The following is a 45,162-nucleotide window of genomic DNA, read 5'->3' on the forward strand; positions in this document are numbered from 1 at the left end:
AGGCAGAATAGGCTTTCCGTTTTTGTTCCAGAAGATCGGTGTATTCCTCCCGGAGAGATTTGACAGAGGGGAGCTTTTTGATTCCCAGCTCGTCAAAATGATTCTTTGCCGCCTGGTGCAGCAGAATTTCAGCTTCATGTTCTGTTCGGAATTTTTTGCTGTACCCGGCTTTGCGATATTCTACATAGACAGCCCGCGAATTTCTGTTATTCTGTTTCCTGCTGCGGGCAATCGGGAACTGTCAGCAGCGAAGTATCGATAACAATATCCTCTGCTGGTTTCAAGAGCTCTGTCAAATCGTGCTGCCGTCCCACGTTGGTCACATCAATTTTATTCACGCATATTCCAATCCACGGAAACTGTCTGCTTAATTCATCCATCAAATCGTATATATCAGCAGTTGCCATGAAGCGTTTTGTCAAGTGCTTTTTAGAGTTATTGACGCAACATAGGCTCTTTTTTCCACGATAAAGCCCCACGCGGTCATACATGGGGCTGTGGGATTATGATTGAAGTGGCGAAGTGGCAAAGTGGCAAGGTATCTGGGTTTTGCCACTTGGATTTTGCCAGTTCACTTTTTTAGGGCGTGATACCATGCTGCGCCGATACACTTTGAGGTAATGCGCCCGTCAAGGTTTTTCTTTGCCGCCCGGACAGTACGGGCAGAAATCCCCGCGTCGGCTGCGACTTTCTCTATGCCCTCGCTGGCAAGCTCTTTTCCGTCTGCCAGTAGGTCAAGTATCAGCTTTTCAGCCTGTTCGGTTTTGGTGGCGTTGTTGCCGCCCGCACCGGACAGCAGCTCGTCGGCGGTTATATCATATTCGCCTATCCACTCAAAGCCTGTTTCCGGGTCAAGGCAAAAGGCAACGGGCTTTCCCTCCGGCGCAAGGGAAGATTTGTCGTGAATGATAACACGCACATTCGGCTCACGCTTCACGCGCCCGATTAAAAGGACGCTCCTTGCTGCGGCTCTAAAGTCGATAGAACCTAAGCCCCTGTATGCGCTCTGTCCTCCGGCAGCTTTGTTAAGGTGTCCGATAAGGATAACGGCGCACCCGGTACGCTCCGCAACTTCGGCAAGGCGGCGAAAAATGGGGCGCACCTCGTTTGCCTTGTTCATGTCGGCTTTATCGCCCATATACGCCTGTATGGGGTCAAAGATACTGGTATCAGCAAAGGAGCGTTCAGTTCCTATCTTTCAGGACAGTACAATCCGAAAGCCGATAAAACGGAACTGATTGCCGACTCTTTAGATGTAGACTTACGTTGGCTTTACGGGGAAAATGTGCCTATGGAAAATACTCAAAAAGATGATACTGCCTTGCAATACGTCTTTTACAACAACTCCTGCTCCGAGTATCTTCTTGATGATTTAGATGATATGTATATCGCAATGAAAACACAGTATTCTGCCCTCATTCCACGTTTTTATGTTCTTGTCAACCGAAGCGGAAATGAAATACACATACTGCCATTATTTTTAAGGGAGGATAGTTCTGAATTTTATGATTGTCCGTCTGATTTTTTCCACGCAGACAGGCACAGCATTTTCACAAGAGATTTTGACAGTATCAACGTGAAACTTTCAACTGCTATTATACAAAAACTTATGAGCCGAAAGTTACCATGCTTTCCTACTCACAGGCTGATGATTGCTTTTATATCGACAACGGAATACAGGACGGTCACATAAAGGCATTTGAAAAGGAACTGATAAAAGAATCACTCTACTTAAAACACATTGCCCAGTAACAGCCAAGAGGACTTGCAAGGTTTCTGACCTTACAAGTCCTCTGCTGTATCATAGTGATGTTGGCTGTGTCCATTCCGTCAAGGACTGCCCTACGGCGTATCGGCTTCGCCTTGTTCCTTGACCTCACTACGTTTTCTTTTTTTCTTGACACAACAAAAGCACGCACGAATTTTCTTCAATCTTACAGGCTCTCATTCTTTCACATACTCTATCAATTCTTCTATTCCACAATCCAAGTAACTGCACAGTTTACAGATTAGTTGTGCGTCTAATCTCTGAAATTCATTTCTGCAATAACGATTAAAGTTAGACCTCGGTATATCCAATTCCTTACAAATGGTATTCTTACTAATTCCTTTTTCTTTCAGCAGTTCCTCTATGTGAAGTTCCAAATGTCCATACTTCATTGCCTCACCTCTACATAAAAGTATATTCAATAAATCTTTATGTAGTAATTCACTATATAGTGAGGTACTATATAGTTATCCCTATAACTATATAGAAACAGAGGTATGTCAAAATGAAAAAGAAATTATTATTTGCCACTATTATTCTAGTCTTGCTTGCAGGTGTTCTCTATTACATTAGCTTACCCGATTATCTTGTATTTAACAGTATGTCATTCAGCAATGGGGCTAATCGTGATACCGAATTGCAAGTTATCGTATATCAATACTGGAATACCGATGAAGTGGTAGCGGAAATCGAAGCAGAACATAATCAAATCAACGGAACTCCCACTATCCTTACAATCAATCTATACCACTCTAAATGGTCTTTTCACAATGGATATGAACCATTTTATACCACTACTATCAATTATAATTGAAAAGCAAAAGCAGACAGTCAATCAAAAAACTGTCTGCTACAGTCGAGTAGACTAAGACCTCTCAATCTTAGCCCCTCACAGATCCGTACGTGCGGCTTTCCCGCATACGGCTCCTCATAATAACATTCACTTTAATATAAGCAATAGTACGTCTTTGGTTTCGCAAGCGGATAACACTTTAGCATTTCCCAAAAACCACCCCATGTATAGGCTCTTCTGCAACCTCGACGATTTACCGCTTTAAACAGGAATTGTTGTACTCTGTGTAAGAATGCACATAATCTTCTATAATTCCATGTTACTCCATAATAGCGATAGTGACCTACAAGCTTTACATTCAGCTCTTTTATGATTTCTCTGACCGGACGGTTCCGATTATCATATATCCATAGTTTATATTCTTTCAGCTTACGTTCAAACTTCTTTCGAGATGTCTGCAACTTTAATGCAAATGTTCCCTTTCTTGTTTTCCCGCAATAGAAAGTAAAACCTAGAAAATCGAATGCTTCTGGCTTACCTATTCCTCTGGATAGTCTGTTGGTTTCTGCAAATCTCCCAAATTCAATCAACCTGCTTTTACTGCTTTCCAGCTCAAGATTGAATTGTTCCATCCTCTCTTTCAGGGCTGAATAATACCACTCTGCTTCTGATTTATACTGGAATCCAGCTACAAAATCATCTGCAAAATTCACCAGAAAACAGTCTCCTTTTAACGTCTTTTTCACCACAAATTTAAACCACAGCGTTAACACGTTATGCATGTATATATTTGCTAGCATCGGACTCATGACTGAACCCTGTGCTGAACCTTCCTCTGTTGATTCAAATTTTCCATCTTCCATTATTCCAGCTTTTAAATATTTCTTTATCAGCCAGAGCAGATTTGGGTCTTGAATATGCCATTCCAGAAATCTCATCATCCAGTCATGGTTAATGTGATCGAAAAATCCTTTAATATCAGCGTCCACTATGTAGCTGATTTTCCCATAACTGATTCTCTGATATACTTCTTTTACCGCTTCGTGACAACCTCTGTTTGGTCTAAATCCATACATACAGTTCAGAAATCTTGGCTCGTAAATTGCTTCTAGTACTTTCTTTACTGCCATTTGGACAATCTTATCCTCGTAAGAGGCTATTCCCAGCGGTCGCATTTTTCCATTTCCCTTTGGAATATATACCCTCAATGATGGGAGTGGTTTAAAAGATTTGTTCTTTAACCTCTGTACTAAGTCTTCGATATTTCTATCGAGGTTCTTTCCGTATTCTTCCTTTGTCACCTTATCAACACCAACTGCCTTTTTGCCATCTAATTCTTTATGGCATTGTTTCAGCAATTCTGCATTTATCAAGTGATATATGGATGTGAATACAGGTTTCTTTGTTTCTGCCGATATTTCAGCTATTCTTTCTAATTTCGTTCCCATTATTTCCTCCGTCCCTGAGTACGGATAATGTGTCCTCAGAAAGACCGTTACTATGCAGTCCCCTTCCCTCCATCGGCATTACCCGATTTCATCAGTACTATGAGACTGTCCGACTACCTGTTATCCATTTGAAGCTCTCCATTTTCAGTTGATACTTCATACTCTTATACGAGAGACAACAGGTTCTCCCCAGTTGATGTGTACCCACAATGTCAAGCATGATTGGCCCTTTGACCCCGCAGCGCCACACAATTCTCGCCATAATGACTTGTGTGCTGTTGCCTTCCGCACCAGTTAAGACGTCGGCCTACTGAAGTTAACTTTTCGAGGCTCAATAGCATTGCAACCCTGCTTTCTTGCTGTCTACGCTTGTCAGTTGCTGTTACCAACAACATCCCAAGACTCGCTATTATCTGGCTGGCTAAACCTTGGATAAACCGGATTCCCACCGGCTTGACTACACACCCTTAGCTGGGCGCACAACTGGGATTTACGAAAATCTTTTTTGAATCTTATACAGCCATATACTACAAATAACAGCTATAAATAATATAAATATAACTGCAATAGAAATAGCATAATCTTTCGGTAATATAACTGCAATCACTCCAGAGAACAAAAGACAAATTCCTATCAATAAAACAGGCTTTCCTAATGCTTTTGCATATCCTTTTCTGTCGTTTGTGGTTTCAAATACTTTGCCATGAACAGAAGAATAATTTCCTTTTAATAGAGAAAAACTAACAAATATGAGAAGAGCAGAACAGAACCACATCATTATACTAAAGCCTATCATAATATATCCCTCCATCAATTCTAATTTGTTTGTTTTTCATAATATCATACTTTGTAATTATTTGCACCATTATAATTGCAAAATAACGCAGACAATATCTCTACTATCTGCGTCATTCCTTTCGTGTCTTCTTGAAATATTTACTCCATTTTCTTTCAATCTTTATTCCAAATTTACTCCATTTTAAAAATCCGTTACGATATTTTGTGGTATTCTACGATACCTTTTCTTTGAAGAAAAATGTCTGCAAACCTTGATTTTAAGCGAACTTTTCAATATTTCCAAGCACTTTATTCTGTTGTGAGAATTTCTTCTCAATTATTTCAAATATATTAAGATACTTCTCTCGTATTTTCTTTGTGTTAAATATTTCCTTTCCCTTTTCAACAGCATCCTGGGACACTTTCTTAACAAGATCTGATAGTGTTATGTATTCAATCATAATTTTTCCTTTCCGAACATGCTAATAAGACCATTTATCGCCTCAAACTGCTCTTTACTAATAGTTATGTTCTCTTCCTTCATTTCTCCAAACAATATATAATCCGCCGATACTCCAAGGATTTTACAAATTACAATCAACTTGTAAATATCAATCCCGGCACAACCTCTTTCAATCCTTGAGACTTGATTAGCTGTTATATTTAAATAGGTACTTAAATCTACTGCTGTAATTCCCTTCTCAATCCTTTTTTCTTGTATTCTCCATCCAATTTGTTTTCTTATATCATCTGTAATGTCTTCAACACTATTATAACTTATTTGCTGCAATTTCTCATCTATCCTTTCGCTTCCGTTGTGGCTAGAAACGTTTGAAGGTCTGGAAAAACTTCTCCAACATGAAATTTTTAGCAAATAAAAAAGGACACATGAAAAACAGTTCCAGTCCTCAAACTGGTTTCTAATTTTTCATGCGTCCTTAGGATGGCACCTTTGCGTATCATCAGCTTACGCTTATTGCAGGTGTCTCCCATATCATGATGACCACTAATTTAATTGTCTTGTCCTGTTGCGGTCAAATATCTGCCGCAGCATCTGATGTCTGACTGTATGTATCAGATATAATACTTATCCTGTTCTACTCTATCCAGCAGCTCACCCTCCTTGAAATTCTTCAAGGTCATTACTCTACCACAATGGTGACATTTCATCATAACTCTCGGCAGTACCGGATAATTTCTGTTACCTGTAACCATGTATGAAACTTTCATACTCTTTTTGCACTTCTTACAATAAAAATCTATAACTTTTAACTCTTTGTTCAATTCAGTTCGCTCCTTATTCATACAAAATCATCACTATCTACAACTTTGTACTCGTAAAGGAAAGGGAAATCACCTTTGCAAGCCTTTTGCCGGGAGTTCCGATGAATGTCTGCACATTCCCCGGCTTTGCTGATCTAAAGCCAACTGATATGAATTGTGCTGTCAGCACACAATCACATCAGGCTCCGGCTCTTTCCATAAACCACATATTGTTATCTTCATAGAAAAGGAATATTTCCTTTCCATCTACCACACAGGTATAACGCTCTCCAACTCCACCAGCCCTTGTACTGGCTGCTCTGCGCTTGTCTTTTACTCGTGTAATCTCATACTTTCTGCCATCTTCCCATGTTATCTCTTTTGGAATGAGCAGTCCGTCCCTTGAAAACTCTGCAAGTACATCAACATATACCTTATTGCTCAATGTAATCACCTTCCTTACAAGATTGCTATTGCTCTGGAAGCATCCATCTTCCTTGCTATATAGCCTTTTTCTTCTAATATTTTCAGATGTGCATAAACACTTGAAGTCGATGCCACCCCTACCATCTTGCATATCTCCCTGATAGTAGGAGCATAGCCATTCACACGCTGATATTGCATAATGCTTTCATACACATTCTGCTGCTTCTCCGTCAATGGTGCTCTGTCTACCAGATTAATTCTTGCTGCTTCGCTCATGTTCCGCCTCCCTCTTCTTTACTCTATTGGCACTTCTCGTTGCTAACCTGAAAAGTACCCATGTGGATGTACTGTGTGTTCTTCTTTTGCATTGACTGCCGATAGAATCCTGTCCCGGTACATGAGTCCCCTCTGGATACTGTAAAATCCAAATCTTCTGCGTATCTCATCCACCGCTGAATCCATCTTCATCTGCTTTTCACGCTTCTCCACACTTGAGAATAAATCAATCTGTTCCCAATAATTATCTGTTACTAAGTCTGCACCTCGGACACCAACACTGCGGATTGGCTTGCTCCAGTTATAGTTTTCCTTAAATATCTGATAAGCATATGCAGCTATCTCTCCGGTGATATTCGTTGCATGGTCAATCTTTTTCTGACGGGTAAAAGAGAATAACTCATTATCCCTGACACTTATCTCAACCACTCTGCACCGGAATCCATTCTCACGAAGTCTTGCTGCAACACTCTCAGCCAGAATATAAAGAACAATCTTTACATCCTCATCGCATACTAAATCCTTTGGCGTCGTTATGCTGTTTCCCACCGATTTGATTGGAGCGTGGGTATTCTCCAGCTTGACAGGTGAATCATCATAGCCATTAGCAAACGACCATAAGATACTGCCCATCTTTCCAAGGTGACTGTTAAGCACATATTCATCTGCCCTTGCAAGATCACCTATGGTTTTAATACCAAATAATGCAAGCTTTTTGTTCGTACTTTTGCCAACGTATAGAAGATCTGCCACCGGAAGTGACCAAGCCTTCTGCTTAAATTCACTCTTATACATAGTTGTGATTGCATCAGGCTTCTTATAATCTGAACCAAGCTTTGCAAATATCTTATTGAAAGAAACACCAACACTCACTGTGATGCCAAGCTCTGACTTCATTCTCCTGCTGATTTCCTGTGCAATGAGCAATCCATCCCCTTTTAGGGAGCTGCTCCCTGTCACATCAAGCCAGCACTCATCAATCCCATATGGCTCCTGCCTGTCCGTATATTCTGCATATATCTCACGAGCCATCCTTGAAAACCGAAGATATAAGTCCATTCTTGGTGAAACAAATGTTATGTCCGGGCAGACCTGCTTTGCCTGCCAGAGTGCCATTCCTGTTTTCACACCATACTTCTTCGCAATATAGTCAGCTGTTAAGACAATCCCATGTCTTGCCTCCGGGTCACCGCCTACTGCCAATGGCTTTCCTGCAAGCTCCGGATGATGCAGATGCTCAATCGAAGCATAGCAACAGTTGATATCTGAATGAAGTATTACCCTGTCTCCCATCTGCATCACCTCCTGCATTTAATCTGTCACTACCATAACCTTTAGTCCAAGTATATGAGTAATGTTCCTTACAGGGCATAGTATAACCCCAAGAATAATCGACTGTCAACGGACACATATGTCCTTTTTCTCATTATATTGGATTTTTAACTTGAATAATTGGCACTATTGCTATATACTATGGAGTGAAAAGAGACATTTGAAATCAACAAAATGAAAGAAAAGAGGCGTATGTATGTACTCAATCGGAGAAATCATTTCAACATATAGAAAAAAGAAAGGCTTACTCCAACAGGATCTCGCTGATGAACTGGCAAAGGAAGGCATTACCATTTCCTATAAAGCCATATCCAACTGGGAGAGAAATCTTGCTGAACCAAGCGTTACCATATTTTACAAAGTGTGTAGAATCCTTGCTATTACTAACATGTATGAGGCATATTTTGGAGTAAATCCTGCCGATCCTTTCTCATCACTAACTGATGAAGGCAGGGAAAAAGCTATGGATTATATCAATCTGCTCCACGCATCCGGAATGTATGAAAAGCAGACTGCTAAGATAATTCCATTCCGTAGCATTGATATTTTTGAAAATGCTGTATCAGCCGGAACCGGTAACTTCCTTGTAGATGGACCGAAAGAGACTGTACGCATAGATGAATCTATCCTGCCGGAAGATACTACTTTCGGTGTCCGTATTAGTGGTGACAGTATGGAACCAGAATTCCACGATGGTCAGATTGCATGGGTATTACAACAGGAATCTGTTGCTAATGGAGAAATCGGCATCTTCGCTCTAAACGGAGAAGCCTATATTAAGAAATTACAAAACGATAAAGACGGAATTTTCCTTATCTCACTCAATGAAAAGTATGCACCTATCAGGGTTAGTGAAAATGACCGCTTAGACATATTTGGAAAAGTTCTTGGAAAATCTGATGCTTGTGCTATTACAGGACATTGCCGATAAAATTGCAAGTCCTTTTTATCGGACACATTATTTTGCATAATTGACAATAAGAAAATATCTATAGAACTGAAAGAAGGGATTTTTATGGCGGTTACCAATAATATCAGAGAAATCCGTGAACAGCGAGGCATTTACCAGGATGACCTTGCCGCTGCTATTGGATACAGCACCAAAACTGTCGGCAGGATAGAGCGTGGGGACAGCACCCCATCTGCCGAATTTATGCTGCGGATATCAAAGTACTTTAATATGCTGGTGGAAGATGTATTCCATGTGGAAGATTGAGTCGGAGCAGCAATCCGGTTCACCTTCTATTTTGGACAGCTTTTCATGTCCTTATCAACAACTATAGTTTTTTGATAAATGCTTGACTGTAAACCTTGTTTATAGCTTATTATTAAGTAAAATAGAGTTGCTCGAAAGGAGGGCATAATATGACTATAAAAGACGTAGAAGAGCGAACAGGTTTATCCCGTTCTAATATCCGTTTTTATGAAAAGGAAACACTTATTGAGCCTTCGAGAAATGAAAGTAATGGTTATAGAGATTATTCTGAAAATGATGTGGAAAATATAAAGAAGATTGCATATCTACGTACATTGGGAATTTCTGTTGAAGATATACGAAATATTATATCCGAAAAAGTAACATTGCAGGAAATGCTTGAGAAGCAAAAGGAAGTATTAAAAAATCAGATTACTGATTTGAATAAGGCAAAACTCATGTGCGAAAAAATGCTGGATGAAGAAAGTATTAGTTATGAAAAATTACAGGTAGAACAGTATGTAACAGATTTTCATGACTATTGGAAAGATAATCGAACTGTTTTCAAACTGGATTCAGTCAGCTTTTTGTATATATGGGGAAGTATGCTTACCTGGACTATGATTACCGCACTATGCTTGATTATTGGGGCTTTGTCTTATTCTAAGTTGCCGACAGAAATTCCAGTACAATGGAGTAAAGGAGTGGCAACATTCCTAGTTAATAAAAACTGGATTTTTATTTGTCCTGTTATATGTATCATAATCCGTTATTTATTAAAACCTTTTATCTATGCGAAATTGCAGATGAACAATTATTATGGAGAAATTATAACAGAGTATTTGACAAATTATATGTGTTTTATTGTGTTGTCAGTGGAAATCTTCTCCATACTTTTTACTTTCGGAGTGGTAAAAAGTGTTGTTGTACTGTTATTTGTGGACACGGCAATTTTTATTGGATTGTTAGTAGTTGGTTTGGTAAAAATGGATTTGAGAGGGAAAGAAGTTTTATGATTCAAATTTTATATTTCAGAAATAATAATAAGATACTATTTTTCCCACGCCTACTATGAAAACGGCGGCTATGAGATAGAAATTGCATATACTGGCGAATAAAAGAACCGCTGTTGCATGGTTTATTGGCTTCCATGTAGCGATTGAGCTGGGCACATGATACCCAGCTCTTTTACTATCTACTTTCAACATAAATTTAAAAATCACATATAATTATCCATTAAGTTATATGTAATAACTGTGTAAATCCTAATACAATTTTGCACCTGCTGGGATTGCGTCATCTAACATTACCAGATTCAGTTTTTCTTCTCCATTTACATTGTGAATTGCAGAAAGAAGCATACCACATGAATCTATTCCCATCATAGAACGTGGTGGAAGATTTACGATTGCAAGTAAAGTTTTACCTACAAGTTCCTCCGGCTCGTAAAATGCATGTACTCCTGAAAGAATAGTCCTTTCATTCTCTGTACCATCATCAAGTGTAAATCTAAGAAGTTTCTTACTCTTAGGTACTGCCTCACAATTTTTTACCTTTACAACACGGAAGTCTGACTTTGAGAATGTATCAAAATCAACCTGCTCCTCAAATAAAGGCTCTATTTCAATACCTGTATTATTTTCAACAACTGCAGCCACTTCTTCTGTTACTACTTCATTGTTATCCATTTGATTGTAACTCCTTTGCATTAATTTCTCATAATAATATGTAATGTCGGTTGAAACTGCATTACTACAAGCTAGTATACCATAAATATATTGTTTTTAGGAAGAAATATCCTATTTCATCCATAAACAGTCTTCATTTTTTTTAATCGAACAAAAAGTCTCTTGTCCTTCGGGCACATCTTTTCAAGTTCCTCAATACTGTATCTTCTCAAATCATCTTTGCTTTTTATTCCCATTCTAAACGCATCCATACATAGGAAATCATCAAATCTGACTCCATGCTCCCGATCATTCAGTTCTTCTACACTGCGCAGCTTTATGCCTTACTCTTCACAAATCTGATATAATTCCTGCAGTGTTGCCTGCCCCATATTACGAAACTTTATAAAATATTCCTTTGGATATTCTCTCACTCCTTCCAATGACTCAAATCCGTTCCTTCTTAGAACATTTCGTAACCTGCTCGACATTTCAATATCATCATAATCTGTTTTTTCAGCGTACATAAAAACTCCCTTTTGTCATTTTATTTGTTGTATATCTTATCAACCTCAGATTCATACACCGATTCAGTATGAGTATCAAATAGCACCCACTCCACCAGATCAAACCAATCCGGATTATCCTGCAAGAACCTATTTACTGTGTGTACTGCAATCTTTGCTGCCAACTCAACCGGAAAACTATATACTCCCGTTGATATAGAAGGAAATGCAATAGACCTGATTCCATACTGGCTTTTGTTTTTCCGTTTTCAATTTCATTTAAGTTCTGCCTGCTAATTTGCAATTCCTGTGCCAGTCGTGATTGAGAATAATCACAGGCATTTCTCTTTTGCTTTAATGTTTCAATAAATTCTATATCATTCATGCTTCATTCCTCCAATCAAAAAGGCATATACTCATAGGAGCATACACCTTGTATCTTATATTTATTTTCTATTGATATGCTGTTTTAGACCTGTCGGATAAAAAGAATATGGTGTGAAGTGAAATAAGTTCTTATAACCTTATAAATCGTTGCATATCAGCAGTTTTGTATTTATTTTTTCTCTTGTCTTTTGTAATAGTACCCCCCTGTTAGATAACGGGGGCTTTATGGCTCGCTGACGCTCGCCCCACCGTCAGAGTGAACCAGCCGTTTGCCAGCAAAACTGGCATGGCTTGATGTCTTACGACCGCCACCACATCTGGATCACTCCGGCGGTGTTGCTGTCTTGCCTACCATTTCCTCATTTTCCGTGTACTTATATCCAACACCTCTGACAGTGACGATATAGCGTGGTCTGTCCGGCTCCGGCTCAATCTTCTTTCTTAATTTCCGTATGAATGAAGTCAGATTATTAGGGTCTGCCGGATAGTCATATCCCCATACATTTTCATAAATCTGTTCTTTGGTAAAAACCTGCTCCTTTTTAAAATTCTTTTTTGTTCATAATTGACAAACTGATTTTCATTGAAACCAATAACATCAACAAAGCGATAATAATTGCAATAGCGATAAGAACTCCCATGCTTACAGTTGGCAAATTATCTAACAGACTAACTAAATCAATATTGAAAATGGCTTCTGCTCCTTTCACGATAACGAGAGTGATTACTGCCAGACCGCCAAATGCACCAATCATAGCAATTCTTCCTTTATCTCCACCGAATTTTAGCAGAAAAGGAAGCGTGATTGCTTGAACGACAATCATAATAGGTAAAATCATCAATGAACTCTGTACTAAGTCTGTAATAGGTAATGTATCTTTCAATACAGTTGTAATTATTCCTAAAACAGTTGCCAAAACCCAAGCCATACACCCCAATAATAGACCAAGAAAGTATTTTTCACTCACATAATGATTACGTGTAATGGGTAATGTAAACAGAAACGCATTTCCATTATCAAAATCATCATAACTGATTGTGCTTACTGTAAAAAGTGATACAATGAAACTCAGAAAACCTAATGGGAATATCACATCATCAGTAAATATCATCATTCCGATTACAATCGCCAAAATGAGCAACAGAAAATTTTTCTGTAACATCATCAATTTCAAATCTTTTACGAATAAACCTTTCATTGTTCTGTCCCCCTTATCATCATGGTAATGACTTCATCTATTGTACCTTTTTCAATGGCAATTTTAGGATAATTCTCCATATAATACTGTTTCTGATTTGTCAGACAGCTATATCCATATGTTTCTTTTTTGGAACGCAATATAAACTGTTTATCCAGCTTGCTGTATTGTTCTGCGTCTACTTTTAATAAAGCATAGTCACTAAGAAGAACGTCTGTATCTTCATGCAGAATAATTTTTCCGTCATGTATCATATAAAGGTCATCACATAGCGACTCCAAATCACTGGATATATGAGAGCTGATTAAAATGGAGCGTTCTTCATCTTTTTCCAGAAATTCTCTTAACATTTCAAGCAATTCCTCTCTTGCGATTACATCTAAACCTGCTGTCGGTTCGTCCAGTATCAGCAGTTTTGCATTGTGTGAAATTGCAACCAGCACTTTTAATTTTGCTTTCATTCCTGTTGAAAATTCTTTTATCTGTTTATTCATAGGTAGTTGAAATTTCTGTACCTGTTCTATAAATAGTGATTTGTCGAATTTTGAGTACATATTCTGCAATATAGGGATAATATCTTTTATCTTCAGATACCCACTAAAACCAGAATCCGACAATACTACACCCAATTCCTCTTTATCTTTTGCTGTGAAGTCTTTTCTGTCCTTTCCAAGTATGGTAATATTTCCGCCGTCAGTTGAAATCAAACCTAATATCGCCTTAAATGTTGTGCTTTTTCCAGCACCATTTTGTCCAATCAAGCCTGTTACACATCCAGACATAAGCTCTAATGAACAATCAAGAGAAAAATTATCATAATGCTTTTTCAAGTGTTCAATTTTTAACATACATCAACCCTCCAATATCAACTCAAATAAACTTTTTATATCTTCATCACTAATACCACATCGTCTGCCTTTTTGGATAGCCTGCTCCAAATCCGCTTCCAATTCTTTTTTCTGTTCTTCCAAAAGCAGTTCTGTATTTGTAGCCGCTACATAAGTGCCTTTTCCATGTACTGTAACCGTAAAACCCTCACTTTCCAAATTGTCGTAAGCTTTTTTTACAGTTAAAGCACTTATTTTTAGTTCCTTAGAAAGTGTACGGACAGATGGAAGATTGTCGTTTTCCTTTAGTTCCCCGTTGCGTATGAGCATTTTAATCTGGTCAACAATCTGTTCATATATGGGAACCATTAGGGAAGTATTGATTATAATTTTCATTCTTTATATCCTTCCTTCTTTTCTTGATAACAGTATATAACAGTTGCAAACTGTTGTCAAGTGTTATATAGTGTTTGTTTTAAATTTTCTTTTGAAATTAAAAACATGCAAATCAATATAGAAATGCATGTTAAAAAATATAGTATTCTATTGTAATTCCTTTAACGCAAGCAGGTGTTTCATGGATTGTTTCTAATATCCTTTTGTTGGGGAAACTCCACACTCCCATTTCGATATTGTTTTATCACTGATTCCCAACAATTCAGATAATTGTTTCTGTGTATACCCTTTTGCCTTTCTTTCATCAGAAATAAACTTTCCAATTTTTACCTGATCCATTGTTTTTCTCCTTTCTGACCACAGAATAATATATAAAATAGATGTTTTACACCCACGGAACGTAGAGAATGGTGAATATATGCGGATTCTACGCTTCGTAGATTATAAAATATCTACTGATTTCCTGTTTAATCTATATCATAATATTACCATAAATCATATTGTTTCATAGTTTCTACATTTCGATATTCATGCTTCTCATAATATCCTATCAGCTTACCTTCATCTCTGAGTGCCACCATGTAAACATCTTTATTCAGTTTCTCATTGTGAAAAGTATAGACGAAATTATGGCTTTTATCTGCTGCAAACCAGTCCACAACTCGCTGTATTTTATCCCTGGATTCCGGATTATGACAATCTAACAGACTTCTTCCAATAAGTTTATCTCCACCTCGCTTCGCACAGCTGGTAACAGCTGCCGGATTCATGTAAATAATCTCATGTTTGAGATTGCATATAACAACGGATGCCCTGTCCTGATCAACAATACTTTTATAAAAGCTGACATAGGATTTAAACTTAATTACCTTTTCATTATCCAGCCGTCTTTGAAGTTGTGGTTTCTTTCTTCGATAATAATCGTATATCTCTCCTTCAGGTATCCAGATTTGTGCCTCATTTATCTTATCAATTACAACTTCAACAATCTGCTCATCTGCTAGTAAATCAGGTACTTTATCATACTCTGTTACATACTTTCTGTATTCTTCATACACCCAGCCTGTAATCTTATCCTTCTGTTTCATCTTGAGATCACTAAACTTTTTATTCAGCTGTAAAAGCTGACCATCTATCTTTTTATGTATTTTTGTTTTTTTACTTTTTGCCAAATTTCTCCCACCTTTATATAATTAACAACTTTTGCTAATATAACGCATGTTTCGCATTTATCTTTTCACATTATAACATCTATCATATTTATCCGCATTAAAAAAGGACGCAGAATCTCTCCCACGTCCTCAAATCTATCTGGCTTTATCTTCCCTTACCTTCGAAACTTCCTTATATGCCGCTTCCTGCTTCACCTCATCCGCATCTCTAGCCTCAAATGCATCTGCATTATACTGATACTCCTGCGGCTCAGCGACCATCGGTGAATATACAACCTCTGCTTCTACTCGCTCAGCTTCTGCCCTCTCCGGCTCTGTCTGTTCCTGTGCTTTCGCATTCTCCATATGCTTTTCCTTATCAAGCTGCACATTCATAGCCAGATTATCCAGCTTATCAATAGATGCATCCAAATGAAGTTCCATTGATACAAGCATCTTTTTCACTGCTTTCATCGGAGCAAGTACTGCCTTTGTAATGGGATGTTTCTGCTCTTTCTGAGAATAATCCACCTCCGGCTTGTCAGCAAAAGTGCGGAATGCATTGGCTACTGTCTGCCCTGCTTCACGAAATCCTTTTGCAAGAAGTGCTGTCTTTGCTATATCCTTATCTGTGGTCTTGATTGCACCTCTTACATTCTCTCGAATATCCAGAAATCTTTTCTTAATTCCTAAGAACTCAGATACCCTGTATAATGCAGCTCTTCCCTTTTCCTTTGCTTCTTCGACTATGCCCTTAGCAGTAGATTTGACCTGTTCTTTCACTTCTAATACCTGTGACTTTATCTGCTCACATCTGGTATTAAGTCGCTCCTGTGCTTCTGACAATGCCTTTTTTGCATTATTGACAAGTGTATCTTCCTGCATTTCTTTGATCTGGTTCTGCATGTTGGTGAGTTCTTCCGTCATGGAATCAATCTTTTTCTCCAGTCCGTCCACATAGCTGCATATCTCAAATACATCGTTTGCCTTCTCTTTCATGGCATTTTTCTTTAGTAATTCGAGAAGTTCCCTTATAACCTCCTCATTGGTAAGTGTTTTTCCTGCTTCCATATCCATTCTGTTTCCTCCATTCTGTAAAAGGGGCAGCCTTGGCCGCCCCTGTACTCTGATTACTGATTATCGAAAGGGCGTCGCCTCTTTGTCCTTCTCTTTATCGGGATTGCCATGATGTTTCTCTGCACTTTCTCTTGCCTTTTCGTTGCTCTTATCCTTTGCTTTCTCATATTCAGAGATAATCTCATTATAGAGTTTTTCCCTGAAATCCTTTGTAACCGGATAGCAGACATCCTGATAGATTGGCTTGCCCTGCTCGTCCACCTGCTTTGTCTTATAAGAAGGCATTGATACAAATATTTTCTCTTTGCCCTGCACGATATTGATGTTATTTACAATGAAACTGTTTTCAAAGTAAATACGGGCAAGTCCCTTGATGTTACTGCCTTCCCTCTCATAAGGTGTCACAGTTACTGAAAACTCCGGCATTTCCTGTGTACGCTCCTGCTTCTGTGTCTCCTCTTTCTCCGGTTCCTTGATTCTTGCATAGGCATCAAGAATATTGGTATAGAGTTCCTCACGAAACTCTGCTGTAATAGGATTGCACACATCCTTATAGATCACACCGTTGCTTTCATCACGCTCATTGGAGCGGTATCTTGGCATTGATACGAAAAGCTCTCCCTTGTCCTTATTCTCAAGGATTGCAATATTGGTGATCTTAAATGAATCACCGAATACCACTGTTGCAAATCCTTTGATATTGCTGCCCTCTTTTGCCCTTACTTCGTTTACCTTAATTGAATACTTCATATGCTATTCCTCGCTTTCTTTTTGTTCTTTGTTTTGCTCCGGTATGATAAACTCACACCAAAGCTGTTCTATCTGTTCACAAGACAATCTGCCATTTAACCAGTTGCCAAGTGTAACGACCATTCCGTCCTGCTCATAGTAGAGCCACTCCTGTGTTTCAATGTTCCCCTCATACACGATGGTCACATCAAAATCAGGCATAAATAATCCTTCCTCTGCATCCCATACACAGGCTATTCCCTGTCTGAGTGTCAGATTCAGGCTTTCGACATACACAGACCAGCCGCTTACGACTATCTGAAAGTCATCATCAATCTCAGCAATATCATCCTCGATGTCAATTCGCTCTTCCATTTCTGCTACTGCCTCTTCTATCTCACCTAACCGGTATCTTTTATTCATCCACACCTGCCTCCTTATATCTGCATCTGACCACAAAACGCATAGTACCCTTCTGTGAACAGGTAAAAAGAGTTAATTCCTTTTCCTCTCCCTGTGTCTTAATGCTGTTGTCATAAGGATTTACCACCTCTGTGTCTGTTACTTCATAGATATGAGTCTGTCCGTTTTTGTCGATAATTGTCACACCATCTCCTATGGAAATCTGATTTAGTGGTGTAAAAAATGTGCCATATCTGCTGCCATTGTGACCGCATAACACACAGTTGCCACTTTCTCCGATTCCTGCAGTCTCTTCTATATGACCAATCCCGGCATTAAGCACTTTACTTGTGGTTCCTTCCATTACCGGATACCTGATATCTAAGCCCGGTATCTCAATGATGCCGATAACACCGCCTTCTTTAAGAATGGCTTCATCCTCTTTACTAATGGAGGTTTGCTCTTCCTCCACATCTGTTTCTTCATCGTAATCATCCCCCAATGTCTGCTCAAATTCACTTATGAGCTGTTCTGTCTGTTTTTCTCCGGTTGCCCGCCAGAAAAAAGGGACTGCCATAATGGCAATCCCTGCTGTAATCAGTAGTCCTGCGACCACTTTTCTTATGCTCATATTATTCACTCTCCTATCGTGTTCTGCCCTCTCTGTCCGCTTGATAAGCACCTTTATCCTCTGCTACAATTGCTGCAGATTCCATTCTGTCATCAGCTTCTCTTTCTTCCTCCGGTCCGCTCAGGTCTGCATCCACAGCCTTTGCGTTCTCAAGGTCAAGCTGGGCATTCAGTTCACACTGCCTTGACAGCTTTTCTTCCAGTTCCTTGCTGTATGCAAATGGCTTGTCATACTCTGCCTTTGATGCTTCAAGGTCATTCTGGTACTGCTCAATCTTCTTTTCTAAGAAATCAATGTTCTCATGGAGTCCATTGAACAGGTTTTCCAGCTTTACCATGCTGCCGACCGGACTTGTGGAAAGTTCTGCCTTGTACTCAGTCTTTCCACGAAGCACCATATAATTGATACCAAGGAAGTTCTTTTCCACAAGCAGCTCAAATCCATGGAACTTGCCGATTGCAGTTGTCTCTCCGGTCTTACATTTGCTGATTGCTTCAAGCATCATCGTTCCTCCATCCACACGCTCTGTGTAGGTTGCTTTGCCTATGGTAATGGCAAATTCCGGATTATCAATCAGTTCTTTATCCCTTGCCTTTACATCTTCTCTTACATTGGCAAGCTTTTCTGTTGCTGTCTTAATAAGCTTCGGGTACTTAATCATAAAGTTATCCTGCAATCCATATCTCTGATTGTCATAGGATGCCTTTAAGAGCTTTAATCTCTGGACATCATTGTCAATCTCCATCTTTTCCTTGATTAAAGGATTGCCTGTGGCAACCGCTTTAATCTCTGCATAGGAAAGTGTTGCCTCATCGATATCCTCACAGCTTCGGCTTACAGCCTTGCTTGTCATGACCTGACTGATGAATCGCTGCTTATTTTCAACAAGCGACCAGTTGTATGCATCAAAAGTTCCTTTGGTGACATATCTATAGATTGCCACCTCTTCATTTTCGTTGCCCTGCCTGATGCCTCGTCCTTCCCTCTGTTCAATGGAGCTTGGCTTCCAAGGACAGTCCACATGATGCATTGCAACCAGATGTGTCTGAACATTAACGCCAGTACCACATTTATCTGTAGAACCTATAAGCACTTTTTTCTTACCTGTTCTCATTTCCTTAAATAGTGCATCCCTCTGTGCGTCGGTCTTTGCATCATGGATAAATGCTATCTCCTCTGCCGGAATACCATACTGTATCAGTGTTTCCTTCAGATAATCGTAGATGGTAAAATCCTTATCCGGTCCCGGTGTGCCGATATCCGAAAAAATAAGCTGGCAGCCTATATGACCGTTGGCATTTCCTTTCTCATATTCTTTCCATACATTCTCCGCTACCTTATTGAGCTTTCCATCTGGATTATTTGGTGCGTCCTTATCAATCAGCCTTGCATCTGTTCCGAGTAATCTTGCCTCATGAGTAATCTTTAGGAAGTTGTCCACACTTGGATCAACTCCACCACCTCTGATACGCTCTGCCCTCACAACAAAGTCTTCCATAACCTGCTTTACATACCAGTCAGGCTCTGACTCCACTATGATAGGCTTGCCGCCACGAAGAGCCGGCACATCAAGGTCAAGCATGTCTGCGGTCTGCACATCTGCTACTTCACGAAAGATATTCATAAGCTCCGGCAGATTCGTAAACTTATTGAATCTGCTTTTAAAACGGAAACCGCTTCCCTCTACAGTAAGCTCCAGTGCTGTTGTCACTTCACCAAAGTTCGCTGCCCAGGAATCAAAGTGATAAATCCCCATCTCTTCAAGTGCCGCTTTCTGTAAGTAAAGCTGCATGACATACATCTCACACATGGTATTGGATATTGGCGTACCTGTCGCAAACACAATGCCTCTGCCATCATTTATCTCAGACAAATACTGGCATTTAAGCTGCATATCCGTTGACTTCTTCGCTCCACTGCTGCTGATACCTGACACATTATTCATCTTGGAAAAAATCGCAAGGTTCTTAAAATTGTGCGCTTCGTCAACCATGATAGAGTCCACACCAAGTTCCTCAAAGGTTATAAGGTCATCCTTCCTGCTCTCATCTGATAAGGATTTCAGCTGCTCCTCCAGCTTTTTCTTCTGGCTTTCCATCTGTTTTACAGTCCAACGCTCCCCGTTACGCTCCTTCATCTCATCAATCGCATAGCTGATTTCATCAATCTGCTCATTGAGCATTCTTTCCTTTCTCTCTGCTGAGATCGGGATTTTTTCAAACTGCGAGTGCGACATGATGATACAGTCATAGTCACCTGTTGCAATCCTTGATACGAACTGCTTCCTGCGGCTCTTTTCAAAATCACGCTCTGTGGCAACCAGGATATTTGCTGACGGATAAAGCCTTAAAAACTCTGATGCCGTCTGACCGATAAGTGGCTTTGGAACAACCATGATCGTCTTATTGGCAAGTCCGAGTCTCTTCTGCTCCATACAGGCAGCCATCATCTCAAAGGACTTTCCGGCACCAACGCAGTGTGCCAACAGGGTGTTTCCTCCAAGAAGGATTCTTGCCACCGCATTCTTCTGATGTGGCTTTAACTCAATCGCCGGATTCATTCCCGGAAACTGTAAGTGACTTCCGTCATACTCACGCAGACGGATGTTATTGAATGTCTCGTTGTAATACTCCACATATTTCTGTCTTCGCTCCGGCTCTGCAAACAGCCATTCCTTGAACTTCTCCTTGATCATGTTCTGCTTTTCCCTTGCAAGCATTGTCTCGTTCTTATTGACTTCGTAATGATATTTGCCATCACCGTCATCAATCCTGTCCCTTACTGTTACAGTTTTAAGATTCAGCGTATCCTCAAAAATAGAATAAGCATCCATGCGGCTTGTACCATAAGTCTTAGTAGCTGCCACTGAATGCTTATCCATGCTCTTATTCTCGATGAACCATTCCATGCTCATCTTATTTAAGTGTACCTGAATGCCTGTATTGTAAAACTGGCTTCTGACTGCCCTTGCTCTTCTTGGTGTATTGAGAAGCTCATAGATAAACTGCTCATAATCAAGTGACTCAATCCATGTCGTACCAATCTTTACATCAATATCCGAGGCTTCAATCCATTCCGGCTGCACCTTTTCAAGTGCTGCCACATTTCCTGCAAATCTTTCTGCCTGCGGATTGTCTGTATCAGCCGCCATAGCCTTTGCTACACGAAGTTTGTCTCTCACATTTCCCGAAAGATACTCGTCTGCTGTCTCCCAGCCGATGTCGGGATTGTTCTCGTTGTAGCGGTCTGGATTTAGGAAAACCAGTCCGTCCAGCTCTTCCACAAGGACTGCCCTTCTAATCTCTGCTAATGCATCATCACTTAGCGTTATCTCATCCACTGTCTGTCCGGACTTTTCTGCAAGTTCTTCCTTTGCATTTGTAATATCCGGCTCATAGATAGAAAGCATATAGGCAAGATTTACATATCCAAATTCATTGACGGATACATTTAATGCTTCCACAGCGGTCTCCACTCTGTCTATGACTGTCTTTGCCTTAATCGTCTGCTTATAAAACATATCCGCTTTTTTCACCTCCCCATCTTCGTTTACTTCCTCAAGACTGCAAAGAAGTGGATAATCGCTGTCATCCCTGAATGCTATTCTGTTTGCTTTTGAAGTAATGGCTCCATACTGCTTTACGAAGGCATCATATTTTACATTAAGAAGTCTCTGCTTATCAGAAAGCTCCTCCTCGCTGCAGCCATCCATCTGGATATCAATCAGCTCTCTTGTTATCTGTCTGATTTCATCAAGGCTTCGGATTCGCTCCTCGGCAGTCTGTGATACTTCTTTTTTTACCATCTCGGAATTTTCCCTGTAATAGAGTTTTCCTTCAAAAAATGTGTAAGTGTAGTTTCTCACATCCGGATCAGCCGGGATAACTTCCTCCGTCTGCTCCGCCTCATCTGCCACTCTCTCAAAATCTGTCATCTGGGCTTTGATATTACCGATAGCCTTATTGAGAGTCTCATACATATTGAAGTTCTCATCATTATTCACACAGACTGTATATCTGCTGTCCTGTCCGTAAATCCTTGTGTCATATTCCATAGATCCAAGCATCATCTCCGGATGCTCTGCAAAATAAGAGTTGACTGCAATGCCATTCTCAGTTACACCAAGGTGTACCCAGTCAGGTTCAATATCAATCTTTCTCTCCCTCTTCTGCAAAAACAGGATATCTGCTGTCACTTCGGTTCCTGCATTATCTTTAAATGCAGTATTCGGAAGTCTTACTGCTCCCACAAGCTCTGCTCTTTCAGCCAGATACTTTCGGATAGTAGGATTTGCCTTATCAAGTGTTCCCTTTGTGGTGATTACTGCAACCATGCCTCCCGGTCTTACCTGATCAAGTGCTTTTGCCAGAAAATAATCGTGGATACGGAAGTTATACTTGTTGTACTTTGGATCAAATACCTTATAATCACCAAATGGCACATTTCCGACAACCACATCAAAGAAGTTATCCGGATATGTGGTATTCTCAAATCCTGTGATACTGATATTGGCATTCTGATAAAGCTGCTTTGCAATTCTTCCTGAAATGCTGTCAATCTCCACCCCATACAGCTTGCTTCTCTGCATTGGTGCCGGCATACTTCCAAAGAAGTTACCGATACCCATAGATGGCTCTAATACATTGCCGCCTCTGAAACCAAACTGGACAAGTGCCGAATTTATGCACATGGCAATCTCCGGTGAAGTATAAAAGGCGTTATTTACTGTTGCCCTTGCAGCACTGTATTCCTCATCAGATAAAAGGTCTTTCAGCTCTGCATATTCTTTGCTCCAGCCTGCGTTATTCTCATCAAATGCCTGTGACAGTCCGCCCCATCCGACAAACTTCGACAGAGTTTTCTGTTCCTCAGGTGTGGCAAGCCTGTTCTCTGATTCAATCTGCTTTAAAGTGCGGATTGCATCCATATTCCACTGGTATCTGGTCTTAGCACCGCCTTTTTCCATTTCCCAGAGGTTATAGTGGAAATTGTGTTTCGTCTGCCCGGCAACATTCTTCTCATTTTCAAGACTTTCTACTTGCTGTACTGGTTCCTGCTTTGGTGTAAAATCTACAGTTTCCTGTGATTCTGTATCAGCCTGAATATCATCCACAGATACTGATACTGCATCATCTGAAACCACATGTCCATTCTCATCAATCTTGGTTTCCCAGCCATTCGCTATTGCTCTTTCCCTGGTTTCAAGACGATTGGCTTTTACACTATCCTCGATATCAAAGAATCTCTTATAGACCGGATTCATCTTATCCCTGTCAGCCTTCTGCTTTGTCTCCTGATAATACTTCTTCTGGTCTTCTCCGCAGTAAAATGGCTGTTTTACCATATAAGATAAGATTTCATATAACTCACGCCAATCGAGAACACCTTCTTTACGCACACCATTCCTGTTCTTATAGCTGATCTTCACATATCCGCTTCTGATTGAGTACTCCACAAGACCATACTTATTGTTGGAATATGCTTTTCTTTCTGCATTATCTGTCCCTAATGCAATATCCCTGATAAGGTCAAGTTTATTGGGTATAAATGCAAAATCAGACTGCACCACATCCATAAGGAATGCCCTAAACGGAGTGTAGCAGCTGCAATCTGTTACAAGAATCTCCGCCGCATCACGCAGGTCTTCATCAAGCTCTGCAATACGCTTGGCATAATCAATCGGTGTAATATACTTAAGCTCTGATGGATCTTTTTCAGATGTTTCAGCTTCTATCTCGGCACCATATTCTGCCTGGGTTATCATGCGATCTTCATCGGCAGTTTCCTGTGGTGTCATGCCATATGCAGATACATATGCTTCATTACTTTCCTCATGTGCATCTTCATGCGAATTTGCTACTTTTACAGATCGGTTAGAAGCATAGCTCTCTGGCTCATCCGGTATTGCATAATCATCAATCTCTGATTCTGCCTCTTCCGGTTCCACTTCCCGATATTCGGCATCAATGACCTCATCATCCTCACGGAGTCCGTCCATCGCAAGCTCATCAATACGAGGTGTCTCAGGCTGGTATTCCCCTGTAAGAATAAGGACACCAAGCTCTTTTTCGATATCTTTCCATGAAACATATCCTTCAACCTCTCCATCCTCATCTCGCCACTGAAAACGCAGTCCGTTCCCATGAAATGTGTCATATCCGTGCAGTCCCAGTCCGTCAACCGGCCAGCCTGCACCTCCCTGACCATATTCTGCTTTGATACGCTTTGCCCTGGTTCCTGCATCAATCTCTGTTTCAAAAATCTTGCATACCCTGCCCTTGCCACCGATAAAACCTGTACCTCTCATAAGCACCTGTTTGATATACTCACCTGGTACTGTTGCAGACTTTTTGGGATTCAGGTAATTGTATTTACCTGCTAATGCAGCTTTTCTGTCCTGCTCGAACTGACGCATAAACTGATTATTGTTTTCGTCCTCAGTATGAATGGTGCCAATGCTTGCCTGCCCATTCTGGTCGAAAAAAAAGGAAGCCTGTGTATATTCGGCTTCCTTACTAACACCCAATGAATTGATTTCATCAAGTTCCCTATTCAGTTCTGTATCATCTGATTCTAGTGGAATCGCATCACTATCTGATTCAGTACCACTTCCTCTGCCTGCATCTTCGCCTGCTCTCTTATCTTCCACATCTCCATTGTCGATGACGGATTCTGTGGCTTGTGCTTCGCCAGATACTGCATCTCCAGCTGGTCGTACAGCTGGTTCGCTTCCTCCTCTACCGCTGACATCTTCTCGTACATCTTCCCGAATCTCATCAGCGTCTTGTATCTTGCCGGCTCGTTCTCCTTTAGATAGTTCATCGCCATCCTTCCGTATTTGCCCAGCTTCGTGAGATCCTCCGTCTCGTCCGGCATCTCTATCTGCGGATAAAGCAGTCCGTCCACTTCCTTGTAAGTCATTTCTTCTAACATATCCAATTCTCCTTTCGCTCTCGATTGCCTTTAAGTTACGACTAAATTCTCTAAGAACACTACAGGAGACATCGCATACAATGGAACCAAGACGGTAAATGATCTCTTCGTCTTTGATATTTACGATCTGACTGAAATCCTGTTCTTGCACAGATAAGTCAAATCCGCATCTCGTCCCTACAGCATACATGACACTTGCATATACAAGCTGCTCCATGTCCATTTCCTGCTGTAAGCCATTGCGTTTCTTACTTTCTTCCTTTATCACACTACCTGATAGCTGCATGAGCTCGGTCATTCGGTCTCCGAACTCTTCTTTTATTATAAGCCAAACATCTGTTCCTGTAAACTGTTTTAATATATTTTTTAGAGACTCCCTGTTGCTGTTATCGTACTGCTCAATCTGACCTTCTGATACGAGAAAATCCACATAATCTTTAAGATTTTCTCCCTCAAGGTCCCATGTCAGCTTAACATTCTTCCCTCCGGTATCACTGATATCAAATATATACCTCATGCGTGGATTCAGTGCCCTTGACGGGAAGATAGCGCAGCCTTTCGCACCACGCTTTACATATCTTCCCACCTTTTTCCAGGTATCATAATCTGCCATGAGTGTGCTTTTTTCCGGAGGTCTCTGAGCTGTTATCATAACGATATTGTCAAATTCATAGCGGTATAACTGACCTGCGACCTTTAACACATCCTTCCAGTTCTTTTCTGATCTGGTGATGTTACCAATTTCAGAATCGTATATCGCTTTGACCTTCATATCAACGCCCATACCTTTGTCCTCCTCTACTTAAACATCTCTGCAAACAATCCCTTAAAGAGCTTTAACTCATCCTTATCCAGCTCGATTGCAAATTCATTGTCGATTGCCTGTTTTTCGCATTTATCCTTTTTCTTTGCAATCTTACGCACCACACGAAGAAGCACATAGCACTCCTTGGACTTTGCAATGCTCTGTTTAAAGGTCAGCTCATCCTCATCGACTGACTTCTGTGTCTGATAGATAATCTCTTTTAACTTATCATTGATACCATCTACTTCCTCAAGGGAAATAATAACGGATGCCTTAGAAGCACCCGATCTGTCCCACTCCTTATGAAGTTCCTTTACTAAAAACTCCATGTTCTTAATTACTGTTGTTGAATCACTTTTCATCTTGCTTTTCCTCCGTTTTCTTTTAATGAAGAAGGGAGCTGACCTTCGCTGATAGGCGCAAAATCAACTCCCTTCATGTCCTCTGCTCCAAGGACTATCTGCTCTGCATAATACATATCCATTGCCTTATTGATGGCATCGTCAAGCGACTCTGCCTTTACTTTCTGTACTCGTGAAAGCACTTCTTTTATCTCAACATCAAATTCCTGTTCCATATGATATCGCCTCCTGTAAAAATCTCATCACCGGCACTTTTCTTCCTTTACCTGTCTTTCCTTAAAGCCCTCATCGTACTTTCCATCTTCCAGCCTGTCGTAAAAACAGTCCTCTTCAATCGTTCCGAAATCCTCATACATCTGGTGAAGGAAATCATTCTGCAGTTTCTTTGGCACATCATCATCCTTTGACATATCCTGATAAAAATAGAACTTCTGCTTTAGCTTTGCCCTGTAATCATAGATATCCTCTATCTTTTCCGGTGTGCCATACTCCCTCTTGTATGCCTTGAAATTCGTGGTTGAGAGTGTGGAACCGAGATAAATGCCATGCTCCCACGATACTCCGATTGTGGTATTGTCCTTTGTAGGCTTCTCATCCTTCGGATAACGCTTATACTCTGTCGCACCAAGGGCGATTGTAAGAGAACCTGACTTCATATCCATCACCACGAGATTCCTTGGTGATAATGCTTCAAGCACCATGTAATCATGGTCATTGAAGTTATGGAATGTCTGTCCCCTTTCAAATGATCTGTCCACACTTTCATAATGCAGGTTAAAATCATCCACCCAGCCCTTATCGGTCATTCCAATCTCCTTAAGCTTTGCAACACATTCAGAAGAACTGGCTTCTTTATCAAACCGAAATTCTTTGGAATCGTTATAAAGTCCCTGAAGAAAGTGCCCCAGCTGAATATCATCCAGACAGAATCTCGCAGATACAGTTACATTTGCTGCCCTGTAATACTCTGCGAAGTTATCTGCTTCACCAAGTGTCCTTCCAAGCTGCAACAAATTTTCTGCAAGCTCTGACATATCATCAACTGCTATAAAACTCTTATAATCATCCAGAGTCATCAGCATATTTGTCTCTGTTCCCCTGTCGTTTTCTGTTACCAGTATCATATCTTTTAAATCCATTCTTACCTCCAATCTCAGAGAGGGACTATGCCCTCTCTGCAAATTTCCTGTTATGGTCTTCCTATCACAACAATCTTTCCTGTGCTTGCCACATCCCTGTAGACCACACCAAGACTTTCATTAAGCGCCTCTACCACTTTGCCATTTCCGACATATACTGCCACATGGCTGATGTTCTTATATCTTCCGTTGCTTGTAAAACTATAAAAGATTAGGTCTCCCGGCTGTAACTCATCAAAGGAGACAGTCTTTCCGGCTTCATCCAGTCCCTGTGCCTCCGCTGCCGCTGTGGTTGCACCGCCGTAACTAATATCCACGCCTGCATCTTTCCACGAATAATAGGCTAAGGAGCTGCAGTCATAATAGTTACCGCTGTCTCTTAAATCCTGACTATATGGGAAGCCAACTCTGTGAAGTGCATAGGAGCAGACTGTTTTCTGCCTGCTGTCTGTAATTCCACTAAGGATGGCATTGATTTCATCCTCAGTCATGGAGCTTACTCCCGGACTGCCGCCTCCACCTCCACTTCCGCTTCCGGCATATCCAAGCTGTCCCATAAACTCAGGACTCATGATCTGCTCAAGCATTTCCACCTGATCAGAATTAAATCCATAGACCGAAATCATATCCCTGTACGATTTTAGTGTGACATTCACATACAGAACCGACTTCGTGACAGTAGTTACATTACCGTCTGCATCTGTTTCTTCCACATCTTTTGTTCCTGTGCTTGTGGTGTATGAACACATATCATTTACAACTGCCTGCAGCCAGCCTTTTGAAGTATCATTCATGACTGTTGCAGTATCTCCGACACCATGCTTGACCATATAGACAGCCATGATGTCATAGTAATTGCTTGGGTTTTCTTCCATACCTTCATAGTCCACATATACAAGCTCTCCAAGGTCATATCCGGTATGCTCATTCACTTTCGTATTCACATCCCGGTTAAATTCCTGCACATAAGCACTCGTTACTGTCTGCACGGTATCTCCTGATTCAAGTGGTGGCAGAAATAAAGCAAATGGAGAATTGTAAAGGATTGCTATCGCCGCAATAACCGGAACCGCAATCATGGCAACTACAAGAACAAGTAATAAAAGCACCAGTCCGACAATCGGTGCCGCTGCCTTTACCCAGGTAATCGCTTTTCGCACAATCAGATCCTTTACCAGCTTTGCCACGCTGTCTGTCTGATTCTCCTGTGCTTTCATCTTATCCAGAAAGAATTTTATCTTCCTGCTCCGGTTGGTCATCTTTTCATCCTTGACCTCTATGGACACACCTGCTGCATATCCAGCTGCTATGCCAATTGCAGTACCAACTCCCGGTGCAACCGCTGTTCCTGCCGCTGTAGCAGCTGTCTTTGAAGCAGTTTTCGCTGCAACCTTGGCAGTAGTCTTGGCTGTTTCTTTTGCCGTCTCTTTAGCTACGGTTTTGGCAGTATCTTTGGCAGCTTTCTTTGCTGTCTTTTTTGCCAGCTTCTTTCCTGCATCTACCTTCTTGATTCGCTTCTTTGCCTCGGCTGCCGCCTTTTTCCTGAAAAGTGCTGCACCCTTGGAAGCAGTTCCGGTAACAGGTCGGCTTGCTTCATATGCAAGATATGCTGCCTGCGATACCTCCTGACCACCTTCCACATGCTCCGTTACTGCCCCGGCTGCAAGTGCACCTGTTCTTCCTGCAATGTGAAGATTCGTGTTCTTGGTCTTGATGGAAGTGTTAGATTCTCTATAGTTTCGCTTAAATCTTGATAATCCTTTATTCTTCGACTCTGACTGATGAATGGTACTCTTGCGATATGACTTCTTTCTATCCGTATTAGTTACCTTTGCACCAGCTGTCTTAGGACCTCTCTCTACTGTATAGATGTTACTCCCCTTAATCTTGGCTCCCTTCGGTTCGTGGGCATGAATCTTGGCTTTCTCCTTGGTGTGAATGACCATCGGTTTGTCATCAACCTTTCTAATTTTCAATTTTCTCACCTCCTACTTTGAAAAATAAAATAAGCCGCTAGGGAGCAAAAATTACTCCTTAACGGCTATGTAAAATCATTCAATATTCAATTATTAAAAGCAACATGAAACTGAAATTTTACTTTTCCTTATATTCATCTGGTATTGCTATTTGAAATGTTTCACACAACAGCATCACATCATGCACATCATTTTTATCGTGTTCATATCCCAAATGAAGCATTACCTGACTCAATGGTTCAATACAAGAAACAGTTATATCTCCAACTTTTCCAATACCGGAAAAAGTTTTTGATGGAAATATATCTCCCTCATAAACAATTCCGTCATCTGTAAATTCAAAACAATGTAAATCAATGATTCTTTGTTTATCATCTTTCCAGACAGTATGACCATCCGTTGTATAATCAGTATTTACTTCCTCAAATCCATGCTGCTTAATCACATAAATATAATCATGATAATGTTTCAGTTCAACAAACAAATCAATATCATTGTGTATTCTTGATTCTCTTTTAAGAAGTGCATCAACACCCCATCCGCCATCTAAATATACTTTAATTTCGTTTTGCAAAGCATATTTTATAATTTCACATGCATCTTCTGTACGTACCATAATCTATCCTCCAAATTCAAATCTTTGTATGCTTTCCAACTCACTAAAAGCCTGAAATTTGTCAGTCTTTCATCCTTTTTGTTATCAATCACCAATTAGCTGTAATCCATTAGGATTTAGCTGATATATTTTATCGCACACCTCTTCAATATACTTTCTATCGTGAGAAATGCTAATGACAGCCCCCGGAAATTCTCGGAGCATTTTTCTTATTACCGGACCGGACAATGGTGAAAAATTTCTTGTCGGTTCATCCAGAATAAGAACATTTGCACCACTTAAGCTCATCCTCAAGAGAAGCACTTTCGCCTTTTGTCCGCCTGATAACTCCCGAATCGGATGCTCCATTTCATCTGGTGTGTATTTAAGTGAACCAAGGTATGTTCTAATTCTTGTACGCTCTTCTTTATCTCCTGTTTTATCAAGGTAATCAACCGGTGTAACATCCAAATCCAGCAGGTCTTCATAAGTTTGAGGCATATATTCTGCTTTAATGTCATTCCGATTTAGGAGTTCTTCCGCTATCTTTTTTAGAAGAGTCGTTTTTCCTGCCCCGTTGGCTCCTATCATACAGATTTTTTCTGAACCTTTTATTTTTAAATGAATTCCTTCTGCTAAAATTCTTTTGCCATCCGGAGTCACAAGCTTTGAAAGTTCATATTCTATGACCGTTTTTCCTGCGGGAATGTGTGAGTTTTCATCCCCTAATTTGACAAAGATTGCTTCTTCCTGTTCCGGCATCTGAGTCATATTTTCATCTTCTTTTTCAAATCTTCGTTCCATTGCCTTAACCGTATGCATTTTGTCCTTTAAGTTTTTGGCAACAGACGGTGCTTGTCTGGTACAACTTCTTAATGCACCTTGTACACTCTGCATAACTCTTTGATATTTTTCATCGCGAATCTTTTTCTCCCTACGGTCACTCAGTGCCCGCTGTTTTTGGATTTCAAATTTATGAAGCCGTTCTTCCACATAGCGTCTATAGGGAAGCTTTGCCACGGTATATCTCGCCTTTGTTTTTCGTATAATCTGCTCGATATGTATCACCATGTTGGCAGTACGCTCTATCAGCGTTTCATCGTGTGAAATAAAAAGCACAATGTGCTTCCAGTCATTTATGATTTTTTCCAGTAATGTAAGCGTCGCAATGTCGATGTCATTGGAAGGTTCGTCCAACAACAGCACAGAAACATCGCGAATGAAAAGCCTCATAAGTTGTGTCTTGACTTTTTCGCCTCCTGAAAGACTACCCATTGTCTGGTTACTGTAGAAAAAATCATTTTTCATTCCAAATTTTCCCGCAATAACAGACAATTCTTTAGGCGTTTTCTCCCAGAATATTTCCTCTTCAGAAAAATATTCGTATATTGTTTTTTCCTTATCTTCATCGAGCATCTCCTGCGGAAGATAACCAAGACGTTCGTGTCCCATTATCCTTTCCCCATCTGCTTCTATATAGTTTTCTACAAGCGACGGATTGTATATCCACTTCATTAATGTCGATTTCCCATTTCCCTCTTCTCCAATAATAACTGCCTTATCTCCATCATTTAGCACAAGGTTGAAATCATTAAGAATTATTCTCAGGTCTTTTTTATGTGTTAAATTTAATTTTTTTATCTGCAACATTAAAGTTTCTCCTTTTCGAAGTCTGAGCCAATTATTATTTTGAACACACAAAAACGAGTCTTTTTTGCATACGCAAAAATAGACTCGCTAAATAGACCCTTATTTCTTTTCCAAAAGGAAAACAAAGGAAATGCCTCTTGCGATAATCCAACTTAAGCGTACACAAAACAAACCTATTCTCTACAGGCTCAATAACTATATGTGTCTTACTTAAATCAAATTATCTATTAATCATTTCCTCACCTTACACAAAATGTGCCTTTCTTTCTTCTAATGGCAATACTATCATACTGTATTTTTTGTGTCAATACATTTCACCTTATGGAAGTGCAAATTCAAATTTTCTTTTCCCTAATAATTACAAATATTCCTTGGAAATTGCTTCCACACCATACATTTCCATAAATGCATCCAGGTCCGCTGCATCCCCAATCAACATATTCTCGTCAAAGTGTACGATAAGCATATCTTAAAATCCAGCCACATGTTCTCCGGTACAAATGATACATTTTAGAACTGCTTCCTTATTTATTTTTCATATCGAATCTTATATGCTTTCTTCTTAAAAATAGGGAATATCTAATTTATTATCATCAAGGTCGGACATTCATCCGACCTCTTGATTATACTATAGATTCTATAAAAATTCATCTGTTATCACTGCAGCATTGCTTCTTTTTTCTTCTGTTCCGCAATCTTCTCATGAATGTTGGTATTATACAGCCTGTACAAATCCGTATCCTTGCTGATCTGATTATCAAAGGGAATTACTACCGAACCACACTTAATAAGTCCCATTCCAGAGGCGGTATTAGTTACGAACCGAAGCTGTGCCTCTGATACCCCGATAACCTCCGCCATCTTTGAACTATCTGTATTTGCCTGCTTCAAGAGTGCCACAAACTCAGAGTTTGCAAGCATTGTGGTTGCTGTGTAATTCTGCAACAGATCGACAACATTCTGCGTGATACCGGTACAAAGACCTCCCTGCTTTCTTACCTTCTTCCAGAGCTGCTGCAAGTATTTTGCAGAATACTCGGAATTAAGCAGAACATGGAACTCATCAATATAGAGCCATGTTGCCTTGCCTCTCTTGCCATTCTCAACAATCCTGTTCTGAATGGATTCCATCATAACAAGCATTGTGATAGGACTAAGTTCTGTACCCAAGTCCCTGATGCCATATACTGTAAATCTGTTATCCACATCCACATTTGTCTGGTGATTGAAGATGTTAAGCGAACCATTTACGAAAAGCTCTAGTGACAGTGCAATGTCCTTTGCTTCCTCCTCCGGCTGCGCCATAAGGATATCGTAAAAATCACTCATCACCGGGATATACTTCTCTTTGCTTCTTGCAATGTCGATATACAGCTTTCTCACGCAGCGGTCAATGATTGACTTCTGTCTTGAATTTAAGCTGTCTCCGATACACTGCTCACAAAGACCAAGCATAAACTCGCCTTTTTCTCTTACCATTCCCTTGGAATCATTCGGATCAAGGCTCCATACATCCATCTCCAGCGGATTCACATAGTTATCCGTGTAAGTGGACATATTTACCACTGTTCCACCATAAGTCTCAGCAATATCAAAGTATTCGTTCATTGGATCTATGACGATTATCTCATCATCTCCCGACAAGAATACGCTGCCCATTTCCATCTTACAGAAGAAGGATTTACCGGAACCCGGCACTCCGAAAACGAAGCCATTTCCGTTTATCAGCTTCTTTCTGTTACCGATATTCACATTCTTGCTGATCTGATTGATACCATAATAGTTCCCTGTGCTGTCATTTAATTCCTGCACATTGAATGGCATAAGCACCGCAAGTGACTGGGTAAGAAGGGTACGCATTGTCTCCACCTGTCTTACACCAATCGGAAGCGCTGTGTTGAGTGCCTCCCTCTGCTTTAAGTAGTGTGTATCAATCGTACAGCTGTTACGCTTTCCGATAGTCTCCACTGTCTCACAGACGCTATCAAGCTCTTTTTTGCTCTCTGCCATAAGAATAATAGTAACTCCCACGAAGAAAAGGCACTGGTCATTCTCACGAACATCATCCATGATTTCCTCAATCTCCTTTTTCTCCGTTCTCTTGGCATATGAAATTTCCGTAGAAAAGTCGTTATTCTTATTACGGACTCTCTGCTGCTTAATGATATCCGACTCAATACCAAGGTATTTCTTCTGAAGCACCTTTGTAGTCAAATCCTTAGGAACAGGCACCACATCAATGCTCGTGATGGAATGAACCGGAAGGGAAGTAATCTCATTGATAAATCTGTCTGACAAACTGCTCGGATACTTTTTGATAAAAAGTGCCTTGCAGAATTTACTCTCATCCTCAAAATGGTCCGGGAAATATTTCACCATCCCATTGCACAGATCATTTCTAAAATCTGCTCCGACCTTCTTTGCCTTTTTGATATCAAAATCAAAGCTGCCCTCATCTCCAAGATGATAATAATCATAGAGCACTTTCAGTCTCTCATTGCCATTAAGCGGAACAATCTCTGCCCCAAGCTCAATGAAAGCCTTGTGTATCGTTGCCTCAAGGGTAGCAAACTGTGCCTTTGCCTCCTCGAAGTTCTTTCTCTCAATCGTGATTGTCAGGTATCTCTCCTGCTCAATCCCCTGTCTGCCCTCAATAATCTTCTCCTCAATGATGTCATTGTAGATTCTTCTATAATTATTGAAGCCATCGTTTTTCTCAGCAATCAGAACCTTGTCACGGAGTTCATCCATGTTTTTGTTCTTATTGTTGATCGTAATCTTATAATTACAGTCCAGCGAATTTAGGAACTTGCAATACCTCTCGAAAATACCGATCTGCTCATCCTCCGTTGCTGTCGTGTAATTGATGTCCTGAAAGCGGTAGCATTTGGAATACTTATTTTTGCTCACTTCAAAAATGCCGTTTTCAGCCACCGCCATAATCTCTATGGTTTCCTGAATGGATTTAGGTGTCTTATACAAAGGCTCACTCGCCTTCTTTAATAACTTAAATCCGTCTGTAAATAAACCCATGTCTCTAACCTCGCTTTCTTATAATGAAAGCCCGCCGGGAACTTCACCCTGCGGGCTGTGTTCCCGACCTTGCGGTCAGATACTATTCGTTTCTAATGCATTGCCTTATATGCTGCAATGCCTGCTGCTGCCGCCACAATGACTGCGACAAGTCCAAGCAGCATGTTTCTCGTCTTTTTCTTCATTGCTTCAAACTCCTCCTGCTTCTTTACAGCCGAATCAGCTGTTACAGTCTCCGGTTCAGCCTTTCTGCCTTTCTTCTTTACCTGTTCATTCTGTTCTGCTTCTAACTGCTTTATTGCAGGCTCTCCCTCTGTTGATACATAGGTAAGTGTCCTGTTCCCAAACATAAAATGCAGCTTCTTTCCCATATACTCGTAGAAATTCATCCCGTTAAAGGAATAGAATCCGCCAAGTGCAATCGGTGCCACACAGGGAATTGCCACATAAGCAGAACCCGTAAGACCGATATACTTGTAAAGAAGAAGGACGATACCGCCACCGACTACTACGCTTGCAATAGAAAATATAAGCTGCCTTGCAGTAAGTCCCATCGCAACCGATTCCTGATAGCGGTCAATATCCTTGTTTACTTCGATTACCATTGTCCCTGCCTCCTATCTTGATAAATCCTTTGTCTCCGGCTTTCTTGTCATTCCAATATTCGCCTCATACTTATCCATTCCATCCGGACACAGTTCTCTAAGCTTATCTACATTGAACAGATAAAGCGGATATTCGCAGAAACCACTCCTTTGCGTGAATCCTGTAAACTCTCCAAGGTCGTTATCTGTAATAAACTTTTCAATATCCGGCATGTCATTCACATTCAGATATCCGCAGTAATTTGGTGCTGCAACCGGCAAATTCACAGTCACATCCCCAAAAGGCTCCTCATATCCATCTTCATTACACATAAGACCGATAAACATTGCCCTGTTATTCATATACTGCTGGATATCAAATGTCACCTGCGTTTCTCCGGTTATGCTTGAATTATAAGTAACCTGTTTCTTTTCATTATCCATTTCTGCCTCCTTCTATAATCCAAATGCCTTGCTTGTAAGTGTCTGTGCACCCTTCACACTTCCAACAGTCATTGCTATCGTAAATGTCATTTCACACAAATAAATAAGCGTCTGTGCCCAGTCAGCGTAACTTCCTGTAAATGCTGGAAGTCCTGCATTGATAAATGCATTACATACCACAATTGCAAGTGCCATCGTTACTGCCTCGAATACACACGAAAGAAAATATTTGCAGTAGGTAGCCATTGTATGACTGACCATTCTGTTTCCTGCCATTGTGGAGCATGCAATCGCACCAAGCGGCACAATAATCAGTATCTTTAAGAACCTGAAATACACTGTGTAGATGATAAAGAATCCACAGATAATAATGATGATTGCAAGCAAAGCTGTAAGTATCAGCATTACCAGACTTTCACCAAATCCGAGTCCTTTAATGATATCTGCCTGTGTACTGTCAATGGCAAGCTGCGTCGTTGTCCCGGCAGATATAAGTCCTACCAGATTTCCTATGGAAGTAAAAAATGCTTTCATAATCGTGACATTATTTGCAACAAACCATTCTGCAAGTCCCAGTCGGATAAGCATACGCAGGATTGATTCAAACCTCATCTCATCTTTTACATCTATGCTTTCCGAGCAGAAACCGATAACAAAGAACAGCACAACGAGGGAAGAGCCGACCGCTACAAAGACCGGCTCTATCCCCTCAATGACTGCCCAGGGACCTCCGCCCTTGAAACTGACCGGTGACTGTCCAAGCATTGCAAAGACCAGGGATATCTGATTGTTCCAAAACCCAAACACTGCCTCAAGAAGTGCAAGGATCTTGTCTCCAAGCTTAAAAATATCCATACTTGTTATTCACCTCTTTCCTTTTACTAAAAGGGGAAATGCATTTCCCCAATCTTAGAAGCCTAAGAATGTCAGTACTGTTGAAATACCAGCCATCATGACACCTGCTACAATTCCTTTCAGTGCAGAGTTCATGGTAGATGAATCCTGCTGCTGGTAGGCTTGTGCGAACTCCATAACATTCTTTGCAAGAATGATGACACCAACCGCACCAATGACTGCAATGATAAGTGTCTTTAAATTCTCAAGCGGCTGTGTTACTGCGGAAGTACCTGTACCTGCTGCAAAACAGGTAGTGCTCATAAGCATCACTCCCATAAGTGCTCCGGATAATGCCGGAACGAATCTCTTTTTTAAGTGAATGAATCTACTCTTCATGCCTTTCTCCTCCATCTGATTGTTGTTTGTTGTTGAAATAACCTGTTCTTTTCTCATGTTGTTTAATCTCCTTTTTTGAAGTGACAGAAGCGGAAAAAGCCAGAAAGGAATACACATATTCCAATCCGGCTAGCTTTCCGAACGGAATATATGCATTCCTTTCTGTCCTGTTGATAGTTACTCTATGATAATCAGGCAATGCCTGTTGTACTGGTTAATCGGGCTTTCCCCGATGCGTTTTTGCTGTGACCATCTCCTTTCAAGGTATGAAAAAAAGCACCTTAACCATATGGCTAAAGTGCTAATTTACTCTCAAATTTGCTTTATTCTAAAAGCATTCCATCAATTATTGCAAACTTTGTCTTAAATATAGATCTATTCTGGCAATATCGTAATATGACATCCTGTACATAAGGTCTTGTACAATAACTGTCTACCACAATCTGTTTATCTTCCTCTTTCTCTATCCTCTTAAATATGCCTTTTGCATTCCAATCCGTCTTTACAGCATCTACTAAATCATTACTCATCTCAAGATGTGATAAAATCGTGGAATTCAACTCGGTTTCTTTAATTTCAGATATTTGTCCATAGTCATTAAGTTGCTTCAATTCTCTCTTAATTGCCTCCGTGTAACTTGTCATATTATTATCTCCTATCAATAAGTATTCAGGTGTTACATCTAGTGCCTTTGCTAGTTGTAAAAGATTATACGCACTTGGCTCTTCATTGAGTCTACCTTGTTCATAACGTCGTATACTCTGAACAGATATATTTGTTATCTTACCCAGCTCTTCCTGTGTATAGTTTCGTATATTACGCAACTCTTTTAATCTATCTGCAAAAGTCTTTTCCGTATTCATCCTGTACCTCCAATATAAAATAATTTCTGTCTTTTGTAACTGCTCACATGTTAGTAGTCCAATAAGCTGAAGCATACTATGTGAGCAAATTATATCATATACTCTGTAATATATCTAAAAACATTACTGCTTCTTTCGATATGAACTCATCTTCTCCACAGTAACCTCCGGATAAAAGTAAGTAAGAATCGTTGCCTTCGGAACTCCTGCCGCAAGTGCCTTCTTCACTTCCTCTTTCTGCTCCGGTGTATATGACCAGTGCAGCATTCGGTTTGTGATTGTATCCTCCCACTTAGGCTTTTCCCTCTCAGGATTCCTTACAGGCTTAGTACCAGCACTTCCATTAGAAGAGTTAGCACATTCTGTAGTATCAGACTTCTGTGACTCATCGACATACTCAAGCTCATTTGCCTGCTCCCTGTCAATCTTTGCTTTCTGCTCTGCCTCATCCTGCATGGAGAATCTTCTGCTTAACTCCGCATCACCAAGCATCATAAACTGCTCATAGGTAAGAGAATCTATATACACATTCTCGCCCTTATCCCTCAGCTTTTCATAATACTTAACTGCCTTGTCTGAAAGAATCTCAAATGGCGGACCGATAAGATTATCTGCTCCTCTTATCTGATGAACATAAGGCTCTCCCTTGCCATCTGCTGTCTGGTTAAACATCGAATGATTGAACGGTATGAACTTATTGTCCATGATAGGATCAAAACCACGGATAAAGATAATACATTTCTTATTATCCAGCTTTCTGACTTCATCGGGTGTAAACAATTCTCTGCCTAATACATCATAGTTTCTTGAAGAGCTTCCCTGTCTGCCCTTTGTTTCTCCACTTGACTTCTTATCAATCGTACCTTTTCCAAGCAGCTCTGACACATACTTATGCGTACTCTGCTCGTTTCCACCGAGATAGATGAACGTATCGCAGTTGCCGGGAATTGTCTCCCAGGTATCTTTAAAAAGTGCTTTTAACTGGGCAAAGTTCTGAATAATGATAATACTTGAAATCTCACGGCTTCGCATTGTCGATAACAGTGAACAGAAGTCATCTGGCAATGCGACATTCGCAAATTCATCTAACATAAATGTCACATGGATTGGCAGCCTTCCACCACAATTAAAGTCTGCCTGATAGTACAATTCCTGAAATATCTGCGTGTATAACATACCGATAATAAAGTTATAGGATTTGTCACTATCCGGGATTACACAAAAGAGTGCTGTCTTTGTCTCCCCATCTCCGTTTACACCAATACCGATATCGGACAGATTAAGCTCATCTTTGGAGAGTAATCGTAAAACCTGCTTATTTTCAAGAAATGCAAGTCTTGAGTTGGCACTGATGATAATGGAACGGACGGTATCTCCTGCACCTCGCATACATTTGTTGTACTGCTTTACTGCCGGATGATTAGCTCCGAGTGGGGAACTCTCCTCTAAGAACTTCATTCGCACATCCAGTTTCGACGCCTTTCCCTGCTCTGTCACTTCTGCTTCTCCAAGAAGCTTCAGTACTGTCTCAAAGTTTCTCTTTGCCGGCTGTACTTCAAGCCACACATAATAAAAGATTGACTGTAAAAATAATCCTTCTGCTTTCTCCCAGAATGGATCACTTGGAGTGGAACCCTTTGGTGTGGTATTACTGATAAGATTGGTAATCAGCTTTACAACATCTGTTTCCTCTCTGATATAGGAAAACGGATTATAGCAGTCCGACTTATCCATCTCAAGCAGATTGATGACCTTCACATTGTATCCGTTATTCTTTAACATCTGCCCGCAACTTCTAAGAATCTCACCTTTTGGATCAGTACAGATAAAAGAACAGTTATGTGGCATCTGCATCAGATTCGGCTTTACTTCATAAAATGTTTTTCCTGCTCCGGAACCACCACAGATAAGTATATTTCCATTGAGCTTGAGTCTCCTAAAATCCAGCGACATCTTCACATTTTGGCTGAGTATCCGGTTGAAATTCTCATCCTTATCTGCAAGTATCTTGTTGACCTGCTTCGGATTTTCAAATCTTGCCGTACCAAATTCCTTACCGGGCATATAGTTTCTCTGACTGGTGTAATACATGACAATAGCCATCGCATAGATACCTAATGCAATGGCTACTGCTTTTACTGTATTGGAATTGTAATAGTTGGCAAAGGGAACAGCACATACTTCATTGAATCTGTCCATAAATTCATTAAAGGCAATCCCTTCTGCCCACGCACCATTTATCAGATAACCAAGATACCCGGCTAACACTGCACCCACAAGGATGAATATCAGTGACGGCTTTTTCTTTGTTGTCTGCATAGGCTGCTACCTCGCTTTCTTCGTGGTAACAGTTTTCTTCTGTGTGGTCTTTTTCTGCTGCTTCTGTACTTTCTCGTAACGCTCCCTGACAGATGACTCCACCTTGTCGTAGTGAGTATAAAGCTCGGTTCCTTTCTGGGTTGTCACCACACGATTCTGCTCATCGTAAAGCTTATAATCCTTGGTGGAATCAAGGAAAGTAAGCATTGTCTTTCCACCATGAATCTCCATGATGTTTTCCTTACGGAGCCATACATATCTTGCCTCTTCTCCCCATGTGCCGGGAACTCTGGTCTTAACAGCATGGTCATTCTCTTCGATAATCAGCTTCTTGCTGATAGTCACATCTGATAAGTTCGCATTCTTTGATGCTGCAACTGCCCTCATTCTCTCAGCAAGGTCCTGATAGCCTCTAACACGATTGATAAATGCATCCTTGTCCATCATGACTGTATGGGTGCCATCCTCATTTTTCTTTCCAAGCACACCGATTGTCTCTAGCTGTTTGATAACACTTTCAGCCTGCTCACCATTGATACTGAAATTCTCCTTGACCTGATCCACACTGATAGCTTTCTTTTCCATTGCAAACATTCCGACCTTTTCGATCAGTCCGTCAATAGCGGTATTAACCCTATCCCCTTCTATCGTGTGGCTTTTCTCGTTTCCCTGCTGTTTCTTCAAAAAATCCATCAGCTTGCCAAGGGATTTTTCATCTCCATTCTTCAGATAATCGTCAAATGTGGCAATCTTACCAAACTTGAGCTTCTGTATCATCATATTCACACGGGGAACTGCCTCTGTATGAAAGATTACCTCACTCAGTCCATCTTTCCTGTTACAGTCTGGAAGTACCGAATACAGGATTCCATACTTCTTTGCCATCTTTTCAACCTTTTTCATATCTTCGGTATTAAACTGTAACACCTGTAAATCGCCACCTTTTAAGATCAGCTTTCTCATGGATGTCTTGCCAAGTGACTTTTCATAATCAAGCATCCCTTTTAAGAAATCTATTGCCTTCTGCATGGCAGCAATGCCGCCGCTTCCTACCTTCATGGCAATCTCAATGCCATCATAAGCTACACGGATGATCTGCACCGCTTCCTGAATCTCTTCTGCCATTATCGCACCTCCACTTTCTCTCTAACTGTTGTTTTAAGCGTTTCTGTCTCTGTAGTACGGATTTCCTCGGCTGATACATCAATACCATAAGTAGTCAAAATATCTGCCAGATGATTGATTGCTTTCTCCTCCTCGATACGATACATTTCAAGTGCCACAAGCAGGTTTTCCACCTGTTCCACCCATGCAGGCTTCATATCATATTTAGACCTGTATGTGACCATAATCTCGTCCGACTCAGCCTTATCCGCTGAATGTGCCAAAGCTTCAATAAGAGAAATCGTGTCTTCCTTGCTGCCGCTTCTGAATGCGAACTGGACAACAAAGTTTTTCTCTTCCTCTGTAAATTGATGCTCCACACCATTCATCTCTGTTACTGCTTCATTTACTACTGCTAAATTCATAAGTTCCTCCTAATCTGCCATGCTGTTTTCAAGCACAGCAATCTCAATGATCTCCTTCATCTTTTCCGCTGAAATGTTGTTGTTTATAAGCTCTACAAGCTGTGACTCAGTAAGTCCCTTTTCTATTGCACTCTTAATCTGCACAAGCTGCGCCGGAACAAGGTCTCCCGATGCAACCAGCTTTACAATGTCTGCTCTTGACTTTTTCTTAAATGACAGTCTTGCAAAAAGACTTGCCACTCCGCTGTTGCTGCTCTTTCTCACACTTCGCTCAATCGGAAGTCTCTGCACCACATTTCCAGTACCATCAACTACCGGAATCTGATAATAGACCGGAATTCCATTTGCCACAGCCTGCATATTCTGAGGAACTGCAACTGTATCAACCATCTTTTTATCTGCCTGTGATACGGACTGGCTTTCCTGCGGCTCTGCCTTACTTTCTGCCTCTTTCTTATTCTCTGTGGCAACACTTATGATCTTATCTTCCAATGACTCTATTCTGTCTCCCATACGCTTCATCTCCTTATCCTTTTTCTCAATATCATCCCTAAGTCTTGCAATTGTACTGCTTGCCTTATTCAGTTCATTCTGCTGACTGTTGATAAGAGCGTCCTTATCCTGGTTCTCCTTGACCAGACGCTCCCTGACTTCCTCGTCATCTTTGGAAGTTTCTATTTCAGAAAGCTTCTTATTCAGGGCATCATACCTTTCATTCTGATGATTGATCTTTGCAACCACTTCATCCATCTGAGCTACAAGACTTTTCACATACTCTAAATCCTGTGGCATCTGCTCTTTGGCTTTATTAAGCTTTTCTAATACCACATCAAACATCCTGCGCATGTTTACTGCTGTATCATCTTTTTGGACTACCTCTCTGATTGCATCAATCGGCACACCTTTTTCATAGTAATCCAATGCTGTCTGCATCTTAGGTGCTGCCATCCTGCTATCTTTCAGCAGCGTTAACAACTCTTCTGATACACCCTTATGCAGACATTTTGATAACACCTTCATCTGCTCAATGTCATAACTTTTGTTAAGATACAGACCGATTTCATCATCAGTCAGTCCATATTCATAATCGCTTTTGACAAGAGCAATAACCTCACTGTCCATATGCTTATTACGAAGAATCTGTATCTTTCTCTCAATCGCCATTTCACTTAATGGCTCTCTTTTTTCTTCCATATATGCCTCCTAACCACTAAAAAAAACAGCCTAACGTACCGGCTGTTCTTTTCTGTCTCTTATTGTTTCTTTGTCATACTGCTTCTCTTCTGCCGAAGCTGATACCGTAAGTTCCTTCCATATTGATCTTCCAAGATTAAGTTCCTTTGATACCGCCCGTTCTGCCTTACAGTCCTGTGCATACTTGCTCTCATATTTTTTTCTAAGACTCTCGACCTCTTCCACACTGTATCCCTGTGCCAGAAGCTCAGTGTTAAGCCTTTCCCATGCATTGTGCTCATCTTCAAAAAAGGTATCCCCACTCTGATAACACGATTCCGCATCATCAAGCCCCCGGATCTGTTCAGCCTTGTCAAAAATATCTTTGAATCTCTCCTTAGCCTTATAGGTCTTACTCTTTTCCTTTGATGCTTCTTTTTTCTTATCCGTCAGATTATCAAGTACCGATACAAGTTCTTCCGCACTCTCAATCTTATGCCTTACCAGAAATAGATACTGCTCCTGCAGCTTATGCATCTTTCGGATATCATCCTTATACTTCCATACCTGACTATATGGCTTCTTTTTCAGCTTTCCAATCCGGTAAAGCTTTGCATAATATCTTTTCTGCAAGCCTGACATCTTCGCCCTGCGGTATCTTTTGACATAGCACTTTACTATCGCTGCCTGCCTTTCCTCATTCTGTGACTGGTAAAAGGATAAATCTTCCTTCGCAATACGCTCCACAATAGCTTCCTGTGAATAATTCTCGCCAAGAGTCTTACATCTTCTGAATCTTGTCATCCCCTGTGGTCTGACTGCCAGATACTTTCCCTGCTTGACCTCATATCCTTTTTCCGACAGCAGCTCCAGAAATCCACTAAAATCATTTGCCTGTAAAATGCAGGCATCAAAATCTCTTTTTATCATATCTGCCCACACAAAGCTGCCTTCACGATATTCGCTCCAATCCTTATAATTCTCGTGCTGTTTCTCTTTGCTGCCATCCTCCACATCTATAATGGAAAGACCATACTCCTGACACAGCTTATTGGTAATTGGCTGGATATACTTTGCCCAGTCACCTTTCTCGTAGCGATACTTTTTCCCATCCACAAAGCTTACACTGTTAAATACAATGTGTGAATGAACATGGTCTGTATTATCATGAACCACAAATACCGCTTCATAGGCATCACCAAGATATTCTGCTACAAACTTCTGTGTTATCTCAAAAGCCCTATCCGGTTCCACCTCATCCTCTTTGAAAGAAAGAATGATGTGATACCCCTGTCGCTTGTCTGTTTTTCCAAACTGCTTCTTTGTATCCATCATCTGTTCAAAAGCCATATCTGCCTGGCAGTTTATAGCTCCCACAAGTCTTCCTCCCTGCGTTTTCTCAGGATTCATCACATAATCCAGTGCCCGTTTCAAATGCCTTGCATGAAAAGAATTCCCGCTGTCCTTCATATGAAGTATCTTACTGATTGCCAATCTTTACCACCGCCTCGCTGACAGACTGATTCAGCTTTTTCATATATGCCACAAGCTGTTCCTTATCTTTCTTGGAATACAGCTGTGCATTGCTGTTAAATACAATCTGATTGATGTTAATGCCGATTCGGTTTATCTCATTGATAAGCTCTTTAAGAAGTTTCCTTACTTCCGGATAGTCATTTGGTTTCTGACTGATTAGAAGCCTGATATATTCGGCTTCATTCATTCCATTTGCCTTTGCCTTATCAGAAAGTACCTTCGCTTCCTGTGGCATAAGTCTTAGTGTTTTCCTTATACAATGAACTTTATCAGCCATAGAATCACCTTCCTCTCTTACCCGTACTGTATTCTCTTACTCCTTCTGCTACTGTTACAGCAGCTTTTTCCAGTTCTTTATTACCCAGCTGGGCAATAACCCTGTCTGCAAGCTCTGTAGCAACTTCTATAAGTTCCTTACCATAACTGGTTTTATCAAACAATCTGTCCAGTCTCTTTTCATCTGCTTTCAGACTTTCATACTTGCTCTGATACTCGTTATAGTCGTTAAAATCCTTTGGATCACTCCTGTGTGCTTCCGCATCAAGTATCAGTTCATAGTTCCATTCACAGACAATATCTATAACATCATCAATCAAATATGGTTCTATCTCGCCATTCTCTTCAGCAATATCCTGCCTGTACATCTTCCCATCTGAATCTATGCCAATGGCATAATCATGTCCTTCCATTGGTCCTATGTCAAGAAAAAGTACAAATTAAATGTAACCAATTTTCTCT

At 40.6% G+C, this 45,162-nt stretch carries 44 protein-coding genes and 4 pseudogenes; 4 read left to right on the forward strand and 44 right to left on the reverse strand.

Annotated elements, in window-relative coordinates; genetic code table 11:
* From LG34_RS07275 to LG34_RS07290, 3 genes and pseudogenes are all read right to left on the reverse strand, one after another.
* Positions 1-196 (reverse strand): annotated as a pseudogene (locus tag LG34_RS07275) (relaxase/mobilization nuclease domain-containing protein); the annotation flags it as partial.
* A gap of 375 nt (positions 197-571) precedes the next feature.
* Positions 572-1,162: pseudogene (locus LG34_RS07280) on the reverse strand (AAA family ATPase); the annotation flags it as partial.
* Positions 1,163-1,944: 782 nt separating this feature from the next.
* The gene (locus tag LG34_RS07290) at positions 1,945-2,160 is read right to left on the reverse strand and encodes a helix-turn-helix domain-containing protein (RefSeq protein WP_004611575.1); all 216 of its coding nucleotides are present in this window, start codon (positions 2,158-2,160) and stop codon (positions 1,945-1,947) included.
* A 113-nt stretch (positions 2,161-2,273) separates the two neighbouring features.
* Between LG34_RS07290 and LG34_RS07295 the strand changes: the two genes are divergently transcribed.
* On the forward strand, positions 2,274-2,582 hold the full coding sequence (locus LG34_RS07295; protein WP_004611574.1) for a hypothetical protein: 309 nt from the start codon (positions 2,274-2,276) through the stop codon (positions 2,580-2,582).
* Between the two features lie 131 nt (positions 2,583-2,713).
* On the opposite strand, the gene ltrA is transcribed toward LG34_RS07295, so the two are convergent.
* The 7 genes from ltrA to dinB form a co-directional block, all read right to left on the reverse strand.
* On the reverse strand, positions 2,714-4,009 hold the full coding sequence (gene ltrA, locus LG34_RS07300) for a group II intron reverse transcriptase/maturase (RefSeq protein WP_004615792.1): 1,296 nt from the start codon (positions 4,007-4,009) through the stop codon (positions 2,714-2,716).
* Positions 4,010-4,499: 490 nt separating this feature from the next.
* On the reverse strand, positions 4,500-4,805 hold the full coding sequence (locus LG34_RS07305; RefSeq protein WP_021425049.1) for a hypothetical protein: 306 nt from the start codon (positions 4,803-4,805) through the stop codon (positions 4,500-4,502).
* Positions 4,806-5,064: 259 nt separating this feature from the next.
* Positions 5,065-5,247 carry a hypothetical protein gene (locus tag LG34_RS07310; protein WP_004611572.1) on the reverse strand — a complete coding sequence of 61 codons (183 nt, stop codon included), beginning with the start codon at positions 5,245-5,247 and terminating at the stop codon, positions 5,065-5,067.
* Positions 5,244-5,576 (reverse strand): helix-turn-helix domain-containing protein, encoded by a 333-nt coding sequence (locus tag LG34_RS07315; protein WP_004611571.1) that lies wholly within the window; start codon positions 5,574-5,576, stop codon positions 5,244-5,246. The genes LG34_RS07310 and LG34_RS07315 overlap by 4 nt, the downstream gene beginning before the upstream one ends.
* Before the next feature lie 672 nt (positions 5,577-6,248).
* The gene (locus tag LG34_RS07325; protein ID WP_077326113.1) at positions 6,249-6,503 is read right to left on the reverse strand and encodes a hypothetical protein; all 255 of its coding nucleotides are present in this window, start codon (positions 6,501-6,503) and stop codon (positions 6,249-6,251) included.
* Between the two features lie 5 nt (positions 6,504-6,508).
* Entirely contained in the window at positions 6,509-6,751 is a 243-nt protein-coding gene (locus LG34_RS07330) for a LexA family protein (RefSeq protein ID WP_077326115.1), read from the reverse strand.
* A 42-nt stretch (positions 6,752-6,793) separates the two neighbouring features.
* The gene (gene dinB / locus LG34_RS07335) at positions 6,794-8,044 is read right to left on the reverse strand and encodes a DNA polymerase IV (protein WP_077326117.1); all 1,251 of its coding nucleotides are present in this window, start codon (positions 8,042-8,044) and stop codon (positions 6,794-6,796) included.
* A gap of 235 nt (positions 8,045-8,279) precedes the next feature.
* On the opposite strand from dinB, the gene LG34_RS07340 reads away from it, so the two are divergent.
* The 3 genes from LG34_RS07340 (at position 8,280) to LG34_RS07350 (ending at position 10,294) form a co-directional block, all read left to right on the forward strand.
* Positions 8,280-9,014 carry a helix-turn-helix domain-containing protein gene (locus LG34_RS07340; RefSeq protein WP_077326120.1) on the forward strand — a complete coding sequence of 245 codons (735 nt, stop codon included), beginning with the start codon at positions 8,280-8,282 and terminating at the stop codon, positions 9,012-9,014.
* Positions 9,015-9,098: 84 nt separating this feature from the next.
* Positions 9,099-9,299: a helix-turn-helix transcriptional regulator gene (locus tag LG34_RS07345; RefSeq protein WP_004611564.1), complete on the forward strand. Its 201-nt coding sequence runs from the start codon at positions 9,099-9,101 to the stop codon at positions 9,297-9,299.
* A gap of 149 nt (positions 9,300-9,448) precedes the next feature.
* Complete coding sequence (locus tag LG34_RS07350) at positions 9,449-10,294, forward strand: MerR family transcriptional regulator (protein WP_077326122.1); 846 nt, start codon at positions 9,449-9,451, stop codon at positions 10,292-10,294.
* A gap of 249 nt (positions 10,295-10,543) precedes the next feature.
* On the opposite strand, the pseudogene LG34_RS07355 reads toward LG34_RS07350, so the two are convergent.
* The 34 genes and pseudogenes from LG34_RS07355 to LG34_RS07520 form a co-directional block, all read right to left on the reverse strand.
* A pseudogene (locus LG34_RS07355) lies at positions 10,544-10,906 on the reverse strand (hypothetical protein); the annotation flags it as partial.
* A 383-nt stretch (positions 10,907-11,289) separates the two neighbouring features.
* Positions 11,290-11,472, reverse strand: coding sequence for a DNA-directed RNA polymerase subunit alpha C-terminal domain-containing protein (locus LG34_RS07360; protein ID WP_004611560.1), 183 nt, complete (start codon positions 11,470-11,472; stop codon positions 11,290-11,292).
* Positions 11,473-11,492: 20 nt separating this feature from the next.
* Positions 11,493-11,693 carry a macro domain-containing protein gene (locus LG34_RS07365; protein ID WP_077326124.1) on the reverse strand — a complete coding sequence of 67 codons (201 nt, stop codon included), beginning with the start codon at positions 11,691-11,693 and terminating at the stop codon, positions 11,493-11,495.
* On the reverse strand, positions 11,606-11,836 hold the full coding sequence (locus LG34_RS07370; protein ID WP_004611559.1) for a helix-turn-helix transcriptional regulator: 231 nt from the start codon (positions 11,834-11,836) through the stop codon (positions 11,606-11,608). The genes LG34_RS07365 and LG34_RS07370 overlap by 88 nt, the downstream gene beginning before the upstream one ends.
* 324 nt (positions 11,837-12,160) lie before the next feature.
* Positions 12,161-12,367, reverse strand: a pseudogene (locus LG34_RS07375) (winged helix-turn-helix domain-containing protein); the annotation flags it as partial.
* 13 nt (positions 12,368-12,380) lie between these two features.
* Positions 12,381-13,037, reverse strand: a complete 657-nt coding sequence (locus tag LG34_RS07380) for an ABC-2 transporter permease (RefSeq protein ID WP_004611557.1) — start codon at positions 13,035-13,037, stop codon at positions 12,381-12,383.
* Positions 13,034-13,885 carry an ATP-binding cassette domain-containing protein gene (locus LG34_RS07385; protein WP_077326126.1) on the reverse strand — a complete coding sequence of 284 codons (852 nt, stop codon included), beginning with the start codon at positions 13,883-13,885 and terminating at the stop codon, positions 13,034-13,036. Before LG34_RS07385 ends, LG34_RS07380 begins: the two co-directional genes overlap by 4 nt.
* Before the next feature lie 3 nt (positions 13,886-13,888).
* Positions 13,889-14,260 (reverse strand): GntR family transcriptional regulator, encoded by a 372-nt coding sequence (locus tag LG34_RS07390; RefSeq protein WP_004611555.1) that lies wholly within the window; start codon positions 14,258-14,260, stop codon positions 13,889-13,891.
* A 192-nt stretch (positions 14,261-14,452) separates the two neighbouring features.
* Positions 14,453-14,599: a helix-turn-helix domain-containing protein gene (locus tag LG34_RS07395; protein WP_004611554.1), complete on the reverse strand. Its 147-nt coding sequence runs from the start codon at positions 14,597-14,599 to the stop codon at positions 14,453-14,455.
* Between the two features lie 146 nt (positions 14,600-14,745).
* Positions 14,746-15,432 carry a PAS domain-containing protein gene (locus tag LG34_RS07400; protein WP_004611553.1) on the reverse strand — a complete coding sequence of 229 codons (687 nt, stop codon included), beginning with the start codon at positions 15,430-15,432 and terminating at the stop codon, positions 14,746-14,748.
* 135 nt (positions 15,433-15,567) lie between these two features.
* Positions 15,568-16,488, reverse strand: coding sequence for a DUF6674 family protein (locus LG34_RS07405; RefSeq protein WP_004611552.1), 921 nt, complete (start codon positions 16,486-16,488; stop codon positions 15,568-15,570).
* 60 nt (positions 16,489-16,548) lie between these two features.
* Entirely contained in the window at positions 16,549-17,238 is a 690-nt protein-coding gene (locus LG34_RS07410) for a SpoVG family protein (protein ID WP_005340521.1), read from the reverse strand.
* Between the two features lie 3 nt (positions 17,239-17,241).
* Positions 17,242-17,640, reverse strand: a complete 399-nt coding sequence (locus tag LG34_RS07415; RefSeq protein ID WP_004611550.1) for a hypothetical protein — start codon at positions 17,638-17,640, stop codon at positions 17,242-17,244.
* Entirely contained in the window at positions 17,633-18,250 is a 618-nt protein-coding gene (locus LG34_RS07420; protein ID WP_077326130.1) for a class D sortase, read from the reverse strand. Before LG34_RS07420 ends, LG34_RS07415 begins: the two co-directional genes overlap by 8 nt.
* Positions 18,251-18,263: 13 nt before the next feature.
* Complete coding sequence (locus LG34_RS17330) at positions 18,264-25,967, reverse strand: helicase-related protein (protein ID WP_077326132.1); 7,704 nt, start codon at positions 25,965-25,967, stop codon at positions 18,264-18,266.
* A 14-nt stretch (positions 25,968-25,981) separates the two neighbouring features.
* Positions 25,982-26,350: a hypothetical protein gene (locus LG34_RS07430; RefSeq protein WP_055062784.1), complete on the reverse strand. Its 369-nt coding sequence runs from the start codon at positions 26,348-26,350 to the stop codon at positions 25,982-25,984.
* Complete coding sequence (locus LG34_RS07435; protein WP_004611546.1) at positions 26,347-26,565, reverse strand: DpnD/PcfM family protein; 219 nt, start codon at positions 26,563-26,565, stop codon at positions 26,347-26,349. The genes LG34_RS07430 and LG34_RS07435 overlap by 4 nt, the downstream gene beginning before the upstream one ends.
* Before the next feature lie 27 nt (positions 26,566-26,592).
* Positions 26,593-27,489, reverse strand: a complete 897-nt coding sequence (locus tag LG34_RS07440; protein WP_077326134.1) for a hypothetical protein — start codon at positions 27,487-27,489, stop codon at positions 26,593-26,595.
* 50 nt (positions 27,490-27,539) lie between these two features.
* Positions 27,540-29,474: a C40 family peptidase gene (locus LG34_RS07445; protein WP_347486731.1), complete on the reverse strand. Its 1,935-nt coding sequence runs from the start codon at positions 29,472-29,474 to the stop codon at positions 27,540-27,542.
* 109 nt (positions 29,475-29,583) lie between these two features.
* Positions 29,584-30,081 carry a nucleotidyltransferase domain-containing protein gene (locus LG34_RS07450; protein ID WP_009247521.1) on the reverse strand — a complete coding sequence of 166 codons (498 nt, stop codon included), beginning with the start codon at positions 30,079-30,081 and terminating at the stop codon, positions 29,584-29,586.
* Positions 30,082-30,165: 84 nt separating this feature from the next.
* Positions 30,166-31,710 (reverse strand): ATP-binding cassette domain-containing protein, encoded by a 1,545-nt coding sequence (locus LG34_RS07455; protein WP_009247522.1) that lies wholly within the window; start codon positions 31,708-31,710, stop codon positions 30,166-30,168.
* 657 nt (positions 31,711-32,367) lie between these two features.
* The gene (locus LG34_RS07460; RefSeq protein ID WP_077326136.1) at positions 32,368-34,743 is read right to left on the reverse strand and encodes a VirB4-like conjugal transfer ATPase, CD1110 family; all 2,376 of its coding nucleotides are present in this window, start codon (positions 34,741-34,743) and stop codon (positions 32,368-32,370) included.
* A gap of 92 nt (positions 34,744-34,835) precedes the next feature.
* Positions 34,836-35,348 carry a PrgI family protein gene (locus LG34_RS07465; protein ID WP_055062573.1) on the reverse strand — a complete coding sequence of 171 codons (513 nt, stop codon included), beginning with the start codon at positions 35,346-35,348 and terminating at the stop codon, positions 34,836-34,838.
* A gap of 12 nt (positions 35,349-35,360) precedes the next feature.
* The gene (locus LG34_RS07470) at positions 35,361-35,771 is read right to left on the reverse strand and encodes a DUF4313 domain-containing protein (protein ID WP_077326138.1); all 411 of its coding nucleotides are present in this window, start codon (positions 35,769-35,771) and stop codon (positions 35,361-35,363) included.
* Between the two features lie 12 nt (positions 35,772-35,783).
* Positions 35,784-36,626: a hypothetical protein gene (locus LG34_RS07475; protein ID WP_008120647.1), complete on the reverse strand. Its 843-nt coding sequence runs from the start codon at positions 36,624-36,626 to the stop codon at positions 35,784-35,786.
* 54 nt (positions 36,627-36,680) lie between these two features.
* Complete coding sequence (locus tag LG34_RS07480; protein WP_040894197.1) at positions 36,681-37,061, reverse strand: hypothetical protein; 381 nt, start codon at positions 37,059-37,061, stop codon at positions 36,681-36,683.
* A gap of 266 nt (positions 37,062-37,327) precedes the next feature.
* The gene (locus LG34_RS07485; protein ID WP_227701393.1) at positions 37,328-37,867 is read right to left on the reverse strand and encodes a helix-turn-helix domain-containing protein; all 540 of its coding nucleotides are present in this window, start codon (positions 37,865-37,867) and stop codon (positions 37,328-37,330) included.
* A 123-nt stretch (positions 37,868-37,990) separates the two neighbouring features.
* The gene (locus LG34_RS07490) at positions 37,991-40,186 is read right to left on the reverse strand and encodes a VirD4-like conjugal transfer protein, CD1115 family (RefSeq protein ID WP_077326140.1); all 2,196 of its coding nucleotides are present in this window, start codon (positions 40,184-40,186) and stop codon (positions 37,991-37,993) included.
* Positions 40,187-40,192: 6 nt separating this feature from the next.
* Complete coding sequence (locus LG34_RS07495) at positions 40,193-41,311, reverse strand: PcfB family protein (protein ID WP_004611534.1); 1,119 nt, start codon at positions 41,309-41,311, stop codon at positions 40,193-40,195.
* Complete coding sequence (locus tag LG34_RS07500) at positions 41,311-41,715, reverse strand: hypothetical protein (RefSeq protein WP_077326142.1); 405 nt, start codon at positions 41,713-41,715, stop codon at positions 41,311-41,313. The genes LG34_RS07495 and LG34_RS07500 overlap by 1 nt, the downstream gene beginning before the upstream one ends.
* A gap of 9 nt (positions 41,716-41,724) precedes the next feature.
* Entirely contained in the window at positions 41,725-42,909 is a 1,185-nt protein-coding gene (locus tag LG34_RS07505; RefSeq protein WP_077326144.1) for a hypothetical protein, read from the reverse strand.
* Between the two features lie 30 nt (positions 42,910-42,939).
* Positions 42,940-44,265: a relaxase/mobilization nuclease domain-containing protein gene (locus tag LG34_RS07510; RefSeq protein ID WP_431602604.1), complete on the reverse strand. Its 1,326-nt coding sequence runs from the start codon at positions 44,263-44,265 to the stop codon at positions 42,940-42,942.
* A 103-nt stretch (positions 44,266-44,368) separates the two neighbouring features.
* Positions 44,369-44,701 carry a plasmid mobilization protein gene (locus LG34_RS07515; RefSeq protein WP_055262787.1) on the reverse strand — a complete coding sequence of 111 codons (333 nt, stop codon included), beginning with the start codon at positions 44,699-44,701 and terminating at the stop codon, positions 44,369-44,371.
* Positions 44,702-44,705: 4 nt separating this feature from the next.
* Complete coding sequence (locus tag LG34_RS07520; RefSeq protein WP_242979828.1) at positions 44,706-45,113, reverse strand: multidrug transporter; 408 nt, start codon at positions 45,111-45,113, stop codon at positions 44,706-44,708.
* Positions 45,114-45,162: the final 49 nt, after the last annotated feature.

The sequence above is a fragment of the Eubacterium ramulus genome (assembly GCF_003122485.1).
In the GTDB taxonomy this organism is placed as follows: domain Bacteria; phylum Bacillota; class Clostridia; order Lachnospirales; family Lachnospiraceae; genus Eubacterium_I; species Eubacterium_I ramulus_A.

What these genes read in the sequence shown, in the direction of transcription:
- LG34_RS07440 (WP_077326134.1), bottom strand. Translation starts at nt 27,489, where the DNA reads ATGGATTTAAAAGATATGATACTGGTAACAGAAAACGACAGGGGAACA.
- LG34_RS07360 (WP_004611560.1), bottom strand. Translation starts at nt 11,472, where the DNA reads ATGTACGCTGAAAAAACAGATTATGATGATATTGAAATGTCGAGCAGG.
- LG34_RS07420 (WP_077326130.1), bottom strand. Translation starts at nt 18,250, where the DNA reads ATGAGCATAAGAAAAGTGGTCGCAGGACTACTGATTACAGCAGGGATT.
- LG34_RS07380 (WP_004611557.1), bottom strand. Translation starts at nt 13,037, where the DNA reads ATGAAAGGTTTATTCGTAAAAGATTTGAAATTGATGATGTTACAGAAA.
- LG34_RS07350 (WP_077326122.1), top strand. Translation starts at nt 9,449, where the DNA reads ATGACTATAAAAGACGTAGAAGAGCGAACAGGTTTATCCCGTTCTAAT.
- LG34_RS07415 (WP_004611550.1), bottom strand. Translation starts at nt 17,640, where the DNA reads ATGAATAAAAGATACCGGTTAGGTGAGATAGAAGAGGCAGTAGCAGAA.
- LG34_RS07480 (WP_040894197.1), bottom strand. Translation starts at nt 37,061, where the DNA reads ATGAGAAAAGAACAGGTTATTTCAACAACAAACAACAATCAGATGGAG.
- LG34_RS07370 (WP_004611559.1), bottom strand. Translation starts at nt 11,836, where the DNA reads ATGAATGATATAGAATTTATTGAAACATTAAAGCAAAAGAGAAATGCC.
- LG34_RS07500 (WP_077326142.1), bottom strand. Translation starts at nt 41,715, where the DNA reads ATGAATTTAGCAGTAGTAAATGAAGCAGTAACAGAGATGAATGGTGTG.
- LG34_RS07515 (WP_055262787.1), bottom strand. Translation starts at nt 44,701, where the DNA reads ATGGCTGATAAAGTTCATTGTATAAGGAAAACACTAAGACTTATGCCA.
- LG34_RS07495 (WP_004611534.1), bottom strand. Translation starts at nt 41,311, where the DNA reads ATGGCAGAAGAGATTCAGGAAGCGGTGCAGATCATCCGTGTAGCTTAT.
- LG34_RS07410 (WP_005340521.1), bottom strand. Translation starts at nt 17,238, where the DNA reads ATGAAGTATTCAATTAAGGTAAACGAAGTAAGGGCAAAAGAGGGCAGC.
- ltrA (WP_004615792.1), bottom strand. Translation starts at nt 4,009, where the DNA reads ATGGGAACGAAATTAGAAAGAATAGCTGAAATATCGGCAGAAACAAAG.
- LG34_RS07485 (WP_227701393.1), bottom strand. Translation starts at nt 37,867, where the DNA reads ATGAATACGGAAAAGACTTTTGCAGATAGATTAAAAGAGTTGCGTAAT.
- LG34_RS07470 (WP_077326138.1), bottom strand. Translation starts at nt 35,771, where the DNA reads ATGGATAATGAAAAGAAACAGGTTACTTATAATTCAAGCATAACCGGA.
- LG34_RS07455 (WP_009247522.1), bottom strand. Translation starts at nt 31,710, where the DNA reads ATGTTGCAGATAAAAAAATTAAATTTAACACATAAAAAAGACCTGAGA.
- LG34_RS07450 (WP_009247521.1), bottom strand. Translation starts at nt 30,081, where the DNA reads ATGGTACGTACAGAAGATGCATGTGAAATTATAAAATATGCTTTGCAA.
- LG34_RS07390 (WP_004611555.1), bottom strand. Translation starts at nt 14,260, where the DNA reads ATGAAAATTATAATCAATACTTCCCTAATGGTTCCCATATATGAACAG.
- LG34_RS07340 (WP_077326120.1), top strand. Translation starts at nt 8,280, where the DNA reads ATGTACTCAATCGGAGAAATCATTTCAACATATAGAAAAAAGAAAGGC.
- LG34_RS07290 (WP_004611575.1), bottom strand. Translation starts at nt 2,160, where the DNA reads ATGAAGTATGGACATTTGGAACTTCACATAGAGGAACTGCTGAAAGAA.
- LG34_RS07465 (WP_055062573.1), bottom strand. Translation starts at nt 35,348, where the DNA reads ATGGTAATCGAAGTAAACAAGGATATTGACCGCTATCAGGAATCGGTT.
- dinB (WP_077326117.1), bottom strand. Translation starts at nt 8,044, where the DNA reads ATGGGAGACAGGGTAATACTTCATTCAGATATCAACTGTTGCTATGCT.
- LG34_RS07430 (WP_055062784.1), bottom strand. Translation starts at nt 26,350, where the DNA reads ATGAAAAGTGATTCAACAACAGTAATTAAGAACATGGAGTTTTTAGTA.
- LG34_RS07505 (WP_077326144.1), bottom strand. Translation starts at nt 42,909, where the DNA reads ATGGAAGAAAAAAGAGAGCCATTAAGTGAAATGGCGATTGAGAGAAAG.
- LG34_RS07345 (WP_004611564.1), top strand. Translation starts at nt 9,099, where the DNA reads ATGGCGGTTACCAATAATATCAGAGAAATCCGTGAACAGCGAGGCATT.
- LG34_RS07460 (WP_077326136.1), bottom strand. Translation starts at nt 34,743, where the DNA reads ATGGGTTTATTTACAGACGGATTTAAGTTATTAAAGAAGGCGAGTGAG.
- LG34_RS07295 (WP_004611574.1), top strand. Translation starts at nt 2,274, where the DNA reads ATGAAAAAGAAATTATTATTTGCCACTATTATTCTAGTCTTGCTTGCA.
- LG34_RS07405 (WP_004611552.1), bottom strand. Translation starts at nt 16,488, where the DNA reads ATGGATATGGAAGCAGGAAAAACACTTACCAATGAGGAGGTTATAAGG.
- LG34_RS07330 (WP_077326115.1), bottom strand. Translation starts at nt 6,751, where the DNA reads ATGAGCGAAGCAGCAAGAATTAATCTGGTAGACAGAGCACCATTGACG.
- LG34_RS07385 (WP_077326126.1), bottom strand. Translation starts at nt 13,885, where the DNA reads ATGTTAAAAATTGAACACTTGAAAAAGCATTATGATAATTTTTCTCTT.
- LG34_RS17330 (WP_077326132.1), bottom strand. Translation starts at nt 25,967, where the DNA reads ATGGGCGTTGATATGAAGGTCAAAGCGATATACGATTCTGAAATTGGT.
- LG34_RS07305 (WP_021425049.1), bottom strand. Translation starts at nt 4,805, where the DNA reads ATGATAGGCTTTAGTATAATGATGTGGTTCTGTTCTGCTCTTCTCATA.
- LG34_RS07520 (WP_242979828.1), bottom strand. Translation starts at nt 45,113, where the DNA reads ATGGAAGGACATGATTATGCCATTGGCATAGATTCAGATGGGAAGATG.
- LG34_RS07310 (WP_004611572.1), bottom strand. Translation starts at nt 5,247, where the DNA reads ATGATTGAATACATAACACTATCAGATCTTGTTAAGAAAGTGTCCCAG.
- LG34_RS07395 (WP_004611554.1), bottom strand. Translation starts at nt 14,599, where the DNA reads ATGGATCAGGTAAAAATTGGAAAGTTTATTTCTGATGAAAGAAAGGCA.
- LG34_RS07490 (WP_077326140.1), bottom strand. Translation starts at nt 40,186, where the DNA reads ATGCAGACAACAAAGAAAAAGCCGTCACTGATATTCATCCTTGTGGGT.
- LG34_RS07475 (WP_008120647.1), bottom strand. Translation starts at nt 36,626, where the DNA reads ATGGATATTTTTAAGCTTGGAGACAAGATCCTTGCACTTCTTGAGGCA.
- LG34_RS07435 (WP_004611546.1), bottom strand. Translation starts at nt 26,565, where the DNA reads ATGGAACAGGAATTTGATGTTGAGATAAAAGAAGTGCTTTCACGAGTA.